The sequence below is a fragment of the Pseudonocardia charpentierae genome, assembly GCF_031845345.1.
Lineage (GTDB): Bacteria > Actinomycetota > Actinomycetes > Mycobacteriales > Pseudonocardiaceae > Pseudonocardia > Pseudonocardia charpentierae.
Genome location: NZ_JAVREJ010000004.1, coordinates 1 through 56455, shown reverse-complemented (window position 1 = coordinate 56455; position 56455 = coordinate 1). Strand labels below are relative to the sequence as shown.

55 protein-coding genes, 1 tRNA gene and 2 pseudogenes (1 of these 58 cut by a window edge) are annotated in these 56455 nt (G+C 72.8%); 34 read left to right on the top strand and 24 right to left on the bottom strand.

The genetic code is table 11. From position 1 onward, the window contains the following. From RM445_RS07950 to RM445_RS07925, 6 genes are all read left to right on the top strand, one after another. Positions 1 to 60, top strand: the final stretch of a protein-coding gene (locus tag RM445_RS07950; protein ID WP_311555486.1) for a sensor histidine kinase. 1113 nt of this gene lie to the left of the window's left edge; 60 of the gene's 1173 nt are visible here — the last part of the coding sequence; the start codon falls outside the window, past its left edge; the stop codon is at positions 58 to 60. Beyond that, entirely contained in the window at positions 57 to 1202 is a 1146-nt protein-coding gene (locus tag RM445_RS07945) for a hypothetical protein (RefSeq protein ID WP_311555485.1), read from the top strand. Before RM445_RS07950 ends, RM445_RS07945 begins: the two co-directional genes overlap by 4 nt. Beyond that, the gene (locus RM445_RS07940; protein ID WP_311555484.1) at positions 1181 to 1828 is read left to right on the top strand and encodes a response regulator; all 648 of its coding nucleotides are present in this window, start codon (positions 1181 to 1183) and stop codon (positions 1826 to 1828) included. Before RM445_RS07945 ends, RM445_RS07940 begins: the two co-directional genes overlap by 22 nt. A 291-nt stretch (positions 1829 to 2119) precedes the next feature. Next, positions 2120 to 3025, top strand: coding sequence for a peptidylprolyl isomerase (locus RM445_RS07935; RefSeq protein WP_311555483.1), 906 nt, complete (start codon positions 2120 to 2122; stop codon positions 3023 to 3025). Positions 3026 to 3038: 13 nt separating this feature from the next. After that, positions 3039 to 3953: a MazG family protein gene (locus tag RM445_RS07930; protein WP_311555482.1), complete on the top strand. Its 915-nt coding sequence runs from the start codon at positions 3039 to 3041 to the stop codon at positions 3951 to 3953. A 52-nt stretch (positions 3954 to 4005) separates the two neighbouring features. Further along, positions 4006 to 4752 (top strand): lytic murein transglycosylase, encoded by a 747-nt coding sequence (locus RM445_RS07925; RefSeq protein WP_311555481.1) that lies wholly within the window; start codon positions 4006 to 4008, stop codon positions 4750 to 4752. Positions 4753 to 4764: 12 nt separating this feature from the next. Here the strand turns inward: RM445_RS07925 and RM445_RS07920 are convergent, their stop codons facing one another. The 6 genes from RM445_RS07920 to RM445_RS07895 form a co-directional block, all read right to left on the bottom strand. Then, positions 4765 to 5034 carry a GlsB/YeaQ/YmgE family stress response membrane protein gene (locus tag RM445_RS07920; protein WP_311555480.1) on the bottom strand — a complete coding sequence of 90 codons (270 nt, stop codon included), beginning with the start codon at positions 5032 to 5034 and terminating at the stop codon, positions 4765 to 4767. Positions 5035 to 5132: 98 nt separating this feature from the next. Further along, entirely contained in the window at positions 5133 to 6386 is a 1254-nt protein-coding gene (gene efeB / locus RM445_RS07915) for an iron uptake transporter deferrochelatase/peroxidase subunit (RefSeq protein ID WP_311555479.1), read from the bottom strand. A 146-nt stretch (positions 6387 to 6532) separates the two neighbouring features. Continuing rightward, complete coding sequence (locus RM445_RS07910; protein ID WP_311555478.1) at positions 6533 to 7858, bottom strand: Dyp-type peroxidase; 1326 nt, start codon at positions 7856 to 7858, stop codon at positions 6533 to 6535. After that, a complete protein-coding gene (efeO, locus tag RM445_RS07905; protein WP_311555477.1) occupies positions 7855 to 9096 on the bottom strand; it encodes an iron uptake system protein EfeO in 1242 nt (413 codons plus the stop codon). The genes RM445_RS07910 and efeO overlap by 4 nt, the downstream gene beginning before the upstream one ends. Beyond that, positions 9093 to 10655: an iron uptake transporter permease EfeU gene (gene efeU / locus RM445_RS07900; protein ID WP_311555476.1), complete on the bottom strand. Its 1563-nt coding sequence runs from the start codon at positions 10653 to 10655 to the stop codon at positions 9093 to 9095. Before efeU ends, efeO begins: the two co-directional genes overlap by 4 nt. A gap of 181 nt (positions 10656 to 10836) precedes the next feature. Next, positions 10837 to 11241: a tetratricopeptide repeat protein gene (locus RM445_RS07895; RefSeq protein ID WP_311555475.1), complete on the bottom strand. Its 405-nt coding sequence runs from the start codon at positions 11239 to 11241 to the stop codon at positions 10837 to 10839. 182 nt (positions 11242 to 11423) lie between these two features. Between RM445_RS07895 and eno the strand changes: the two genes are divergently transcribed. The 3 genes from eno to RM445_RS07880 all read left to right on the top strand — a co-directional run bounded on the left by eno (position 11424) and on the right by RM445_RS07880 (position 14041). After that, entirely contained in the window at positions 11424 to 12710 is a 1287-nt protein-coding gene (eno, locus tag RM445_RS07890) for a phosphopyruvate hydratase (protein WP_311555474.1), read from the top strand. A 222-nt stretch (positions 12711 to 12932) separates the two neighbouring features. Then, positions 12933 to 13469, top strand: a complete 537-nt coding sequence (locus RM445_RS07885) for an FtsB family cell division protein (protein ID WP_311555473.1) — start codon at positions 12933 to 12935, stop codon at positions 13467 to 13469. Positions 13470 to 13507: 38 nt separating this feature from the next. After that, positions 13508 to 14041 carry a DUF501 domain-containing protein gene (locus tag RM445_RS07880; protein ID WP_397469255.1) on the top strand — a complete coding sequence of 178 codons (534 nt, stop codon included), beginning with the start codon at positions 13508 to 13510 and terminating at the stop codon, positions 14039 to 14041. A 7-nt stretch (positions 14042 to 14048) separates the two neighbouring features. On the opposite strand, the pseudogene RM445_RS07875 reads toward RM445_RS07880, so the two are convergent. Beyond that, positions 14049 to 15664 (bottom strand): annotated as a pseudogene (locus tag RM445_RS07875) (acyl-CoA dehydrogenase family protein). Between the two features lie 93 nt (positions 15665 to 15757). On the opposite strand from RM445_RS07875, the gene RM445_RS07870 reads away from it, so the two are divergent. From RM445_RS07870 to RM445_RS07860, 3 genes are all read left to right on the top strand, one after another. Beyond that, positions 15758 to 16696 carry a Ppx/GppA phosphatase family protein gene (locus tag RM445_RS07870; protein WP_311555472.1) on the top strand — a complete coding sequence of 313 codons (939 nt, stop codon included), beginning with the start codon at positions 15758 to 15760 and terminating at the stop codon, positions 16694 to 16696. A 10-nt stretch (positions 16697 to 16706) separates the two neighbouring features. Beyond that, on the top strand, positions 16707 to 17456 hold the full coding sequence (locus tag RM445_RS07865) for a uracil-DNA glycosylase (protein WP_311555471.1): 750 nt from the start codon (positions 16707 to 16709) through the stop codon (positions 17454 to 17456). 591 nt (positions 17457 to 18047) lie between these two features. Continuing rightward, positions 18048 to 18121 (top strand) — tRNA-Leu (locus tag RM445_RS07860). Between the two features lie 279 nt (positions 18122 to 18400). On the opposite strand, the gene RM445_RS07855 is transcribed toward RM445_RS07860, so the two are convergent. Beyond that, positions 18401 to 18733: a hypothetical protein gene (locus RM445_RS07855; protein WP_311555470.1), complete on the bottom strand. Its 333-nt coding sequence runs from the start codon at positions 18731 to 18733 to the stop codon at positions 18401 to 18403. A gap of 356 nt (positions 18734 to 19089) precedes the next feature. On the opposite strand from RM445_RS07855, the gene RM445_RS07850 reads away from it, so the two are divergent. Next, the gene (locus tag RM445_RS07850) at positions 19090 to 19992 is read left to right on the top strand and encodes an AEC family transporter (protein WP_311555469.1); all 903 of its coding nucleotides are present in this window, start codon (positions 19090 to 19092) and stop codon (positions 19990 to 19992) included. Positions 19993 to 20044: 52 nt separating this feature from the next. Beyond that, a complete protein-coding gene (locus tag RM445_RS07845; RefSeq protein WP_311555468.1) occupies positions 20045 to 20353 on the top strand; it encodes an antibiotic biosynthesis monooxygenase in 309 nt (102 codons plus the stop codon). 319 nt (positions 20354 to 20672) lie between these two features. Here the strand turns inward: RM445_RS07845 and RM445_RS07840 are convergent, their stop codons facing one another. Further along, the gene (locus RM445_RS07840; RefSeq protein WP_311555467.1) at positions 20673 to 20903 is read right to left on the bottom strand and encodes a DUF433 domain-containing protein; all 231 of its coding nucleotides are present in this window, start codon (positions 20901 to 20903) and stop codon (positions 20673 to 20675) included. Positions 20904 to 21080: 177 nt separating this feature from the next. Here RM445_RS07840 and RM445_RS07835 point away from each other — a divergent pair, with 177 nt between their 5' ends. The 3 genes from RM445_RS07835 (at position 21081) to RM445_RS07825 (ending at position 23149) form a co-directional block, all read left to right on the top strand. After that, entirely contained in the window at positions 21081 to 21848 is a 768-nt protein-coding gene (locus RM445_RS07835) for a dienelactone hydrolase family protein (RefSeq protein ID WP_311555466.1), read from the top strand. Positions 21849 to 21921: 73 nt separating this feature from the next. Then, positions 21922 to 22557 carry a dihydrofolate reductase family protein gene (locus RM445_RS07830; RefSeq protein WP_311555465.1) on the top strand — a complete coding sequence of 212 codons (636 nt, stop codon included), beginning with the start codon at positions 21922 to 21924 and terminating at the stop codon, positions 22555 to 22557. A 112-nt stretch (positions 22558 to 22669) separates the two neighbouring features. Then, positions 22670 to 23149 carry an SRPBCC family protein gene (locus RM445_RS07825; protein WP_311555464.1) on the top strand — a complete coding sequence of 160 codons (480 nt, stop codon included), beginning with the start codon at positions 22670 to 22672 and terminating at the stop codon, positions 23147 to 23149. Positions 23150 to 23152: 3 nt separating this feature from the next. On the opposite strand, the gene RM445_RS07820 is transcribed toward RM445_RS07825, so the two are convergent. Further along, positions 23153 to 23626, bottom strand: a complete 474-nt coding sequence (locus RM445_RS07820) for a carboxymuconolactone decarboxylase family protein (RefSeq protein WP_311555463.1) — start codon at positions 23624 to 23626, stop codon at positions 23153 to 23155. A gap of 94 nt (positions 23627 to 23720) precedes the next feature. Further along, a complete protein-coding gene (locus tag RM445_RS07815; protein ID WP_311555746.1) occupies positions 23721 to 24008 on the bottom strand; it encodes a universal stress protein in 288 nt (95 codons plus the stop codon). Between the two features lie 242 nt (positions 24009 to 24250). Here RM445_RS07815 and RM445_RS07810 point away from each other — a divergent pair. From RM445_RS07810 to RM445_RS07800, 3 genes and pseudogenes are all read left to right on the top strand, one after another. Continuing rightward, a pseudogene (locus RM445_RS07810) lies at positions 24251 to 24364 on the top strand (universal stress protein); the annotation flags it as partial. Positions 24365 to 24369: 5 nt separating this feature from the next. Beyond that, positions 24370 to 25416 carry an alanine racemase gene (locus RM445_RS07805; protein WP_311555462.1) on the top strand — a complete coding sequence of 349 codons (1047 nt, stop codon included), beginning with the start codon at positions 24370 to 24372 and terminating at the stop codon, positions 25414 to 25416. Positions 25417 to 25481: 65 nt separating this feature from the next. Then, positions 25482 to 25781, top strand: a complete 300-nt coding sequence (locus RM445_RS07800) for a hypothetical protein (protein ID WP_311555461.1) — start codon at positions 25482 to 25484, stop codon at positions 25779 to 25781. 5 nt (positions 25782 to 25786) lie between these two features. Here RM445_RS07800 and RM445_RS07795 read toward each other — a convergent pair whose 3' ends face one another. The 5 genes from RM445_RS07795 to RM445_RS07775 form a co-directional block, all read right to left on the bottom strand. After that, the gene (locus tag RM445_RS07795) at positions 25787 to 26461 is read right to left on the bottom strand and encodes a lysophospholipid acyltransferase family protein (protein WP_311555745.1); all 675 of its coding nucleotides are present in this window, start codon (positions 26459 to 26461) and stop codon (positions 25787 to 25789) included. A gap of 77 nt (positions 26462 to 26538) precedes the next feature. Beyond that, on the bottom strand, positions 26539 to 27435 hold the full coding sequence (locus RM445_RS07790; RefSeq protein ID WP_311555460.1) for a class I SAM-dependent methyltransferase: 897 nt from the start codon (positions 27433 to 27435) through the stop codon (positions 26539 to 26541). Between the two features lie 46 nt (positions 27436 to 27481). Beyond that, positions 27482 to 28513 (bottom strand): CNNM domain-containing protein, encoded by a 1032-nt coding sequence (locus RM445_RS07785; RefSeq protein WP_311555459.1) that lies wholly within the window; start codon positions 28511 to 28513, stop codon positions 27482 to 27484. Then, complete coding sequence (locus RM445_RS07780) at positions 28510 to 29871, bottom strand: hemolysin family protein (RefSeq protein ID WP_311555458.1); 1362 nt, start codon at positions 29869 to 29871, stop codon at positions 28510 to 28512. The genes RM445_RS07785 and RM445_RS07780 overlap by 4 nt, the downstream gene beginning before the upstream one ends. A 131-nt stretch (positions 29872 to 30002) precedes the next feature. Continuing rightward, positions 30003 to 30893, bottom strand: coding sequence for a LysR family transcriptional regulator (locus RM445_RS07775; RefSeq protein ID WP_311555457.1), 891 nt, complete (start codon positions 30891 to 30893; stop codon positions 30003 to 30005). An 83-nt stretch (positions 30894 to 30976) separates the two neighbouring features. On the opposite strand from RM445_RS07775, the gene RM445_RS07770 reads away from it, so the two are divergent. Continuing rightward, positions 30977 to 31864 carry an EamA family transporter gene (locus RM445_RS07770; protein WP_311555456.1) on the top strand — a complete coding sequence of 296 codons (888 nt, stop codon included), beginning with the start codon at positions 30977 to 30979 and terminating at the stop codon, positions 31862 to 31864. 5 nt (positions 31865 to 31869) lie between these two features. On the opposite strand, the gene RM445_RS07765 is transcribed toward RM445_RS07770, so the two are convergent. Then, complete coding sequence (locus tag RM445_RS07765; protein WP_311555455.1) at positions 31870 to 33564, bottom strand: multicopper oxidase family protein; 1695 nt, start codon at positions 33562 to 33564, stop codon at positions 31870 to 31872. 272 nt (positions 33565 to 33836) lie between these two features. On the opposite strand from RM445_RS07765, the gene RM445_RS07760 reads away from it, so the two are divergent. Together RM445_RS07760 and RM445_RS07755 are read left to right on the top strand one after the other, a co-directional pair. Continuing rightward, entirely contained in the window at positions 33837 to 34637 is an 801-nt protein-coding gene (locus RM445_RS07760; protein ID WP_311555454.1) for a Bax inhibitor-1/YccA family protein, read from the top strand. A gap of 89 nt (positions 34638 to 34726) precedes the next feature. Next, a complete protein-coding gene (locus RM445_RS07755) occupies positions 34727 to 35188 on the top strand; it encodes a pyridoxamine 5'-phosphate oxidase family protein (RefSeq protein ID WP_311555453.1) in 462 nt (153 codons plus the stop codon). A gap of 27 nt (positions 35189 to 35215) precedes the next feature. Here RM445_RS07755 and RM445_RS07750 read toward each other — a convergent pair whose 3' ends face one another. Then, entirely contained in the window at positions 35216 to 35674 is a 459-nt protein-coding gene (locus RM445_RS07750) for a PGPGW domain-containing protein (protein WP_311555452.1), read from the bottom strand. A gap of 108 nt (positions 35675 to 35782) precedes the next feature. Here RM445_RS07750 and RM445_RS07745 point away from each other — a divergent pair, with 108 nt between their 5' ends. Together RM445_RS07745 and RM445_RS07740 are read left to right on the top strand one after the other, a co-directional pair. Beyond that, positions 35783 to 37159: a cystathionine beta-synthase gene (locus tag RM445_RS07745; RefSeq protein WP_311555451.1), complete on the top strand. Its 1377-nt coding sequence runs from the start codon at positions 35783 to 35785 to the stop codon at positions 37157 to 37159. Positions 37160 to 37283: 124 nt separating this feature from the next. Beyond that, positions 37284 to 38435, top strand: a complete 1152-nt coding sequence (locus RM445_RS07740) for a cystathionine gamma-synthase (protein WP_397469254.1) — start codon at positions 37284 to 37286, stop codon at positions 38433 to 38435. A gap of 6 nt (positions 38436 to 38441) precedes the next feature. On the opposite strand, the gene RM445_RS07735 is transcribed toward RM445_RS07740, so the two are convergent. Further along, positions 38442 to 40025: a Na+/H+ antiporter gene (locus RM445_RS07735; protein ID WP_311555450.1), complete on the bottom strand. Its 1584-nt coding sequence runs from the start codon at positions 40023 to 40025 to the stop codon at positions 38442 to 38444. A 24-nt stretch (positions 40026 to 40049) separates the two neighbouring features. Next, entirely contained in the window at positions 40050 to 40274 is a 225-nt protein-coding gene (locus tag RM445_RS07730) for a hypothetical protein (RefSeq protein WP_311555449.1), read from the bottom strand. Positions 40275 to 40363: 89 nt separating this feature from the next. Here RM445_RS07730 and ilvA point away from each other — a divergent pair, with 89 nt between their 5' ends. Then, the gene (gene ilvA, locus RM445_RS07725; protein ID WP_311555448.1) at positions 40364 to 41614 is read left to right on the top strand and encodes a threonine ammonia-lyase; all 1251 of its coding nucleotides are present in this window, start codon (positions 40364 to 40366) and stop codon (positions 41612 to 41614) included. Between the two features lie 60 nt (positions 41615 to 41674). Here the strand turns inward: ilvA and greA are convergent, their stop codons facing one another. Then, positions 41675 to 42169: a transcription elongation factor GreA gene (gene greA / locus RM445_RS07720; RefSeq protein WP_311555447.1), complete on the bottom strand. Its 495-nt coding sequence runs from the start codon at positions 42167 to 42169 to the stop codon at positions 41675 to 41677. 505 nt (positions 42170 to 42674) lie between these two features. Between greA and mca the strand changes: the two genes are divergently transcribed. The 6 genes from mca to RM445_RS07690 are packed head-to-tail and all read left to right on the top strand — an operon-like array spanning position 42675 to position 52568. Further along, positions 42675 to 43547, top strand: a complete 873-nt coding sequence (mca, locus tag RM445_RS07715) for a mycothiol conjugate amidase Mca (protein WP_397469258.1) — start codon at positions 42675 to 42677, stop codon at positions 43545 to 43547. 53 nt (positions 43548 to 43600) lie between these two features. Beyond that, positions 43601 to 43942 (top strand): hypothetical protein, encoded by a 342-nt coding sequence (locus RM445_RS07710; protein ID WP_311555446.1) that lies wholly within the window; start codon positions 43601 to 43603, stop codon positions 43940 to 43942. A gap of 12 nt (positions 43943 to 43954) precedes the next feature. Next, a complete protein-coding gene (locus RM445_RS07705) occupies positions 43955 to 45967 on the top strand; it encodes a thioredoxin domain-containing protein (protein ID WP_311555445.1) in 2013 nt (670 codons plus the stop codon). A gap of 32 nt (positions 45968 to 45999) precedes the next feature. After that, complete coding sequence (locus RM445_RS07700; RefSeq protein WP_311555444.1) at positions 46000 to 48597, top strand: helix-turn-helix transcriptional regulator; 2598 nt, start codon at positions 46000 to 46002, stop codon at positions 48595 to 48597. 29 nt (positions 48598 to 48626) lie between these two features. Continuing rightward, on the top strand, positions 48627 to 51239 hold the full coding sequence (locus tag RM445_RS07695; RefSeq protein ID WP_311555443.1) for an ATP-binding protein: 2613 nt from the start codon (positions 48627 to 48629) through the stop codon (positions 51237 to 51239). A 9-nt stretch (positions 51240 to 51248) separates the two neighbouring features. Beyond that, positions 51249 to 52568 carry an MFS transporter gene (locus tag RM445_RS07690; RefSeq protein ID WP_311555442.1) on the top strand — a complete coding sequence of 440 codons (1320 nt, stop codon included), beginning with the start codon at positions 51249 to 51251 and terminating at the stop codon, positions 52566 to 52568. Positions 52569 to 53107: 539 nt separating this feature from the next. Here the strand turns inward: RM445_RS07690 and RM445_RS07685 are convergent. Next, on the bottom strand, positions 53108 to 53698 hold the full coding sequence (locus tag RM445_RS07685; protein WP_311555441.1) for an RICIN domain-containing protein: 591 nt from the start codon (positions 53696 to 53698) through the stop codon (positions 53108 to 53110). Positions 53699 to 53931: 233 nt separating this feature from the next. Between RM445_RS07685 and RM445_RS07680 the strand changes: the two genes are divergently transcribed. Then, positions 53932 to 54552: a hypothetical protein gene (locus tag RM445_RS07680; protein ID WP_311555440.1), complete on the top strand. Its 621-nt coding sequence runs from the start codon at positions 53932 to 53934 to the stop codon at positions 54550 to 54552. Between the two features lie 19 nt (positions 54553 to 54571). Here RM445_RS07680 and trhA read toward each other — a convergent pair whose 3' ends face one another. Continuing rightward, positions 54572 to 55201 (bottom strand): PAQR family membrane homeostasis protein TrhA, encoded by a 630-nt coding sequence (gene trhA / locus RM445_RS07675; RefSeq protein WP_311555742.1) that lies wholly within the window; start codon positions 55199 to 55201, stop codon positions 54572 to 54574. A gap of 141 nt (positions 55202 to 55342) precedes the next feature. Between trhA and RM445_RS07670 the strand changes: the two genes are divergently transcribed. Next, entirely contained in the window at positions 55343 to 56110 is a 768-nt protein-coding gene (locus tag RM445_RS07670) for an isoprenyl transferase (protein ID WP_311555741.1), read from the top strand. 69 nt (positions 56111 to 56179) lie between these two features. Here the strand turns inward: RM445_RS07670 and RM445_RS07665 are convergent. Next, the coding region (locus RM445_RS07665) for a hypothetical protein (RefSeq protein WP_311555439.1) at positions 56180 to 56455 on the bottom strand (276 nt) is incomplete at its 5' end.

Genomic DNA, 56455 nt, shown 5'->3' with positions numbered 1-56455 from the left:
GCGGTGGTCGAATCGGCGTCGGGACGGGGCACGGTCGTGCGGCTGCGGTGGCCGAGGTGACTCCCGACGGTCTCGTCGCCGAGCGGCCCTCTCTGGCGCTGGCACTGCTGCACAGCCTGCGCGTGGCCCGGTCAGTGATCGTCCTGGTGATCCTCGTCGGCCTGGTGCTGCCCCACGTCGTCGCCGATCTGGCGGTCTACGAACCGAGATGGACCGGCCCGGCCTGGTTCGCCGGTCTGCTCGCCGTCGCCGTCGCCGACGGGGTGCTCGTCCTTCGGCGGCGCACCTGGGGGCGTGCCCGGTGGCCCGCGGCCGCGTTCGTGCTCGCGCTGTCGGTGTGGGCGACCGCGCTGCTGCCCGCCTCGGCGCTCGTCGGTCCGCCGCACCAGACGCTCGGCGCGGTCGGCTGGTTCGGCGTGCTGCTGCTCGCCGACACCGGACTCGCCGCACTGCTCGGCTTCCTGGGCGTGCACGTCGCGCTCACCGTGGTGCAGCTCGGGCTCGCCGATCGGCTCGACCTGCTCACGGCCGTCGACCTGGCCGTCGTGGTCGCCGCGACGGGCGGGTTCCAGCTGGCCGTCGGGACCGCAGGCGCTGCGCTGGACCGGGTGGCAGGGGCCGCGACCGAGGCCGCACACCGGCAGGCCGCGACGGTGACGGCCGAGGAGGTCGCCCGGCAGCTGCACGACGACCGCGAGGAGCGCTACACGCGGCTGCGCGACAGCGTGCTGCCCCTGCTGCTGGGGATCGGTGACGGGAGCCTGTCGCCCGCGGATCCCGATGTCCAACGGCGCGCTGCGGTCGAAGCCGCCCGGCTCCGGCGGCTGTTCGCGGAGGAGGGCGACGTGGTCGACCTCCTCGCGGCCGAGCTGGGATCGCTCGTCGACCTCCTCGACCAGCGCGGCACCGAGGTGTCGTTCTCGGCGACGGGGGAGCGGCCCGTGCCGCCGGCGGCGGTCCGCAGCGCGCTCGTCGACGCGGTCGCCCCGGTACTCCTCGCGGCCCGCCGATCCGCGCGCGTGACCGTGAGCGCGGCGGGAACAGGGGTGCTCGTCGGCGTCGTGACCGACACCGATCTCGCTACGGCCGTCACCGACGTTCCCATGATCGAATCGGTCGGGCCCGCGGAGATCTCGGTGGTCGTCGTCGGAACGGAGCAGCAGACCTGGGTGGAGGTGCGGTGGAGCCCGTCAGCGTCGTGATCGTCGACGATCACCCGGCGATCGTCGACGGGGTGCGGGCCTGGTGCGCCGCGGCCGCTCCGCCGATCACCGTCGTCGCATGGGGACACGAGCCGGCGGTGGCGGTGTCGGGTGCGGGTGCGGCGGCGGACGTCGTGCTGTTCGACCTGCAGCTGGAGACCGGCGTGCTGGCGTTCGACGCCGTCGGCCGGCTCGTGGCCGGGGGCCGGCGCGTGGTCGTGTACTCGCAGGCGGCCGACGACGCGACCGTGCTGCGGTGCCTCGAAACCGGCGTGTCGACCTACCTGACCAAGGCGGAGGGGCGCGAGCACCTCATCCCCGCGGTGCACGCCGCGGCGCGGGACCTGCCCTACGTCTCACCGGCGCTCGGCGGGGTGATGGCGGGCGACCGGCGCGCCGACCGGCCGGTGCTGAGTGACCGCGAGCGGGAGGTGCTGCTCGCGTGGTTCGAGAGCGACTCGAAGAACCTCGTGGCCGCCCGGTTCGGGCTCTCGGTGAAGACGATCGACACCTACATCGCTCGCGTACGGATCAAGTACGCGGACGTCGGCCGCCCGGCCTCGACGAAGGCGGCGCTGGTGGCGCGGGCACTGCAGGACGGGCTCGTCGACCTGGGCGACCTCTGACCCTCCGGGACGTCGCGCTCGGACGGCGGCGCGGCCGACCGTACCCGATCGGCCGCGCCTCCCCGCGCCCCTCCACGCGGGACGCGAGCGTTCCTCGACGTACGGCGGGGAGCGGCACGCGTCGACGACCCGGCGCCGCGGCGGTGGACCGACGGCGCCGGGTCAACGACGCACGGTAGTGCGAATCGGACGGGGCCCGCGTCGGGCGAACACCCGACGGGCGACGGCGCTTACCGCCGGTGACGGCCGCCCGCAACTCGTGACGTGCTGCCGCCGTGAGAGGGTGTGGACGTGTACAGGCAGGTGGGACGGGCCCTCGCGGTGGTCGCAACCGTCGGTGTGGTGGTCAGCGGTTGTGGTGCCGGGCCGAGCCAGGTCGGGTCCGCTGTGATCGTCGGCACAACCGCGGTGCCGCTGGAGCAGGTGCAGTCGCGCCTGGACGTCGCGCTCGGCAAGACCGACGTCGTGGCGCAGCTCGCCAGCAGCGGTGTCGGTGCGCCGGACATCGCCCGCGACGTGGTGACCGGCGCGGTGATGCACGACCTGCTCGCCCGCACCGCGGCGACCGAGGGCATCACGGTCTCCGAGGCGGACGTCGACGCGGCGCTGCAGGAGAGCGGCGGGGCGGACGCCGCGCTGTCGCAGTCGCTCTACGACCTGTCCGCGATCCGCGAGCGGGTGCGCGACCGGCTCATCGCCGTCAAGCACGCGCAGCGGATCGTCCCCGGGCTCACGATCACCGCCGATCTCGTCGCCGCGAACTCGCGCGACGACGCGGCGGCCAAGGCCCGCGTGCTCGCCACCGGCGGCCCGGAGGCCGACGCGCTGTTCGCCTCGAACCCCGAGACGTCGCGGCGCAACATGTCCTACCAGGCGGTCCGCAGCCCCGAGGCGGCGTCGACCGTGCTCTTCGGCCTGCCCGTCGGGCGTACCGCCTACTTCCAGCCCAGCCCTCAGCAGGGCGGCTGGATCGTGCTGCGCGTGACGGATCGTCAGGAAGACGCGAACGCCGACCCGAGCGCCGCGGCCTCGCTGGGCGACTCGGATCTCGCCGCCATCGGCGACAGGTTGCTGCAGCCCCTGTCCGAAGAGGTCGGCGTGCGGGTCAACCCGCGCTTCGGGGTGTGGGATCCGGTGTCGATGCGGGTGGTCGCGGCGGATCAGCAGGGCGGCGCGATCCTGCCGCTCATGGGCTGAGGCCGGGGCAGGCATGCCGCGCACGGTCGTCGTCCTGCCCGTCGGGGGCGAGGTGGTGCCGACGGCGGCGCTGCCCGCGCTGCGGGCGACCGCCCACGTGATCGCCGACGACACGGTCCCCGAGAAGGTCGCGGTCGCCGCCGGGGCGGTGCCCGGTGCACCGGCCGGCGCCGACTGGGTCCTGCTCACCACGGATCTCGCGCAGGCCCCCGCGGCCGACGAGGTGATCGTCGCGCCCCGCGGTACCGCGCTGCTCGACGCCGTGGCGGTGATGGACCGGCTGCGCTCGCCCGGAGGCTGCCCCTGGGACGCCGAGCAGACGCACGAGTCGCTGCTGCAGTACATGGTGGAGGAGTGCTACGAGCTCTACCAGGCGATCGAGGACGGCGACGGCCCCGCGACCCGCGAGGAGCTCGGCGACGTGCTGCTGCAGGTGCTGTTCCACGCCCGGGTGGCGGCCGACGGGGAGTGGTCGTTCGACATCGACGACGTCGCGGGCGATCTCGTTGCCAAGCTGGTGGGCCGGCACCCGCACGTGTTCGCCGGATCCGAGCGCATCGACACCGCGGAGCGCCAGGAGCACCGGTGGGAGGAGCTCAAGCGGGCGGAGAAGCAGCGCGACTCCAGCGTGGACGGGGTGCCGCTCGGGCAACCGGCCGTCGCGCTCGCGGCCAAGCTCGTGAGCCGGACGGCACGGGCCGGGCTGCCCGCCGACCTGCTGCCCCGCGCCGCCGGCCCGGGGGAGCAGCTGTTCGCTGTCGCGGCGAAGGCCAAGCTCGCGGGCGGCGACCCGGAGGCGGCACTCCGCACCGCGGCGCGCCGGTTCGCCGACGACGTCCGCGCCGCCGAGCGCTCGGCACGCGACGCGGGCCTCGATCCGCACGCACTCGACGCCGAGACGTGGCGGACGCACTGGCCGGCGGGCTGACGGCCGAGGTCGCCCTCAGAAGCGTCTCAGGCGGGCTCCGTACCGTGGGGGTGTGCGTCCCGTCGCGATCTTGTCCGCCGTCGTCGCGCTCGTGGTGGTCGCGGCCGGGCTAGTGGTCGTCGCCGTACTCGGCCCTCTGCGCCCGGACGGACGGGACGGCCGCGACAGTGATGCGGACGATCCTGCTGCGGTGGCGCGGGGGACGGCACTGCCCGCGATCCCGCCGCTGGCCGACGACCTCGACCTGGCCGTGTGGGCCGACCGGGCCGCCCGGTCGACCGGGGTGCCGGCGCGCGCACTCGAGGCCTACGGCGCGGCGGAGCGGACCCAACGTGCCGCCACCCCGGACTGCCGGTTGTCGTGGGCGACGCTCGCCGCGGTGGGCCGGATCGAGTCCGACCACGGCCGGCTGGGCCGGGCCGATCTCGACGCCGACGGCGTCGTCCGGCCACCCATCGTCGGCGTGCCGCTCGACGGCTCGCCGGGACTCGCCGAGATCCCCGACACTGACGGCGGCCGACTCGACGGCGACGTGGGGTACGACCGCGCCGTCGGGCCGATGCAGTTCCTGCCGGGCACCTGGGCGCGCTACGGCGCCGACGGTGACGGCGACGGCGTGCGCAACCCGGACGACCTCGACGACGCCGCCGCGGCGGCCGCGGGCTACCTGTGCGCCGGTGGACGTGACACGGCCGACGGCGACGGCTGGTGGGACGGAGTCCTCGCCTACAACCGCTCGATCGACTACGCCCGCCGCGTGTGGACCGCGGCCGACCGGTACGCCACCGCGCCGGCCTGACCCGTCACGGGCTCAGATGCGCCTGCGGCTGCCGGCCAGGAACTTGTTGTAGACCAGCAGCACGATCACGGCGCCGACGATCGAGCCGATCCAGCCTGCCGGCTGGAAACCGCGGAACCCCACCGTGAGCAGGCCGAACACGAAACCACCGAGCACCGAGCCGACCACGCCGAGCGCGATCGTCCGCAGCACCCCGATCGCGTCGCGGCCCGGCACCAGGGCCCGGGCGATGAAGCCGACGATGAGCCCGAACACGATCCATCCGATGATCGTCCAGAGCATTCCTTCTCCTCTTCCGTGCGCGCCCGCCGGACGTCCCTCATCCGTTGTACTCCTCGGTACCGACGGGATCAGGGTGAGCTGCGGCTCAGCCCTGTGGGTCACACCGCGTCCTCGAGGAGCCGCTGGCCCCAGTACTCGCCCTCGCGCAGGCCCGGCGGGCAGGCGAACACCGCGGAGCCGGTGTGCTGGATGTACTCCCTCATCGCGTCGTTGGCGGAGAGGGCCTGCTGCATGGGCACGAACTGCGTCTGCGGGTTGCGGACGAAGCAGATGAAGAACAGGCCCGCGTTCAGGTGCCCGCGGTCGTCGCTGCCGGTGACGAAGTTGAACCCGCGCCGCAGCATCTTGATGCCGTTCAGCGACTCCGCCGACGCGACCCGGATGTGCGAGTTGACCGGGATGACCGGTGTGCCGTTCGCGTCGATCGAGCGATAGTTGGCCGGCTCGAACTCCCCGGTCCCGCCCAGCGGGGCGCCGGTGCCCTTGGTTCGCCCGATCACGGCCTCCTGCTCGTCGAGCGAGGCGCGGTCCCAGGTCTCGATGTGCATGCGGATGCGGCGGGCGACGAGGTAGGTCCCGCCGGTCATCCAGTCGGGCCCGTCGCCACCCTGCACCCAGACGTGCTCGTCCAGCAGGTCCGGCTCCTCGGCCTTGAGGTTGTGCGTGCCGTCCTTGAAGCCGAACAGGTTCCTGGCGGTCGGCTGCTGCGTCGACGTCGACGAGGTCCGGCCGTACCCGAACTGCCCCCACCGCACCGCCGTCGTGCCGAAGCCGATGCGGATGAGGTTGCGGACCGCGTGCACCGCGACCTGCGGGTCGTTCGCACAGGCCTGGATGCAGATGTCGCCGCCCGTCCGCGCCGGGTCGAGCTGGTCGCCGGCGAAGGGCGGAAGCTCGGCGAGGGCGGCCGGCCGCCGGTCGGGGATGCCGAGCTTGTCGAAGAAGGTGCTGCCGAATCCGATGGTCACGGTCAGCGACGAGGGCGGCAGGTCCAGCGCCTCACCCGTGTCCGTCGGAGGCGACTCGCGGTTCCGCGGAAGCGCGCCGCCCTCCGCGGTCTCCAGGCCCTGCGTCATGCGCTCGGCGGCCGTCGTCCACTGGCTCAGCATCCGTTGCACGGCGGCCTTGCCGGTGGAGGTCAGGTCGAGCGCCGTGAAGTAGAGCTCGTTCTGCGACGGAGTGGTGATCCCGGCCTGGTAGGTGCCGCGGAAGTCGACGACGTCCGCGCCGGGAGATGCGACGTCCGGCTCCGACCGCCCGAGCGTGTACCCCGACACGGCCCCCACGCCGGCCACTGCGGCGCCGGCGCCGGTCCACCCGAGCAGCCGGCGTCGGGAAACGCCTCCGGACACCGTCGCCCCCCTCGCCCGTCCTCATGCCGGTGCAACGCCTGGAACTGCGCCGACAGCCCACGGCGCGGCTCCGGCCGGAGGGACGATCGTCACGTCAGGATGCCACGATCACGAGCTCGAGGGTGAGCGTCGATCGTCGAGGGGTGTCAGGCGAACAGCGCCTCGCCGATGTAGTGGCCCTCCTCGGGAGCGGGGGGAACCACGAAGATGCCCGAGCCGATGTGCCGGATGTACTCGTTGAGCAGGTCGTTCGCGCCCAGCCGGTTCTGCAGCCGGATGAAGTGCTGCGGGTCGTTCTGGTAGGAGATGAACAGCAGTCCGGCGTCGAGCTGGCCGTCCGCGGCGAGGCCGTCGGTGTAGTTGTACGACCGACGCTTGATCATCACGCCGCCGTTGTTCTCCGGCGCCGACAGCGCGATGTGGGCCAGGGGATTGATGATCAGCTCGCCCTCGGCGTCGCGTGCCGCGAAATCGGGGTGGTCGAACTCCTTGGTCCCGGTCAGGGGGGCGCCCTCGGCCTTGTCGCGACCGAAGATCTCCTGCTGGTCGCCGATCCGGTCGGCGTCCCAGGTCTCGAGCAGCATCCGGATCTTGCGGACGACCTGGTACGAGCCGCCGTCGAGCCACGGCTGGTCGCTCTTGTCGATCCACACGAACTGCGCCATCTGGTCGTCGGTCTTGATGTTGCGGGTGCCGTCCTTGAATCCCAGCAGCATGCGCGGGGTCGCCTGCCCCTCACCGGCCGAGGCCCGGCCGAAGCCCAGCACCGTCCAGTAGGGGACGACGACGCCGCGGCCGATCCGGGCGAGGTTGCGGAAGGCGTGGTAGCTCACCTGCGGGTCGTCGGCGCACGCCTGCAGGCTCAGGTCGCCACCGGTGAACTTCGGGTCCAGGAAGTCGCCGTTCAGCGGCGGCAGGTCGGAGAACAGGGCCGGCTTGAACCGGGCCAGGCCGAACCGCTCACCGAACACCGAGGGGCCCAGCCCGAGTGTCACCGTGAGGCTCGCCGGGCTCAGGTCGTGCGCCTCGCCGGTGTCACGCGGCGGCTGCAGCGGCGAGGTCGGTTCCACCGACCCGACCGACCGGCCGTCCTGGAGCACGGCGATCGCCGCCGACCAGCGGGCCAGCAGCACCTGCAGGTCTCGTGTCGTGGCGCCGGGGGCCAGCCGGAACGTCGCGAACAGGCAGTGCCGCTGCGGCTCCGTCGCGATCCCGACCTGGTACCGCTGCCCGTAGAAGGGGTACTTGGTGCCGAGGTTGACGGCGTCCGTGGAGTCTTCGGAGATGAGCGTCCGCCCTGCGACGGCACCTCCTGCGCCCCCGACGACCAGACCCCCGACGCCGCCGAGCAGGGCGCCCCGGAGGAGGCCGCGGCGGGAGGTACCCGTCGCGACCGCCTCCGGGGGCTGCCGGGGCTGCTGCGGTACTGAATCCTCGGCCGCACCGTCACCCGCATCCATCGAACCGCTCATACCACCTTTTGCGCGACGGCAGCCAGCGATTCGTGCAGCGGCTGGATCGCGGCGGTCAGCTTGGCGGAGTCGCTGGCCTGCAGCTCGGGCGTGTAGGGCTTGAAGCCGCCGATCGCATTCGGGTCGCGGTACGTGTCGAGGGTCGCCTGCACGGACACGAACTGTCCGTCCAGCGTCTTGACCAGGTCGGCGTCGATCTGCTCCAGGCCGGGCCGCAGCGAGGCGTAGGCCTGCTGGGCGCCTTCGACGTTCCCGGCGAAGTCGACCAGGTCGAGGTGGCTGAACTGCTCCTCCTCGCCGGTGATCTTGCCGCTCTGGACCTCTTCGATCAGGCCCGCCGCACCGTTGGCGAGGTCTTCGGGGCGGTACTCCAGCTCGGCGACGACACCCTGCAGCTTGCCGACGTTGGTGACCAGGTCGGAGCTGTACTTCTTGGTCTCGTCGGTGACCGCACCGCCCTGCCACAGGTCGCGCTCGACGGCGTGGAAGCCGGACCAGCCGACCGCGGCGTCGACCGGGGTCGACTCGCGCATGTCGATCAGGTAGTCGAGGTTGCCCGCGTTGTCCTCGGGCGGGAAGCCGGGGAGCACGAAGCCCTCGATGGCGGACTCGGCGCGCTCGTAGTACGGGCGGGCCTTGCCGTAGGCCTGCTTGGCGGCGTCGACGTTGCCGGCCTGGACCGCCGTGTTGAGCTCGCCGACGGCCGTGTTCATCTGGTCGACCTGGGTGACCACGTAGGCGGCGTAGTCCTTGGTGCCCTGCGCGAGGATCGACTGCGCCGAGCCGGTGGGCGCCGCGGCGGCCGCCCCGGTCACGGTGAAGTCGACGTGGTCCGTGCCGGCGCCGGGGCAGTAGAGCTGGTAGGTGCCCCCGTCGAGGGTGAGGGTGAACGTCACCGGGTCGAGGCCCGGCGCCAGGTTCTCCTTCTCACCGAGGATCCGCTGGTCCTTGATCAGCTCCACCTCCGTGATCCCGGCGGCGCTCTCGTTCTTGATCGAGAAGGTGACCGGCCCGGCGGGCACCGAGTTCTTGTCGGGTGTGCAGGCGTCGGCACCCGACTGGTTGGCCAGGCTGATGTTCACGGTGCTGATCCCGCCCTCGCCGGCGGCGGCTCCCGTGGGCGCCGCCGAGGGAGCGGCGCCGCCCGTCGAGCCCGACCCGCATGCGGTCAGGGCGAGCGCCGAGGCGGCGATCACGGCCGGGGTGAGGAGCCACCGGCGAGGGGATGTCGTTGTCATACCGCTGTCTTTTCCTTTCGTTCTTGGGGGACGTTGTGGCCGCGCGCCATCGCGACGGACGCCATGGCGATGGCGGCGAGCACGAGGACCGCGGGCAGCCAGACCCGCCAGAGCGTGCGTTCGGACCGGTCGGACGCGGCGCCGGCGACCGCTCCCACCGCAGCGGTCGCCTCCTCCTCGGAGATCGACCAGTCGGAGCCGAGGCTGCCCGCGCTGACGGTCTTGGCGGCCTGTAGTCCGCCGCCCTGGAGCGTGACGATGCGCGTGCTCACCGCGTCGGCGCCGATCAGGGCGTCTCCGGCGGCCAGGACGTTGTACTCGGTGTTGGCCGCCCACTGCGCCTGGAACGGGCCGGGGGTGACGTTGGCGCTCAGCCCCACCGGCAGTCGGCCGCCGGTGAGGGTGGCGAGCTGGCCGAGGGTGACCGGGTTCGCGCTCTGGTCGGGCGCGGTCGGGACCTTGGCCTGCCAGACGTCCACGGCGAGGCCGTCGACGACCTGCCGACCCGCCGGGATCAGTGCGACCGTGGTGGTGCCGCCGCTCGACGCGATCGTCAGCGGCCGGCTGTCGCCGTCGGGGGCGCCGAGAGTCAGGGTCGCCGTGTCGCCCGACTCGACCGCCACCGTCCGCACCGGCCCGGGCTGGTTGACGCCGCCGGCGGGGACGAGCACCACCAGTGCGAGGGCGACCGCCGCGAGACCCGCTGCCGACCATCCGAGCAGCCGGCGCCGCGCTGCGGGCGACGACGCCCAGCGGGCCGGCCACAGGAAAGCGACGAGCACCGGAACCGCGTAGAACAGCCAGCCCAGCACCTCGATCAACCGCGGATCGGTGGGGATGCCGAACATCCCTGTGACGATCGCGCCGCGGACCGAGTTGCGCGGGATCCACGACGACAGGTCGAGGACCGGCTGCTGGCCGATGTTCACCCAGCCCGCCTCGTGCGCGGTCCGCAGCGTGCTCAGCACCAGCCCGGCGGCGATCAGGACGAGGAAGACGCCGGAGACGCGGAAGAACCGCCCGATGTTGAGGCGGACCCCGCCGGAGTAGATGGCGACGCCGATGCCGACGGCGCAGAGGATGCCGGCAAAGGCCCCGACCAGCCCGAGCCCACCGCTGCCGCCGCTCGCCTGCATCGCCGCGAGCAGGAAGACCGCCGTCTCGAAGCCTTCCTTCAATACGGCCAGGAAGGCCATCGCGACGAGGGCGAACGAACTGCCGGAGGTGACGGCCCGTTGGGCCTCGCGCTCCAGCTCACCCTTGAGCTGGAAGGCGTGCTGGTTCATCCAGATGACCATCGTGGTCACGAAGACGACCGCGACGGCGCCGATCACCGTCTCGAGCATCTCCTGCTGCACCTGCGGCAGGGAGGCCGACAGCAGATCGAGACCCACCCCGACGCCCACGCTGATGGCGACCGCGAGCGCGACACCGACGAACATCGGGCGCAGCGAGTGGCCGTTCCGCTTGAGAAAGGCGGCCACGATGCTGACGATCAGGGTCGCCTCGAGGCCCTCGCGCAGCCCGATCAGGAAGGTGCCGAGGAAGACGCCCTGCACAGCGAACCAACTCCTGTCTCTCGATCACCGACCCTCGACCGTGGTGGACGAGCGCATGAGCCATCGCAGTTAGGTCAGGCTAAGGACGGGCAGGGTGAGGCTAGCCTGCCTGGCGGCGGAACGGGAGGTCGTCGGATCTCAACGGGATAACGCGAACGCCCGAAGTCCGGCTCAGAAGCGACTATTTGTCCGGTTGGTCCGACTTCTGTGCGGCGAGTCTCACACGGACCTCGCCCAGCGCCTCCTGGTACTCCGGGCGGGGATCCATCGCCGCCGCCATCTTCAGCTGGGCGTGCGCCTCGGCGAGCCTGCCCTGCCGGTGCAGCGCCTTCCCCAGCGCGAAGCGGGCGTAGTGGTCGGCGGGGTCGAGGTCGATCACCCGCTCGAACGCCTGCTCGGCGAGCCGCAGCTGGGCGGAGTTGAGGTACGCGCGTCCGGCGAGGAGTTGCACCGAGACGTCGTTGGGCTGGCTCTCCAGGACGGGACCGAGTGCTTGCAGCGCGTCCAGCGGACGGCTCCGCGCGATCAACATCTCGGCGCGGCGGAACGACTCGAACAGACCGTCGGACGCGGGTTGACTCGTCATGGTCAGCCCTACGTTAGGTCTCTCCACGCCGATCGGCGAGACCTGAATAGCCGTGTCGCGGTGAGCGGTGGGTGGGGCCGCAGCGGCCGCTCGGCGCTTCGCCCTGCACGGTGCTCCAGGCTCGATACCCTGCCGGAGAGATCGACGGAGTCCGTTGTCCAGAGCACGGGACGGGAGCACTGGTGGCATTCATCGAGCAGGTCGGGGCGCGGGAGATCCTCGACTCGCGGGGGAATCCGACGGTCGAGGTGGAGGTCGCGCTCGACGACGGGACGTTGGCCCGGGCGGCGGTGCCGTCGGGGGCCTCGACCGGGGAACACGAGGCGGTCGAGCTGCGTGACGGGGACAAGTCCCGCTACGGCGGCAAAGGTGTGGAAAAAGCGGTGGCGGCGGTGTTGGACGAGATCGGCCCGGAGCTGACCGGGATGGAGGCCACCGACCAGCGGGTGATCGACCAGCGCCTGGTCGATCTCGACGGCACCCCGGGCAAGGGCCGCCTGGGCGCGAACGCCCTGCTGGGCGTGTCGTTGGCGGTGGCGAAGGCGGCCGCGGAATCATCGGGTCTGGAGTTGTTCCGGTATGTGGGCGGCCCGAACGCGCACGTGTTGCCGGTGCCGATGATGAACATCATCAACGGCGGGGCGCACGCCGACAGCTCGGTGGACGTGCAGGAGTTCATGGTCGCCCCGATCGGCGCCGAGAGCTTCAAGGAGGCGTTGCGGTGGGGCGCGGAGGTCTACCACTCCCTCAAGAGCGTGCTCAAGAGCGAAGGTTTCGCCACCGGGCTGGGCGATGAGGGCGGGTTCGCCCCGGACCTGCCCGGCACCACCGCGGCGTTGGATGTGATCGCCCGCGCGGTCGACAAGGCCGGGTTCACGTTGGGCCGCGATGTGGTGTTGGCGTTGGATGTGGCGGCGACGGAGTTCTTCTCCGACGGGATGTACTCCTATGAGGGCCGCAAACTCTCGTCGGAGGAGTTCGTCGCGGTCTACGCCGACCTGGTCGACGGCTACCCGCTGGTGTCGATCGAGGACCCGCTGTCCGAAGACGACTGGGAGGGCTGGATCGCGCTGACCTCGCAGATCGGTTCCCGGGTGCAGATCGTCGGGGACGACCTGTTCGTCACCAACCCCGAACGCCTCGAAGAGGGCATCACCCGGGGGGCGGCGAACGCGCTGCTGGTGAAGGTCAACCAGATCGGCACCCTGTCGGAAACCCTGGATGCGGTCACCCTGGCCCACAACTCCGGCTACCGGTGCATGATGTCGCACCGCTCCGGGGAGACCGAGGACACCACCATCGCCGACCTCGCCGTGGCCACCGGGTGCGGGCAGATCAAGACCGGTGCCCCGGCCCGGTCGGAGCGGGTGGCGAAGTACAACCAGCTGCTGCGCATCGAGGAATCCCTCGGCGACGCCGCCCGGTATGCGGGGGATCTGGCGTTCCCCCGCTACACCCCCGCCGGCTGACCCCGGCCCGGCCAGCCCCCGCCACTCGCGGGAGCCGGCCGGGTCCGGACGTACCGAAAGCGGCGTTCGGTGCACTCAACGCACCCGACGCCGCTTTCGCTACGTCCTGGCCACCCGATCCGCTCGGCGGGTCGCCCGGCCTTCTCCGCCCCTTCGTGGTGACATAAAGACGTCGCAAGCCCGTCCCCGACCTCACGACGGCCGACGATCCAGGAGGTGTGCGTGCCGGAGGAGCGCAGCCGCGCCCGGGCCGAGCGGGGGCGGAAGCCCGCCCCGCGTCGATCGGGTTCCGCAGCGCCGGGTCGGGTTCGGCGGGAGCCGCAGCTGACGCACGCCCGCTCGCGCGCCGGCAGTGTCGTCGCGGCCACCACCGGCCTCCTCGGCCTCTCCTCCACGCGGCGCGCCGCGGTTCTGGCGCTGGTGGTGTGCGCGCTCGCGCTGACCGTCGTCGTCCCGCTGCGCAACTACGTCGCCCAGCGGCAGGAGCTGGCCGCCGTCACGGCGCAGCAGCAGGCGCTGGCGGCCGAGGTCGACGAGCTCAACCGCGAGCGGGCGCGGCTGTCCGACCCCTCCGAGATCGCCGCCGAGGCCCGCTCCCGGCTCGGGTACGTGCGGCCGGGGGAGGTGCCCTACATCGTCCAGCTGCCGTCGACGGGCACCGACCGGGAGGCGGACCCGGCGTCGGACGGCATGCCCTGGTACCGCCAGCTGTGGCGCGAGGTCGAAGGTGGACCGGCGGGGGTCGAAGCCGGGCGCTGAGCCGGGTCACCGAGAATGCGACTGTGCCTGGGAACGCCGTGCCTGAGAACGCCGTGCCCGACGACGCCCTGCCAGCCGAGCACACGGCGGTCGACGCCGCCGACGAGGCCGCCGTCGCCGCCCAGCTCGGGCGCACCCCGCGCGGCCTGCGCGCCGTCGCGCATCGCTGCCCGTGCAGCCTGCCCGCGGTCGTGCAGACCGCTCCGCGCCTCCCCGACGGCACGCCGTTCCCGACGCTCTACTACCTGACCTGCGCACGCCTCAACTCCCGGATCGGCGGGTTGGAGGCCGACGGCCGGATGCGCGAGATGACCGAACGCCTCGACACCGATCCGGACCTCGCCGACGCCTACCGCCGCGCGCACCAGGCCTACCTCGCCGAGCGCGACGCGATCGAGCCGCTGGGCACGCAGGTGACCGCGGGCGGTATGCCGAGCCGGGTGAAGTGCCTGCACGTACACGTCGCCCACGCACTGGCGGCCGGCCCCGGCGTCAATCCCTTCGGCGACGAGACCCTCGTCGAGCTGGGCGACTGGTGGACTCCGGGCCCCTGCGTCTCCCCGCCGGCCTGACCCGCGACTACGACGACGGGGTGACGCGCTCCATTAGCGCCGCGGAGTGTGCCTCGGCGGGGAGCGTGCCCGCCGTGCGCCAGGGCCCGTCCGGCAGGAACCGGGACGACACGAACGCCGACGCCACGTCGTCCGGCGCGTACCGCAGCAGCAGCGAACCCTGCAGGCACAGCGCCAGCATCTCCGCCAACCGCCGCGCGCGTCGCTCCTCCCGGCTCCGCAGCTCGGTGCGCAGCTCCTGCGCGCCCCGGTCGAACCACGAGTCCGCACCCGCCGCCGCGTCGATCTCCGCCAGTACCGCCTCCGCGGACTCGGGCTCCCGCGTCACCGCGCGCAGCACGTCCAGCGCCGTGACGTTCCCCGAGCCCTCCCAGATCGAGTTCAGCGGCGCCTCGCGGTAGAGCCGCGGCATGCCGGAGTCTTCGACGTACCCGTCCCCACCCAGGCACTCCAACGCCTCGCCGACGACCGTCGGCGCCCGCTTGCACACGAGGTACTTCGCCGCGGCAGCGCCAGCCGCAGCAGGTCGTGCTCCTCGCGGTCCACGGCGCCCGCGAGCCGCATCGCCAGCGCCGTCGCCGCCTCGGACTCCAACGCCAGGTCGGCCACCACCGCCTGCATGAGCGGGGCATCGGCCAGTCGCGTGCCGAACGCGCTGCGGTGCGCCACGTGGTGCGCGGCCTCGCTCAGCGCGATCCGGATCAGACCGGCCGAGCCGATCACGCAGTCGAGCCGCGTCGTGGTCACCATCGTCAGCAGGGTCGCGATGCCGCGGCCCTCGTCACCCAGCCGCCACCCCACGGCGCCGGCGTACTCGACCTCGGCCGACGCGTTCGCCCGGTTCCCGAGCTTGTCCTTGAGCCGCACGAGGTGCATCCCGTTGCGGCTGCCGTCGGGGAGCACCCGCGGCACGACGATGCAGGTCGGCCCGTCGGGCGTCAGCGCCAGCGTCAGGAACAGGTCGCTCGTCGGCGCCGAGGTGAACCACTTCCGCCCGGTCACGCGGTAGCTGCCGTCTGACGCGCGCTCGGCCCGCGTCGCCACCGCCCGCAGGTCCGAACCTGCCTGGACCTCGGTCATCGACATGCCGGCGAGCAGGCCCGCCTTGGCCTCCGGGGCGACGGCGCCGGGTTCGTAGTGCTGCGCCCGCAGCCCGGGTTCGAACCGCTCCGCGAGCTGCGGATCGAGCCGCAGGGCGGGAACGGCTGCGTACGTCATCGAGATCGGGCAGCAGTGGCCGTTCTCGAGCTGATTCATCAGGTGGAAACCGGCTGCCCGGGCGACGTGTGCGCCCGACTCCGCGGGGGCGACCCACGGCGTCGCGTGCAGGCCCCAGCCGACGGAGGTACTCATCAGCCAGTGCCACGACGGGTGCAGCTCGACGTCGTCGACGCGCTGCCCGTACCGGTCGTGGGTCCGCAGAACGGGCGGGTGGGCGTCGGCCAGCCGGGCGTGCTCGCGGGCTTCCGCCGAGCCGACGAGCTCGGCCAGCGACGCGAGCGTCGGCAGCGCGTCGCCCGCGCCTTCACGACGGACCGCGTCGGTGAGGGCGGGGTCGCACGCGAGCGGGTCGAAACCGGCGAGCGACGGTGGCTGATTCCTGCCGTCGCCACGTGCCGCCACGCTCGGCAGGGTATCGGCGCTGGCCGGAGCCGTGGGTGCAATCTTGCGTACGGTAGGTGCGTCGTGGATTCCGAACAGCTCAGGGGAGTGCGCATGGCGCGGGTGGCCGCGGTCGACTGCGGGACGAACTCGATCCGCCTGCTGGTCGCGGACGTCACGCCGTCCGGGATGCGCGACTTCCACCGCGAGATGCGCGTGGTTCGGCTGGGGCAGGGCGTCGACGCCACGGGTGTGCTCGCCCCCGAGGCGATCGAGCGCACCCGGGTGGCGCTCGCCGACTACACGCTGATCATGCGCCGCAAGGGTGTGGAGCGGGTGCGGATGGTCGCGACCTCGGCCACCCGGGACGCCGCGAACCGCGACGACTTCTTCGCCATGGTCCGCGCCACCCTCGGCGCCGAGGCCGAGGTGATCTCCGGCGACGAGGAGGCTCGGCTCTCGTTCGCCGGCGCGGTCGGCGAGCTGGACCCGGACGACGGCCCGTTCGTCGTCGTGGACGTCGGCGGTGGATCGACGGAGGTCGTCGTCGGCGACCTGACCGACGCCGGACCCGTCGTCCGTGCGGCCCGCTCGGTGGACATCGGCTGCGTCCGCCTCACCGAGCGGTGCCTGCCCGACGACCCGCCGACCGCCGAGCAGATCGAGAAGGCCCGAGCGGTCACCGCGGAGATCCTCGCGGACGCCTTCGCCGCGGTCCCGGTCGAGGGCGTGCGGACGTGGGTGGGCGTCGCGGGAACCGTGACCACGTTGTCGGCGCTGGCCATGGACCTGCCCGCCTACGACTCCGACGTCATCCACCTGTCCCGCCTCTCGCTGCCCGACCTGCACCGCGTCGCGGAAGGCCTGCTCGCCATGCCCCGCGACCAGCGGGCCGTGCTCGGGCCGATGCACCCCGGACGGGTCGATGTGATCGGCGGCGGCGCGATCGTCGTCGAGGAGCTGGCCCGCGAGCTGCACGCGCGGGCGGGGATCACCGAGCTGGTCGCGAGCGAGCACGACATCCTCGACGGGATCGCGCTCTCCCTTGGCTGACCTTCCTGACGTGGCGACGTTCGCCGACCTCGGCGAGCTCGACGCCGCGCTCGTCGACTGCCGCGCCTGCCCCCGGCTCGTCGCCTGGCGCGAGCAGGTGGCGCGGGAGAAGCGCGCCGCGTACCGGACCGAGGAGTACTGGGGACGCCCCGTACCCGGCATCGGTCCGCCGGACGCGCCGCTGCTGATCGTGGGCCTCGCTCCGGCTGCGCACGGCGGCAACCGCACCGGGCGGATGTTCACCGGCGACCGCAGCGGCGACGTCCTCTACGCCGCGCTCTACGCCGTCGGCCTCGCCAGCCAGCCCACCTCCGTGCGCAAGGGCGACGGCCTGGAGCTGTTCGGCACCCGGATCACGGCGCCGGTGCACTGTGCGCCGCCGGACAACAAGCCCACTCCCGACGAGCGCGACCGCTGCGGCCGTTGGCTGGACGCCGAGCTGGACCTGCTCGCCCCGACCCTGCGCGCCGTCGTCGTCCTCGGCGGGTTCGGGTGGCAGGCGCTCCTGCCGGTGCTGGCCCGCGCGGGCTGGGCGGTGCCTCGACCGCGCCCCCGCTTCGGCCACGGTGCCCGGGTGACGCTCGCCCCGGGCGTGCCGGGGCGCGCTCCGCTGGAGCTGTTCGGCAGCTACCACGTGAGCCAGCAGAACACCTTCACCGGGCGTCTGACGCCCGCGATGCTGGAAGAGGTGCTCGGCGCCGCAGCTCACGCCGCCGGGCTGCCACTACTACAAACTGACGACGCCGCGCACGTTCCGTAACGGTGTGGCGGATCCTTTCGGGCACGGGTGTGACGGCATCGCGCCCGTTCGGCGGAGGGGTCGGCGATGGCGAAGAAAGCGTGTGCGGCGTGTAAGGGCAGCGGGCTTTGCCGCGTATGCAAGGGAAGTGGGAAGAAGGGCAGTTTGATCACCTCGAAGTGCGGCACCTGCAGCGGTACCGGCAACTGCAGTCCTTGCAGAGGTGTCGGCCGGATGTGACGGCCTGAGCCGCCCCCTCAGTCGAGACGGACGTAACGCATGTCACACTGTGTGTGACCGGTCACAGCTCCCCGACACGACCGGAAGGTGGACGAGCACATGGAGACCTGCACGACATGCAACGGTGACGGACGCTGCCTCAGTTGCGGCGGCTCCGGCACCCTCGGGACGTGGATCACCCACCGATGCGACACCTGCAACGGCAGGCGCGTGTGCGGCCGGTGCAACGGCAACGGACAGGTGCAGGGCAGCGGCCGACGGCGCCGTTGAGGTTCGCACGCGGGCGTCGGGATCGTTCCTGCTGACGGTCCCGACGGCTGAGTCGTGCACCGAGCGCGCAAGCGATCGGCGGTCCCTACACTCGCCTCCTCCGCCCCCGTAGCCCAACCGGCAGAGGCAGGCCCCTTAAAAGGGTCCCAGTGTGGGTTCGAACCCCACCGGGGGCACCGCCACGCCAACCCCTGCACAAGCCTCTGACCAGCCTCAATGAGGACCTGACGGGTCCGCGCGGTGATCAAGGCATGTCCGGTTGTGTCCGGTGTACACCCGCGAACGCCAGGTGGCTGCGCCGAATACGCGCCAAAGTTTCAGCCCTCGCCGAGTGCGGCGGCGATCCGGCGTCGGGCCGCGTCCTCCTGGCCGGCGATGCACTTGGCGTGATCTGGAGGAGCACGGCGACGCTGTGGCCGGCCCACTCCGCGACCTGGGTCGAGGGCACCCCGGCGTTAAGCCAGGTCGACACGGCCGCGTGCCGCAGGTCTTAAGACCGGCACGCGAGCGGCGACGCCGTCTCCTCGGCGGTCAGCGCGTCGTCCCGTGCCCGGCGCCAGGTGCGGCAGTAGGTGCTCTCCGCGAGCTGGCCGGCGCCGGCCGCTGTCGGTCCACGAGGCGCCGGCCTCCGGGGTCGAGGACTCCAACAGCAGCTCGCCCCAGCCCTCCGCCGGCAGCGCGAGGTTCGACTTCCGCAGGGTCGCCGCCTCCGCCGGACGTAGGGCCGCGAAGTACATCGACCCGAAGAACGCCACCAGCGACGGCCCGCTTGGCTTCTGCCGACCCACCCGCCGCGAGCGAAGAGCGTGCCTTGCCCCCCGGCACCCGGCCCGGCAGGGTTCCACCCGCGCCGCGACGAGATCACCGCCCAGCACCAGGCGCGCGAGGACAAGAACGGCCGCGCGGACTATGCACGGACGCGGGGAGGGGTCCGCGGCTCCGTCGCAGGTCAAGGCCGGTTGACAGTGGACTGTAAATCCGCTGCCTGACGCAGGCTGTGTTCGGGGGCTTCGGCGCATCCACTCAGCGGAGGACGTTCGACCGTGCGCGGCCGCGCACCTACGCTGATCTCTCCCGGGTCCCGGGTCCCGGGGCGGATCCCACCATCCAGAGCGGTCGCGCTCCGACCGACGAACAGGGCGACATGACCGATACCGTCGTCAAGTTGCTGCCCGCGTTGCTCGGCATCGGTCTCGGCTACCTGTTGCGGCTGCGTGGTGTCGCCGACAACCGCGATGCGGACTTCCTGTTCCGGGTCATCGTGAACATCTTCCTGCCATGTCTGGCGTTCACGGCCCTGTCCAGGGTGACCATCGACCGCAACCTGGCGATCTTCCCCCTGGCCGCGGTAGCGATCATTACGATCGGCTACCTGGTCGGTCGATTGCTTGCGATCAAGGGCCCCTTCCTGCCCACGCAGCAGGCCGTCGCGGTCTGCTGCTGCATGAACGTGAACACCGGCTTCATCCTGCCGTTCGTGCAGGGCCTCTACGGTGCCGACGGCGTGGCCCGGATTGCCGCCTTCGACGCGGTGAACACCACCCTCACCTTCACCTGGACCGCCTACGTCGCGGCCCGCGGCAATCCCCGGCATGCGGGCCGGTCGCTGATGGTCAAACGCTTCGCCACGAGCCCACCGCTCTACGGGATTGCCGCCGGTCTGCTCGTGAGCGCCTTCAGCCTGAGCGTTCCCGTCGCCATAGCCGATCCCGTCGCCAGCATCGGGACGGCGACCGGGATCCTGATGGCAATCGGCGTGGGCATCCGCTTCGAACCGCCCGGCCGAGGCGTGGGCAAGGCGGCTCTGATCTACGCCGGGCGGCTCACGTCGGCCATGGGCGTCGCCCTTGCGATCGTCCTGATCTTCGGCCTCACCGGTGCCGACCGGACGGTCATGCTGCTGATGGGCATCGCGCCGACCCCGTTCTTCATCGTCGCCTTCGCCACGATGGAACGTCTCGACGTCCGGCTCACGGTGAACACCCTGTCCCTGTCCATGCTGACGAGCCTTCCCCTCGCCCTGGTTGTCATCTTCCTGACGACCTGACACCCGCGACGCCGACCGCATAGTCGGCTGCTCGCCAGGAAGGAGGTGCGCCATGTCTGAGGTCGTGACAATGGTGTCCGCCCACCTCGCACCCGAACGGGTCGCGGAGGTCATCGAAGCCTTCGGCCATGCCGTACGCGCAGGGATGCCCGAACGCCGGCACACATCCCTATTCCGGGGCGAGGACAACCTTGTACGGATCGTGACCGTGTGGCGCAGCCGGGAGGACCTCGAGCGGTACCTGTCATGTGTCGACCGGCGCAGAGGCTTCGCTGTCGCCCTGCTGGAGGGCGCAGGAGGCACACCTGTGGTCGACGTCTTGGAGCTCGTCATGGACAGCAACACCCCCTGGTGGCCCTAAATTGGGCTTCTTCTCATGTGCGCCGCGCGATCCGCGCCGAATGCGTGCCGAACTCAGACGTGCGGGATGAGCTGCCCTGTCTCCCACGCAGGTCAGAGCAGGTTTCCGATGCTCCTCGCGGTTCCCCTTAAAGGGTCCCAGTGTGGGTTCGAACCCCACCGGGGGCACCGTCCGAAGGTTCAGGCATCGGAGCCGCCGAGCATCGCATCGGTCCGCGCGAGGACGAGAACACCGTCGGGTCGTCAGCCGACCCCGTCCCAGCCGTCCTTGGCCAGGACGTCGACGAGCCGCGGCGACAGGTTGTTGTCCAGCAGCAGCCTCACGCCGACGGGCGCAGCGGCAGCCGACGCTCCCGGACGGTCTCCGCGGCGTAGTGCAGGGCCTCGGTGACGTCGGCGGGGGACAGTTCGGGCAGGTCGGCGCAGATCTCGTCGACGGTCATGCCGTCCGCGACCATGGACACCACCGTCGCCACGGGTATCCGCAGGCCGCGGATCGTCGGGACACCGCCCATCAGGTCGGGGTCCACCGTGATCCGGTCGAACGTCACGCGCCGAGGGTAAGCGGGCGGGTCGAGAACCCCAGCACGAAGACGCGCCGAATAGCGCCGAAGTTCGGATCGCCGAGGTGGCGGCAGCGGGTATGCGCAGTTCAAGATCACAGGCGGGTGTTCCGCCGACGACGAACATCGACCCGCCCGGGCTCGACGATCACTACGGTCCGGTTCATGACGACGGTCACGACGCGCTCCGTTGAGTACCCGGCCGACGGCCTGACGATGGTCGGGCACCTCGCCCTTCCCTCCGGCATCGACAGGCGGCCCGCGGTCCTGATCGGACCGGAGGGAATCGGGCTCGACGACGTCGATCGCCGCCGGGCCGAGGCGCTCGCCGGGCTCGGATACGTGGCGTTGGCCTTCGACATCCACGGCGGGCGACAGTTGACCGACCCCGAGGAGATGTTGGCCCGCTGCATGCCGCTGCTCGCCGACCACGACCGGATGCGGGCCATCGGCCACGCTGCGCTCGACGTGCTGCGCGCCGAGCCCCGGACCGATCCGGACCAGATCGCCGGCATCGGCTACGGCACCGGAGGGGGGATCCTGTTGGAGCTTGGACGCGACGGGGCCGACCTGCGCGCGATCGGCACCGTCAACGCGCTGATGACCGGACGACCGGGCGAGGCGGCGCGCATCCGCTGCCCGGTCTGGGCCGGGGTCGGGTCGGAAGACCCGATTCAGCCGGCGGCGCAACGGGAGGCGTTCGCCGCCGAGATGCAAGCTGCCGGCGTCGACTGGCGCCTCGTGACCTACGGCGGCGCCCTGCACGCCTTCCACCACCCCGGCGCGACGTCCGACAAGACCCTGCTCCCCGGCGTCGGCTACCACCCGCGGCACGCGCAGCGGGCCTGGAACGACATCGTCAACCTCCTCGCGGAGTCCGTGCCGCTCGGCGAGACGATCGAGACTGGGGGAGCGGGAACGGTGTCCAGGTGATCGTCAGCGATGAATCCGGCCGTCTTCGTCGGTCTTCCCACGGGACACCTAAGCGATCGCTCGAGGAGGCAGCATGCCCCGAACCCGGGTGCACAACCTGAACATCTCGCTCGACGGCTACGCCGCCGGCGAGCACGTGACCGTCGACGCCCCGATCGGCGGTGCCGAGCGGCTCTTCGCAGGGTTCGACGGGCGCTTCATCCACGGGATCGACAAGGTGGATGCCGCTGTCACGCTGGACCGCGCCCTGACCAGCATGTGGGGCCAGGGGATCGGCGCCGAGATCATGGGACGTCGCAAGTTCGGCCCGCAGGTCGGCGACTGGCCCGACGACGGATGGCGGGGTTGGTGGGGCGACGAGCCACCCTTCCGCACACCCGTGTTCGTCATGACCCACCACCCACGGCCCCCGATCGACTTCCCCAACGGGACGAGCTTCCGCTTCGTCGACGGGTCACCACACGAGGTGCTCCGCCTGGCGCAGGAGGCTGCCGACGGTCGCGACGTGCGCCTCGGCGGGGGACCTTCGACGGTCCGCCAGTTCCTCCAGGCCGACCTGGTCGACTTCATGCACCTGGTGATCGTGCCCATCACCCTGGGGCGGGGTGTGTCCCTGTGGGAAGGAGCAGACGGCATCCAAGACCGCTTCACCGTCGAGTCGGTCGCCTCGCCGAGTGGTCTCGTCCATCAGTTCTGGAACAAGAACTGACCCTGCGCACGACAGACGACGCCGTCTTTGTCGCGGCCGGAAGGGCACTGTCCAACCAACAGTCCCCGTCGACGCGCAGATGAATTCCGAACGCTGCGGCAGTCACCACTGCATGACCGATGAATCCCTGAAGGTGAGCACCACGATCACCGCTCCGGCCGAGGCCGTCTTCGCCGTCCTGTCCGATCCGGTGAACCACCCCGCCATCGACGGCACGGGCTGGGTCACCAAGGCGCTCGACACCGCGCCGCTCACCAGCGCCGGGCAGACGTTCCGGATGGCGATGTACCACGCCAACCACCCGGACGGCAGCTACGAGATGATCAACCGGGTGGAGGTGCTCGATCCGCCCCACGCGATCGCCTGGGAACCGGGCCAGGACGCCGAGGGCGACGGAAACCTGCAGTTCGGCGGCTGGATCTGGCGCTACGACCTGGCTCCCGCCGGACCGGGTGGTACCGAGGTCACGCTCACCTACGACTGGTCGGCCGTACCGGCGCACGTACGGGAGTACATCCAGTTCCCGCCGTTCCCCGTCGAGCACCTCACGAACTCGCTGCACCACCTGGCCGAGCTGGCCGCCAGCGCGTAGCCGTCATCCGAATTGGCCGGCCCGGTAGCCGCCTGCGGGCTGCCGCACCATGACGTTCATGCGGTTGAAGGCGTTGATGAGGGCGATCGTGGCCACCAGGGCGGCGAGCTCCTCCTCGTCGTAGTACTTGGCGGCGTTCAGCCATGCCTCGTCGCTGACGCCGCCTGCTGCGTCGGCGATGCGGGTGCCCTGTTCCGCCAGCTCCAGAGCCGCGCGCTCGGCGTCGGTGAACACCATGGCCTCCCGCCAGGCTGCGACCAGGTTGAGGCGCACCGACGTCTCGCCGGCGTGGGCGGCGTCCTTGGTGTGCATGTCGGTGCAGAAACCGCAGCCGTTGATCTGGCTGGCGCGGATCTTCACCAGGTCCTGCGTCGCGACCGGCAGCGTCGACTCCGAGACCGCCTTCCCTGCGGCGATGACGTGCTTCAGGAGCTTGGCGGCGACCGGGCTGTCGAAGAGGTTCAAGCGGGCATCCATGGTGGGCTCCTCCGTCGTCGGTGTGCTTGCACCTCCTTGACGAAACAGCTCGCCGGGATGTGACACGTCGCCCGGGACGTGCCCACCCGCTTGGTCACCGGGTGGGCGGCGGTCCACCTTCCGGTTGTGCCTCCGCCACCGGACGGGAGTCGTCGTCGGTGGTCGCCCCGCCCGGGTGCTGGGCGAACAGGCGCTCCTCGTCCAGCGCGGAGGTCTGCACGACGAGGACGTCGCACACCGCGTTGCGCACGACACCGGCCGGAACCGAGCCCAGGAGCTGGCCCTCGCTCGCGCCCAACCCGCGGTTGCCGACGACGATGAGCTTCGCCGGGTTCGAGCCGACGGCGTCGAGAAGGGCCTGCGCCGGATCCCCGCGGACCAGCCGCTGATCGATCGAAGAGCCTCAGCAGCGCCGATACGTCGACACTCGAAGAGCGCTCATGCCGCCTGCAGGCAGTGTCAGCGTGTCGGAGCGGTACGTGCCCGACGAGAGCCAACGCACCGCGGACGAGCTGATCCAGGTCATCAAGGAGGAGCTCGGCGAGGAGCCTCCGGTGCTCGTCCAGCCCCGCGTGATGCAGGGCAGACCGGCGAAGGTGCTCATCGAGGAGTCGGCGAAACGCGGACCTGCTCGTGGTCGGCAAGCGCGGCCACGGCGGCTTCGCGGGACTGGTGCTCGGCTCGGTCAGCCAGCACGTCGCCGCCTACGCGAAGTGCTCGGTGGCCGTGGTGCGATAGCGCCCATGCGCGACACCCCCTACCTGGCCGTCGACCTGGCGATCCTCGATCGCAACCTCACGGAGATGGCCCGGTCCGCCCAGGCCCGCGGGTTGGCGCTGCGGCCGCACGCGAAGACCCACAAGTGCGTGCAGATCGCCCGCCGGCAGGTGGCGCTGTCGGGCGGCGGTCTCACCCTGGCGACCGTCGCCGAGGCGGAGGTGTTCGCCGACGCCGGCTTCGACGACGTGTTCCTCGCCTATCCGGTCGTGGCCTCCGGGCCGCGGGCACGGCGGCTCCGGGATCTGGCGGAGCGGGTGACGCTGCGGGTCGGTGTCGACTCCTCGGAGGGTGCCGAGCTGCTGGCCGCGGCCGTTCCGGGGCTCGAGGTGCTCGTCGAGGTCGACAGCGGACACCACCGCACCGGCGTGGTGCCCGACCGTGCGGGCGAGGTCGCCGCGTCGGCGCGTGCGCTGGGACTGCAAGTCGCGGGGGTGTTCACGTTCCCGGGACACTCCTACGCGCCAGGAGAGCGGAAGAGTGCCGCCGCGGACGAGACGCTCGCCCTGTCCGTCGCGGCGTCGGCGCTGCGCGCGGTGGACATCGAGCCGCGGATCCGCAGCGGGGGGTCGACGCCGACCGCTGCGCTGTCCGACGGTGAGGTGCTCACCGAGCTGCGCCCCGGCGTCTACGTCTTCCAGGACGCCCAGCAGGCCGAGCTGGGCAGTACGGACCTCGCGGACGTCGCGCTCACCGCCGTCGCCTCGGTGGTGAGCAGAGGACGCGACCGGGCCGTACTCGACTCCGGGAGCAAGGTACTCGCCGCCGACCGCGCGGCCTGGGCCACGGGTCACGGGCGGCTCCCCGACTTTCCCGACGCCCGGGTCGTCGCCCTGTCCGAGCACCACGCGACGGTGACGTTCGCCGGCCCCGCACCCGCGGTGGGGGAGCGGGTCCGGGTGGCGCCCAACCACGTGTGCACCGCGGTCAACCTCGCCGACGAACTCGTGGTCGTCGACGGCGGCGTCGAGGTCGACCGGTGGCGGGTCGCGGCGCGTGGCGCAAATACGTAGAACCCGACCCTTGTCGGGCTCTTCTCCTGGCGGTTCACTGGGCGGCCCACCGCCCGGAGGTCGCCGTGACCTATGCCCACATCTTCGACATTCCTGGACCGGTCGAGCTGTATCAGGCCGCACATGCGGAGTTCGCCAAGTACCCGACCGACGACATGCTCCTGCACGTGGCCCGGTCGACGGGTGATGGTGTCGAGGTGGTCGAGGTGTGGACGTCGAGGGAGGCGTTCCACGACTGGATGGGCACCAGGGGTGTCGCAGCACTGGGTGCGATCGCAGCCGCGGGGTGGACGTTCCCGGAGGTGACCGCCACCCCGTTCGATCCGACGGGGCTGATCCTGCCGACGGCCGGTATCGCCGTCTGAGTGCGTCAGGCGGCGTCGCGGCCCGGCAAGGGGTGGTAGCGGTCGACGTACTCCTGGCCCGACATCGACACGATCGCGTCCATCACCTCGTCCGTGACGGCCCGCCGGATCGCCGCCGAGCCCTCCAGGCCCTCATAGCGGGAGAAGTCGAGGGGCCGCCCGAAGCGGATCTGCACGGGCGCGAGGCGGGGCAGCCGCGCCCCGACCGGCTGGACGCGGTGGGTGCCGACCAAGGCGACGGGAACGACCGTGGCCCCCGTGGCCAGCGCGAGCGATGCGACGCCCGTGTGCCCGCGATGCAGGCGCCCGTCGCGTGATCGCGTGCCCTCGGGGTAGATCGCGAAGACGCCGCCGCGGTCCAGCACCCGGCGGGCGGCGTCGAGAGCGGCCAGCCCGGCCTTCGCGTGATCGCGGTCCACCGGGATGTAGCCGAGCGCGGTGAGGAAGCGTGCGCTGAGCCGACGCCGCAGGCCGGAGCCGGTGAAGTACTCGGCCTTGCCGAGGAACGCGACCGGCCGCGGGGTCACGATCGCCAGGAGCGCGGTGTCGACGGCCGCGCGGTGGTTCGCCGCGAGGAGCACCGGGCCACGGCGGGGGATGCGGTGCGTTCCGCTCACCGTCGGCCGGAAGATCAATCGCGCCAGGGGAGCCAGCACCCATCGCACGAACCGCTGCACCAGCCACCTCCGGGTCGAATGCCCTCAGTCTCGCAAAAGGGACGGCACCCGCGCGGCGTCCGGACGTGTCCGGTTTCTGCCTAACCCGGCCGGATCGCGGTGACGAGCCAGGCGGCTGAGCCGAAGGTGACGCCGTCCGGGCCCTCGTGCGCGCGCATCGTGTCGAGCAGCGCCCCGCGGGCCTCGGCGGCGTCGCGGCCGTCGAGCAGCCAGCCGAGGAGGTCGGCCATGACGTCGCAGGCGGCGACGGGGTCGCCGCCGAACTGCGCGGGTTCACGGACGTCGGTGAGCTGCACGTCCGCATATCCGGCGCCACCGAGCAGGGCCCGCACGGCGTCCGGGTCGGCGAGCGCGAACGGGCTCGGCACACCGGGTGGCGGACCGCCCATCGGTTGCCCTGCCAGGGCGGCGGTGACCTCGACGAACCACTCGTTGCGCGACGGAGCCTGCCAGGTCAGCAGGGCGAGACGGCCGCCGGGAGCCGTGGCGCGGGCGAGGTTCGCGAAGGCGGCGGGCGCGTCGCCGAAGAACGACGCGCCGGTCCGGCTGACCACGACGTCGACGCCGGCCGTCGGGAACGGGTGCACCTGGGCGTCGGCCCGCAGGAACGAGGCGTTCCCGAGACCGGCGGCACGGGTGTGGGCGACCTCGACCATCGCGGCGGAGAGGTCGACCCCGACGACCAGCCCTGGCGCGGCGCGGCGGGCGGCCTTCCGGGTGAGCGAGCCGGTGCCGCAGCCGATGTCGAGAACGCGCGCACCGGGACCGATGCCGGCGGCGTCGAGCAGCGCGGCGTCGTAGCGCGCGGGCATCTGCTCCAGCAGATCGGCGTGGGCGGCCCAGAGGCCACCCTCGGTGCCGTCCCAGGCGCGCTCCTGCGCGGCGTTCGTGGGGTCGACCTGGCCGTCCACTGTGCCCCCTGTTCGGAACGAGCGGCCCTTGTCGGAGCAGTTCGGCGCCGCAGCGATGTCGGTCAACTCACCTCGATCAGCATGTCGGCGCCGAGCTGCCCCGAGTCGGAACCTATCGGACGACCGGGCCGCTCGTCGCGGGTTCCGGGAGCAGCCGGTCGAGCAGGTCCTGCATGGTGACCACGCCGACCAGTTCGCTGCCGTCGCGGACCAGCGTCAGGTGGCTGCGCCGCTCGCGCATGGTGCGGAGCGCGGCGTAGGCCGGCTCGTCGGCGGACAGGGTCAGCACGGGATGCATGAGGCTGCGGGCCCGGGTGTCGGCCGGGGCGGCGAGGGCGTCGCGCACGTGCACCACGCCGACGAGCTGCTCGCCGTCGCGCACCACCAGCCGCAGGTGCCCGGTCCGCCGCGTGAGCTCGCGGATCTCCCCGGCGCCCGCATCAGCGCCCACCGTGCTGACCGCAGCGTGCGGACGGACCAGGGTGCCGAGCGTCGCGGTGTCCAGCTCCAGGGCCGTGACCAACCGGTCGTGCCGCTCGCGGTCCAGCGTGCCGGTCTCGGCCGAGTGCGCGACCAGTTCGCGCAGGTCGTCCGGGTTGTGGCCCGCGGCCAGCTCGTCGACCGGCTCCACGCCCACCCGGCGCAAGCAGACGTTCGCCAGCGCGTTCAGCGCGACGAGGATCGGCCGGGTGACGGTCATGAACGCCCGCATGGGCAGTGCAAGCAGGATCGCGGAGCGCTCCGGGTGCGCGATCGCCCACGACTTCGGGGCCATCTCGCCGATCACCAGGTGCACGAACGTCACCACGACCAGCGCCACGACGAAGGCGACGACGTCCGCGGTGACCTCGGGCAGGCCCCAGGTGGTGAACACCGGCAGCAGCAGGTCGTGCACCGCGGGCTTCGCCACGGCACCCAACCCGAGCGTGCAGAGCGTGATGCCCAGCTGGGAGCCGGCGAGCAGCAGCGAGATGTCGCGGGCGCTGCGCAGCGCGGCACGGGCGGCGGCGCTGGTCTCCGCCGCCTCCTCCAGCCGGTAGCGCCGGGCCGCGACCAGGGCGAACTCGACGGCGACGAAGAACGCGCTCAGTGCGACGAGGGCGACCGCGATCGCGATCGCGACGGCGGGGGACAGGCCCGTCACGACGCCACCTCCGCAGGTGTGGCGGTGCGCCGGCGGACCTCGACGGCCCCCGGCACGCGGTGGTCGACGGAGCGGACCGTGAGCACGAGCTCGTCCACGGTACCGTCGTCATCGAGCAGACGCGGCAGGACCAGGGTGACGACGTCGTCGCGCTCGGGCAGCCGGCCCAGCTCGTTGATGATCAGGCCGCCGACGGTCTGGTAGTCGCCCTCGGGCAGGTCGAGATCCACCAGCCGCTCGACTTCCTGGATGCTCAGCGAACCCGGCACCGTCCACGCGTCGGCGCTGCGCCGCAGCTGATCGGTGCCCTCGGGGTCGTGCTCGTCGGTGATCTCGCCGACCAGCTCCTCGGCGATGTCCTCGACCGTGAGCACGCCGGCGAACCCGCCGTACTCGTCGACGACGACTGCGAGCTCGTCGTCCGCCGCGCGCAGCGCCTCCAGCACGGCGGGCAGGTGCAGCGAGTCGGGGACGACGACGGGCCGTCGCGCGATGTCGCGCACCGACACCGTGTCCCACCGCTGCTCGGGCAGCGCGAGGACGTCGCGCAGGCAGACCACGCCGACGACGTCGTCCGCGCCGTCGGCCAGCACCGGGTAGCGGGAGTGGCCCGCGGCCATGCTCCCGACCAGCTCGCCGACGGTCGCGTCGGCGGCCGCCGTCGCCACCCGCGGGCGCGGGATCATCGCGGCGCGGGCCGGCCGGTCTTCGAACTCCAGCACCCGGTCGAGCACCGCGGACAGGTCCGGGCGCAGGTCGCCGCGCTGCCGGGACTCGTCGATGATCGCGCCGAGGTCGCGCGGCGTCGCCGAGTGCTCGACGTCGTGGACCGGCTCGATCCGCAGGATCCGCAGCAACAGGTTCGACGAGGCGTCGAACAGCCGCACCAGCCACCCGAACACCGTCAGGTAGGTCGAGGTGGACAGCGCGAGGGCGCGGGCGACGGGCTCGGGGCGGGCGATCGCGAGGTTCTTCGGGAACAGCTCGCCGAAGACCATCTGGACGACGGTGGCGAACAGGAGAGCCACCACTGTGCCGATCGCCACGCCGGCCCCGGACGGGATGCCGACACCGCCGAGCAGCTCGCCGAGGCCCGCGCCGATCAGGGGTTCGGCGACGTAACCGACGACCAGACCGGTGACGGTGATGCCGAGCTGGGCGCCCGACAGCATGAACGAGGTGCGGTCGGTGATGTCGAGGGCGCGGCGGGCGCCGGCGTCACCGGCGCCGGCCCGGGCACGCAATCGGGCCCGGTCGACGGCCATGTAGCCGAACTCCTGGGCCACGAACCAGCCGGTCAGCGCGGTGATGGCCAACACGACGACGGCGCCGAGGAGGATGTCGAGAGCGGCACTCACCGGGGGGACACCCACCCCGTCCGGTCAGCGTCGTGGGGTGGGTCGTCGGTACTCGGGGGGTCGTCCATGGTCCTCAGTGCTCGTGGGTCGCCACGGTGCGGGCGATTCCTCCTCTTCCACAGATACCACAGTCACGGGCTCACCTGCCCTGCGAGAAGATCGACGACCAGCGCCAGTGGAGGCCAGACCACCCGTCCGGAGCGGACGACGGCGTACGCGCGCAGACGGACGTCGGGGTCGGTCAGGGGCAGCACCCGCACCCCGGGGGCGACCGGCCGGTCGAGCGGGAGCAGCCCGACACCGAGCCCGGCGACGATCAGGTCCTCCACGAGGTCGAGGCTGTCGGCGCGGTGGACGACGCGCGGCGCGAACCCGGCCATCGACGCGAGGATGCGGACGACGTCCTCGTCGGCGGTGTTGCGCGAGTTCACGATCCAGTCGGCATCGTGCTGCCCGGCGAACACGGCGACGGCATTGCCGGCGCCGCCGGGAGCGGCCGCCGCAACCGCGAGGCCCCAGGGCGCCGACCACAGCGGGGTCGCCTCGACGGTGCGGTCGAGCGCCGCCGGTGCGAGCGTGTAGTCGTAGACCAGCGCGAGATCGACCGTGTCGCGCGCGAGCAGCCCGAGGGCCTCGAGCGGCTCGTGTTCGGCGATCTGCAGGTGCACCGCCGGGTGCGTCGTCGCGAGGCGGGCGACGGCGGGCAGCAGCGAGCGGCGGATCGCCGTGGCGAACCCGGCGGTGCGCAGGGTGCCGGCCGGTTGAGCGGCCGGGTCGAGATCGAGGCGGGCCGCGTCGACCGCTGCGAGGATCGTCACCGCGTGCTCGGCTAGGCGGCGCCCGGCCGGGGTCAGCCGCACCCGCCGGCCGACCGGTTCGACGAGGGACGTGCCGACCTCGGCGGCGAGGGCCGTGATCTGCTGGGAGACGGTCGACGTGGTGACCTCCATCTCGTCCGCGACCGCGCGCATCGACCCGAGCCGCGACAGCTCGAGGAGGAGCTGCAGGCGACGGGTCTCCATCACCGGATCGTTCAGGATCAACGAACGATTTGTCCAGCATCACCACGTGGACGCGAACGGTGGCCGGCGCGTCCAATGGTCGGGTGACCTCGACGACCCCTCCCGTGCCGGCCCGGACCGCGCGCTCCGGAGCGGCGCTGGCCGGCGGCGCCATGCTCTGCGTACAGCTCGGGCTCGCGGCGTCGGTCGGGCTGTTCGACCGCATCGGGCCGGAGGGCGCGGCGTGGCTGCGCCTTGCCTGGGCGGCCGTCCTGCTGGTGATCCTCGTCCGGCCCCGTCCGTCGGCCTTCACCCGGACCGGCCTGCTGGCCTGCGTCGCGCTCGGGATCGTGACGGCCGGGCTCACCCTGTTCTTCATGGCGGCGGTCGCGCGGCTGCCGCTGGGTACGGCCAGCGCGCTGGAGTTCCTGGGTCCGCTGGGCGTCGCGGTGGTCCGCGGCGGCCGCCGGCGGCTGCAGTGGCCGGCGCTGGCCGCCGTCGGGGTCGTGCTCCTCACCGAGCCCTGGCACGGCGGCGCCGATCCCGTCGGAGTCGCCTTCGCGCTGGCTGCGGCCGTCTGCTGGGCGGCCTACATCCTGCTGACCCAGCGGGTGGGGGACGAGGTCGCCGGCCTGCGCGGCCTCGCCGTCTCGATGCCGGTCGCCGCGCTGGCCGCCACCGTGGTGGTCGGCCCGTCCGTGCTCGGGATGCTCACCCCGGAGCTGGTGCTGGTCGGTCTCGGCCTCGCGGTGCTGTTGCCCGTCGTCCCGTTCAGCCTCGAGCTGCTCGCCCTGCGCCGGCTCACTACCGCGGCGTTCGGGACGCTGATGAGCCTCGAGCCCGCGGTCGCGCTGGTGGTGGGCCTGGTCGCGCTGCACCAGGTCCCCGGGCCCGCGGCGGTCGCCGGCATCGCGTTCGTCATCGCCGCGGGTGTCGGCGCCGAACGCACCGGGAGGCGTACGGCGCCGTCGGGGCTCCCCGTGGCCCAGTAGGCGGCTTACCTCCGCCGACGGGTCGTGGTGGTCGTTGCAGGCCGGGGCGTCGCGGTGGTGGCCGCGGTGGTCGGCACGGCGGTGGGTGTCGCGGTGGGTGTCGCCGGCGTCGACGTGTTCACCACCGGGATGACCGTCACCCCGCCGCCGCCCGCGCCGATCGGACCTGCCGGAGCCGAGGTCATGGGGTCGTTGTCCACGGTGTCCGTGCCCACCCGGAACTGCGTCATCATGTCGTGGTCCTCGTGCGGCAGGTTGTGGCAGTGGATCATGTAGCGGCCGGTCTGGTGGGCGAACTTCGTGATCAGCCGGACGGTCTCGTTCTCTCCGACATAGGCGACGTCCTTGGGGCCCAGCTCGTAGTTGAACGGCGCCTTGCCGTTGCGCGAGAGGATCTTGAAGTCGACCAGGTGGATGTGGGTGGGGTGGAACCAGCCGCCCGACTTGTTGGTGATCTCCCAGATCTGGACCTCGTCGGGCTGCGGGTTGGCCACCACCGTCTGGTAGTTCGACTTGACGATGTCGTCCCAGGTCGTGTTGTTGACCTTCCACGTGCTGTTGCTGCGGTGCAGGTCGAGCTTGACGGTCTTGATGCCGGGAACCTTCGTCTCGTCGAGCAGCATGATCTCGTTCTGCGGGTTCAGCTCCGCCGGCACGTCGTTGTTCGCGGCGTCGAAGGCGTCGGCGGTGACCTCGAACTGCATGACCTTGTCGGTGTTGTCGAAGTCGCGGGAGTTCGGCACACCCAGGTTGCGTAGCTGGATCTTCGTGCCCGGCGCGTACTGCGCGAAGTCGATGACGACCTCGTAGCGCTCGGCCATGCCGACCCGCAGCTGGACGGTGGTCTGCGGCTTGGGCATCAGGCCGCCGTCGGTGGCGATGACCGTCATCGGGGCGCTGTTGCTCAGCTGCAGCCGCAGGCCGCGCGACAGCGACGCGTTGAGGATCCGGAAGCGGTACTTGCGCTTGGCGACCTTCAGGTTCGGCCAGGGCTGACCGTTGACCAGCATGACGTCGCCGTAGAGGCCCGAGTGGCCCTCGTCGTCGTACATGAGGCTGCCGTTGGCCGCGAACATCTTGTCCGCGATCACCATGGGCAGGTCGTGGGAACCCTTCGGGATCGGCAGCCGGTCCTCGAGCTCGTCGCTCATCAGGTACATCGCGGCCAGACCCATGTAGGCGTTCTCGGCCGTGTGGTGCACGCCGTGGTCGTGGTACCAGAGCGTGCGCGACTCCTGGTTGTTCGGGAACTGGTAGGTCTTCGTCTGCCCGACGCGCGTGATGTCGCTGGCGTAGCCGTCGAACTGCGGCTTCGACGCCGACCCGTGCAGGTGGACCGACGTCCAGGCCTCGTAACCCCAGTTCGGGTGCTTGGCAGGCAGTTCGTTGCTCACGGCGATGTTGAGCGGCGTGCCCCGGCGGGCCAAGATCGTGGGCCCCGGCGTGATGCCGTTGTAGCCGAAGATCGGGGTCTGCACGCCGGGGAGGATCACGGCGTTCTGCATCTTCTGCGCGATGGTGATCGTGCCGCCACCGCGCCCGTCGATCACCGGCGGGACCTTGAACGGCAACGTGTAGGGCCTCGGGATCTTGCTCTCCGCGATCTTGGACGCGGTCTTCGCCCGCGCGACGCGCTCGAAGGGCAGGGCGAGAGCCGCGGCACCCAGCGCCGACACCTTCAGCACGTCCCGCCGTGACACGGACAACGACCCCATGGTCTCCCCCATACCGCTGCTTTACTTTCCGACGTCGAGATTCGTCGATCCACGCCCTGCTCAGGAGCCGTTCGTGGGGGGTGGCACCGCCCCCAACTTCGGGGGATGCGGCTCTTCAGGGGGTACTGTCCGGCGCGCGGGCGCCGCTGGAACCCGTGTCGACAACGTGAGTAAAGTCAGCTTTACCGAGCGGGAACGAAGCGGGACGATCCCGCGTTGACCGGTACGGATGCCCACACGCTCCGAGGAGGACCCAGGTGCGCAGCAGTAGCAACCCGGCGTTCCGCAACCTGCCCGCCGGGCAGGGCGGCTACGCCACCTTCGACCGCGGCAGCGGCATGGCCGGCGGCACTGCCGCCTACGCCGACCGCGCTGAGGTCGACTTCGGGCGCGCCGATGCCGGTCAGCGCCCGATCACCGTCGACGACATCGTCACCAAGACCGCGATCACCGCGGGCGCGGCGATCGTCGCGGGCGGGCTCACGGCATGGAGCGGCCTGTACGCGCTGGCGTTGCCGGCTTTCATCGTCGGCTTCGTCGTGTCGCTCATCATCATCTTCAAGCAGAGCAGCAACCCCGCGCTCGTGATGACCTACTCCATCGCGGAGGGCATCGCGCTCGGCGGGATCGCCGGTCTGGTCAACCTCCAGTTCCCGGGCATCGCCTTCCAGGCGCTGATCGGCACCGTCGGTGTGTTCGTCGGGATGCTGGTGGTCTACAAGACCGGCGCCGTGAAGGTCACCCCGCGCTTCACGAAGTGGCTGATGGGCGCCCTGATCGGCGTCGTCGTCCTGATGCTGGCCAACCTGGTCGCCGGGTTCTTCATCCCGGGCGGCATGGGACTGCGCGACGGCGGCCCGCTGGCGATCATCTTCAGCCTCGTCGTGATCGGTGTCGCGGCCTTCAGCCTGCTGATGGACTTCGACATGGCGGACCAGGCGGTGCGCTCCGGCGCGCCGGCGAAGTTCGCCTGGTACATCGCCTTCGGCCTGATGACCACCCTGGTCTGGCTGTACATCGAGATCCTGCGGCTGCTGACGTACCTGCGCCAGGATTGATCGACGTCTGACCCACGAACCGGCGGCCCGGCTTTCCTCGGAAAGCCGGGCCGTCTGTTTTGTCAGGGGTCTGCGCGATGCTCTGGCGCATGGTGTCCTGGAGCGAGGTCGAGAAGTCCGAACCGGAGTTCGCGGCGAAGGTGCGGAGGCTCTTCGACGCGCACAAGCACAAGACGATCGCGACGCTGCGGGCCGACGGTGCGCCGCGGATCAGCGGGATCGAGGCGCAGTTCACCGACGGCGAGCTGACGTTCGGGTCGATGCCGCACGCGCGTAAGGGCGCCGACCTGCACCGCGACCCGCGGTTCGCGCTGCACAGCGCCACCAGCGATCCACCGGACGACGATTCCTCGGGCTGGCCCGGCGAGGCCAAGATCGCGGGGCGGGCGTACTTCGCGGAGGCTCTCGACGGCTCGGACGAGCCGGAGGGGGAGCTGTTCCGGGCGGACGTACACGAGGTGGTGGTCACGGCCCTGAACACCGAGGGCACGGCGCTGGTGGTGGAGTCGTGGCACCCCGGCCGGGGGCTGCGCCGGGTCGAGCGGACGTGACGCGCGCCGGGCGGCGCGCGCCGCCCGTCAGGCCGAGCTCGGTGTACTGGTGGTCGGCTCCGAGCCGGCTTCCCGCTGTGACCGCACCCGCCGGTAGCTGACCACGAGCAGGCCGAGCAGGATCAGCCCGGAGAGGATGAGGCTGCATCCCGTGGGCCACCCGCCGAGGGGAAGGCCGGGCACCACCCACCAGACCACGCCGGCGGCGATCAGCACCACACCGGTGCCGATCGAGAAGACCATCCGCAGCGGCGACGCCACGCTCTCCTCGGCTGCCTTCATCGCGCGCCGCTCCACCGGGTCGACGAACTTCTGCGCAGCCGGGAAGCCGTTGGCCAGCACGAGCAGGCCGGCGAGCACCAGCAGGAGGCCCGGGCCGGGCAGTACGAGCAGCACGACTCCGAGAACGAGCAGCAATCCACCGCCCACACCGCACGCCACCCGCTTGGCCAGACCGGGTCGGGAGGTGTGGCGGCGGGTATCCATATTTCCAAGTTACCCATCGGCGTCGGTATCGACGCGGTATGAGCCGATCCGCAGGTCGAAGACGCGGGCATGTCCGGCCGGCCACGGCCGGAGTGGGACCATGGCCCTATGCGCTACGTCGAGCATGTGGCCGACCTCGTCGGCAACACCCCGCTGGTGCGGCTCGGGCCGGTCGCCTCCGGGATCGCGGCTCCGGTGCTGGCCAAGATCGAGTACTTCAACCCCGGCGGCAGCGTCAAGGACCGCATCGCGCTGCGCATGGTGGAGGCCGCGGAGGCGTCGGGAGAGCTGCGCCCCGGCGGCACCATCGTCGAACCCACCTCGGGCAACACCGGTGTCGGGCTGGCGATCGTGGCTCAGCGCAAGGGGTACCACTGCGTGTTCGTCTGCCCGGACAAGGTCGGCGAGGACAAGCGCAACGTGCTCAAGGCGTACGGCGCCGAGGTCGTGGTCTGTCCCACCGCGGTGGACCCGGACCACCCCGACTCCTACTACCGCACGTCGGACCGGCTGGTCGAGGAGATCGAGGGCGCCTGGAAGCCCAACCAGTACGCGAACCCCGAGAACCCGCAGTCGCACTACCTCGGCACCGGCCCCGAGCTCTGGGAGCAGACCGACGGCCGGATCACGCACTTCGTCGCGGGAATCGGCACTGGCGGCACGATCAGCGGCACCGGGCGCTACCTCAAGGAGGTGTCCGAGGGGCGGGTGCAGGTGATCGGGGCGGACCCGGAGGGCTCGGTGTACTCCGGCGGCACCGGCCGGCCCTACCTCGTCGAGGGCGTGGGGGAGGACTTCTGGCCGACCACCTACGACAAGGAGGTCTGCGACCGGATCGTCGCGGTCTCCGACGCCGACTCGTTCGCCATGACCCGGCGGCTCGCCCGGGAGGAGGCCCTCCTGGTCGGCGGATCGTGCGGGATGGCGACGGTGGCGGCGCTGCAGGTCGCGGCCGAGCTGTCGCCCGACGAGGCCCGCGACGCCGTGGTCGTCGTGCTGCTGCCCGACGGCGGCCGCGGCTACCTCGGCAAGGTCTTCAACGACGCGTGGATGGCCGGGTACGGGTTCCTGCCGCCCGCCCAGGGGGCGACGGTCGGCGACGTGCTGCGCCGTAAGGACGGCGCGATCCCGGCGCTGGTGCACGCCCACCCGAACGAGACGGTCGCCGACGCCGTGCACTACCTGCGCGAGTTCGCCGTGTCGCAGATGCCGGTGGTGCGCGCCGAGCCGCCGGTGATGGCCGCCGAGGTGGCCGGTTCGGTGGTGGAACGCGACCTGCTCGACGCGCTGTTCACTGGCCGCGCACACCTCACGGACCGGCTGGAGCGGCACATGTCCCCGGCACTGCCGACGATCGGCGCGAACGAGCCGCTCGACACCGCGATGTCCGCCTTCGCGGCGGCGGACGCGGCGCTGGTGCTGGTGGACGGGAAGCCCGCGGGTGTCGTGACCCGCTCGGACGTCCTGGCCTTTCTCGGCACCTGAGGTTCGCAGCATGGTGGCTTTGCTGCGGTCCGAGTGCAGCAAAGCCACCATGCTGCATTCCCCGGAGCCCCGCCCGAGGGCGCCGGAGCGGGGCGGGCCGCGCCCGCCGCGTACCGTGGAGATCGTGCGCGGCTTCTCGACGAACGCGATCCATGCAGGGCAGGAGCCCGATCCCACCACCGGTGCCGTGATCACCCCTCTGCACCTGTCGTCCACCTTCGCCCAGGACGGCGTGGGCGTCACGCGGGCGGGCGACTACGAGTACGCCCGCAGCGCGAACCCCACCCGCACCGCCCTGCAGGAGTGTCTCGCCGCCCTGGAGGGTGGCCGGCAAGCCCGCGCGTTCGGCTCCGGGATGGGTGCGAGCGACGTCCTGCTGCGGGTGCTGGTGCGCCCCGGCGATCACCTGGTGATCCCGCACGACGCGTACGGCGGCACGTTCCGGCTGGTCGACAAGGTCCTCGCGCCCTGGGGCGTCGAGTACACGCCGGTCGACCTCGCCGACATCGACGCCCTGCGTGCGGCGCTGCGGCCGACCACCCGCGTCGTCTGGTGCGAGACGCCGACGAACCCGCTGCTGGGCATCGCGGACATCGCGGCGGTCGCCGACGTCACGCGCCAAGCCGGGGCCCGGCTCGTCGTCGACAACACCTTCGCCTCGCCCTACCTGCAGCAGCCGCTCGCGCTCGGCGCGGACGTCGTCCTGCACTCCACCACCAAGTACATCGGCGGACACTCCGACGCCGTCGGTGGTGCACTCGTCACGAGCGACGACGAGCTCGTCGAGCAGCTGACGTTCACCCAGAACGCCGTGGGCTCGGTGCCCGGGCCGTTCGACAACTGGCTCACCCTGCGCGGGGCGAAGACGCTCGCGGTGCGCATGGACCGGCACTGCGACAACGCCGAGCGCGTCGCCGAGATGCTCGTCCGGCACCCGGCCGTGGCGCGCGTGCTCTACCCGGGCCTGCCCGACGACCCTGGCCACGAGGTCGCGGCCAAGCAGATGCGGCGGTTCGGGGGGATGGTGTCGATCATCCTGGCCGGTGGCCGGGAGGCGGCACTGCGCATGTGCGCGGCGACGGAGGTGTTCACCCTCGCCGAGTCGCTCGGCGGCGTCGAGTCGCTGATCGAGCACCCGGGGCAGATGACGCACATGTCGGTGGCGGGCTCCGCGCTCGAGGTGCCCGACTCGCTGGTGCGGCTGTCGGTGGGCATCGAAGACGTCGAGGACCTCATCGAGGACCTGCGCACCGCACTGGACCGCGCCACCGTCTGAGGTTCCTCAGTCGAGCAGCACGGTCCGCAGGTCCAGCCGCATCAGCACGCGGTCCGCGGCCTCCGGGTCGATGCCCGGCTCGCGGCGCGCCGCCAGCACCTCGGTCCGTGCCGCCGCCAGCGCCTCGTTCTGGATGCGCTGCACGACGTCCCGGCCCCGGCGGAGCGCCTCGAGCCGGTCGCGGTCCTCCGCGGTCGGCGGTTCGCCGCGCAACAGCCGCGACAACCCGCCCATCCGCTCGTGCAGCGCCGTCGACACCTCTTCGGGCAGGTCCGCGGCGTGTTCCTCCACGGCCATGCGTTCGAGGGCCGCCTTCCGCGCCCGCCGCGCCACCACCTCCTCGGCGGCGTGCTCCGCGCCGGCGTCCTCGGCCACGCCCAACGCCCGGACCAGCGCCGGCAGCGTGAACCCCGGCAGGAGGAGCGTCGCCACCAGCACCGTGCAGGCGATGACCACCATCTCCGCCCGCGCCGGGAAGGCTGCGCCGCTCGCCGTCGCCTCCGGCAGCGACAGCGCGAGCGCGAGGGTCGCGAGCCCGCGCATCCCGCACCACGTGAGGACCACCGCCTCGCGCTTCGTCCGCGGAGCCGCCGACACGTCGGGGCTCCGGCGCAGCATCGACCACGCACCCACCATCCACAGCGCCCGCACCGCGAACACCACGGCGACGACCACGGCGGCGTGGAGGAGCATCTCGGCGAGGCCCGTCTCCGCGGCCTCGACCGCCAGCCGCAGGTCCAGCCCGATCAGCCCGAACGCGACCCCGGTGACCAGCATCTCGACGACGTCCCAGAACGAGCGCTGCACGAGCCGCTCCTCGGCCTCGTCGGCGTCGCTGGTCGCGCGCATCTGCAGGGCGACGACCACCACTGCGACCACCCCGGAGGCGTGCACTTCCTCGGCGGCGAGGTAGACCGCGAACGGCAGCACGAGGGTGAGCGCGCTGCGCCCCGTGGCGTCGGTGACCCGCGCGGTCACCTGGCGCGCGATCCACGCCACCACGAGCCCGAGGACGACGGCGCCCAGCGCCCCGACGACGAACTGCAGGAGCAGGAGCGGAACGCGCAGCTCGGTGTCCTGCACGGTGGCCAGCACCGCGGCCTGGAAGATCACCAGGGCGGTCGCGTCGTTGAACAGCCCCTCGCTCTGCAGCACCGACAGCAGGCGGCGGGGCATCTGCACCGGGCCGGCGACCGCCTCCACCGCGACCGGGTCCGGCGGCGCGACCATGGCGCCGAGCGCCACCGCGCCGGTGAGTCCCAGACCGGGGACGAGCGCCGCCGCGGTGCCGGCGACGGCCCCGACCGTCAGCGCGACCAGCGCGACGGCGAGGAAGGCGATCGTGCGCCACCGTGCGCGGAAGAGCGCCCACGACGTGCGCTGGGCCGTCGCGAACAGCAGGGGCGGCAGGAACAGCGGAAGGATCAGGTCGGGATCGAGGTCGAATGAGTCGGGCAGGCCGGGGACGAAGGCCACCACGATCCCGAGCACCACCATCAGCGCCGGCCACGGCAGCCGGAGCCGGTCGCCCACACCGACCAGCACGACGGCCGCCAGCATCAGGCCGACGATGAGCAGCAGGATCTCCACCGGAACAGCCTGCCCGAGAAGAGATCAGTCGCGGGCGAACGGGTTCGTGTCGACCGGCTTCGGTGCAGGTGCGGGGTTCGGGACGATGATGTCGCCGGGCGCGATGCAGCCGCCGACCAGCTCGTAGCCCCACGAGCGCACCTCGTAGTGGCCGGGGTCGTCGCACCCCGCCGTCCGGGCGGCGACGACGGCCCCGACGGCCAGCGCGGCTGCCGCCACCAGCGGGGCGATGTCCCGCACACGTGTCATCCGGTCCCCCTGCGGCGCCCGGCGCGCATGCGCGGGCCTCGGACGCCGTCCACCGCTGAGGTTACCGGCCCCGGTGGCAGACTGCGCAGATGACCGTCGCGCACCCGGTCCGGCCCTCCCCGGCACCCCCGGTCGGCCTCGCCGACGTCCGTGCAGCCCGCGAGCTGCTGGCCGGCGTCGTGGGAGGTACCCCAATGGCGAACGCGCGGGCGCTGAGCGAGCTGTGTGCCGGTCCGGTGTACCTGAAGTGCGAGAACCTGCAGCGCACGGGGTCGTTCAAGATCCGTGGTGCGTACACGCGGATCTCCCGGCTCGACCCCGCCGAACGTGCCCGGGGGGTCGTCGCCGCCAGCGCCGGCAACCACGCACAAGGCGTGGCGCTCGCCGCGCACATGCTCGGGGTCACAGCGACGGTGTTCATGCCGGAGCGGGCGGCGCTGCCCAAGGTCGGGGCGACGCGTGGCTACGGCGCAGCCGTGCATCTGGTCGGCACCACCATCGACGAGAGCCTCGTCGAGGCGCGGGCGTTCGCCGAGCGCACCGGCGCGGTGCTCGTGCACCCGTTCGACCACGTCGACGTGATCGCCGGCCAGGGCACGGTCGGGCTCGAGATCGTCGAGCAGTGCCCGGACGTGGCGACGGTGCTGGTCCCGGCCGGTGGGGGCGGCCTGCTCGGTGGTGTCGCCGCGGCCGTGCCGGACGGGGTGCGGGTGGTCGGTGTGCAGGCGGCGGGCGCGGCGGCGTGGCCTCCGTCGCTGGCCGCGCACGCGCCCGTCCCGCTGCAGGCGATGCGCACCCTCGCCGACGGGATCGCGGTCGGGCGGCCCGGTGACGTGACGTTCCCCCAGGTGGCCGCGCTCGTCGACGAGATCGTCACCGTCGACGACGACGCGCTGTCGCGGGCGCTGCTGTACTGCCTCGAACGGGCGAAGTTGCTGGTCGAGCCGGCGGGCGCGGCCGCGGTGGCGGCGCTGCTGGAGCATCCCCGGCGGTTCCCGACGCCCGTGGTCGCCGTGCTCTCCGGCGGCAACGTCGACCCGCTGGTGCTGGGGCACGTGATCCGGCACGGCATGGCCGTCGCCGCCCGCTACGTCGAGCTGCGCATCCGGATCGCGGACCGCCCGGGCGCGCTCGCGGCGCTGCTGGCGCTGATCGGCGCCCAGGGTGCGAACGTGCTGGACGTGGCGCACTCACGGATCTCGGGCGCGCTGCACCTGGGCGAGGTCGACGTCGCGGTGAGCCTGGAGACGCGCGGACCTCAGCACATCGCCGACCTGACCGAGGCGCTGCGCGCCGCGGGCCACGGCCTCGACGTCACCCGGACCGACCCGGGCCTTTGAACGGATCAGGGCCGCGGCGCGCCGACCGGAGTCGGCAGCGCCACGGCCCCGCCACGTATGTCAGCCGGTGAACGGCTCCGCGGTCACCAGGGTGACCTTCATGCTGCCGCCGTCCGGCAACCGGTACTCGCGGGTCTCGCCGATCCGCGCGCCCAGCAGGGCTGCTCCGAGCGGCGAGTGCGGGGAGATGACCTGCAGGTCGCCGTGGGCGCCCTCTTCACGGGAACCGAGGAGGAGCTTCTCGACGTCGCCGGGGTCGTCGTCGTAGTGGATGGTGAGCACCATCCCGGGGGCGGCGGTGTCCGAGGAGGTGGGGGCGACGCCGACCTGGGCGGTGCGCAGCAGCTCCTGCAGCTGGCGGATCCGGGCCTCCTGCTGGCCCTGCTCCTCACGGGCGGCATGGTAGCCACCGTTCTCCTTGAGGTCGCCTTCCTCGCGTCGGGCGTTGATCTCCGCGGCGATGACGGGGCGGTTCGCGATCAGCTCGTCGAGCTCGTGCTTGAGCCGGTCGTAGGCCTCCTGGGTCAGCCAGGTCACCTGCGTGTCCACGGTCATCACTCCTCCAGCGGTCCGGTCGTGCAACCCGCGGGCCCGTGCGGGTCCGTCGGGACGGCAGCCCGACGCGGCGGTACGTGTCGTTGCCCGAGATCGCCAACCGGCCTCGGGGCCCGAGTAAGGAAAAACACGACCCGCCTGCGGGCCGTGTGTGCCTCACCGTAACACGCTGCAATCTCCACGTCGTGCTCTTTCGACGAACGGTCCGGGTCGGCGAAGAGTTCCATCGCACCCATCTCCGCAGGTCAGCGATGATCGACGAGGTATCGGGGGAGCGGGGAAGGCTCGCGAGGGTCGCGCTGTTGCACAGGGATGGACCGAACTGTCGGGGGTCTCTGCGACGATCCCCGGCGAACATCAGAAGGCCGGAGTCGGCCTTCCGCACCGCTGAAACTTGGAAGGACCGCGGCACCCGATGTCGACCTCCGAACTCCTGCGCCCCGATCGCGTCGGTGCCGAGCGCACCGCCGCGGGCGGCTCCCTCGACGAGGGACCGCTGCGCATGATGACCGTGCACGCCCACCCGGACGACGAGTCCAGCAAGGGTGCCGCCACCTGTGCCCGCTACGTCGACGAGGGGCGTGAGGTCGTGGTCGTCACCTGTACGGGCGGCGAGCGCGGCAGCATCCTCAACCCCGCGATGAACAGGCCGGGCGTCCTCGACGACATGCCGGCCATCCGCCGGGCCGAGATGGCCCGCGCCGCCGAGATCCTCGGCGTGTCGCACCGCTGGCTCGGCTACGTCGACTCCGGGTTGCCGGAGGGCGACCCGCTGCCGCCGCTGCCCGAGGGCTGCTTCGCGCTCGGCGACCTCGACGAGCAGGTCGGCACGCTGGTCGCGGTGATCCGCGAGCTGCGCCCGCACGTGCTGGTCACCTACGACGAGCGGGGCGGCTACCCGCACCCGGACCACATCCGCTGCCACGAGATCTCCGTCGCGGCGTTCGACGCCGCGAGCGACCCGGACCGGTACCCCGAAGCGGGCGAGCCGTGGCAGCCGCTGAAGCTCTACTACTCCCACGGGTTCTCCCGCGCCCGCATGGAGGCCTTCCACGCGGCGCTGCTGGAGCGCGGGCTCGAGTCGCCGTACGGGGAGTGGCTGGCGAACTGGTCGTCGGACACCCCGGACCCCGGCGCGCGGGTGACGACGCGGGTGCAGTGCGCCGACTGGTTCCCGGTCCGCGACAAGGCCCTCCTCGCGCACGCCACGCAGATCGACCCCCAGAGCCGCTGGTTCCTCGTGCCGGAAGACCTGCAGCGCGAGGTCTGGCCCACCGAGGACTACGAGCTCGTCCGTTCGCTGGTCGAGTCGTCGCTGCCGGAAGACGACCTGTTCGCCGGGATCGAGGTCCTCGCGCAGGAGCGTCGGGCGAGCTGAGCGGCTGCTCGCCACGGCTCTAGAATCGAGGTGAGCGAGGGGAGGTGGTCACCGTGCTGGTCGATCTCGGATCGGTGCCGGTGGGGCAGACGGTCGGGCTGGTGCTCGCGCAGGACCCGGCGCCACCGCCCGGGAAGGGCGAGGAGTTCGGGAAGGCGTCGCCGGTCGGGCTCGTCGTCCTCGTGGTGCTCTTCCTCGCGACGATCCTGCTCGTCCGGTCGATGAACAAGCATCTCCGGAAGGTGCCGGCGTCCTTCGACGCCACCGCCTCCGACGACGCCGCCGCGGACGCGTCACCGGACGGTCCGGTGGCACCGCCATCGGACGTCGCCGTGACTCCCGCGGCGGGCTCGCGGAGCGGCGACGACCCCCCGGACGGCGCCACGCGCGACTGACAGGCTGGGTCCATGCCGAACCGTCTCGCCGGTGCGACGAGCCCGTACCTCCTGCAGCACGCCGACAACCCCGTGGACTGGTGGGAGTGGTCGGACGAGGCGTTCGAGGAGGCCGCCCGCCGCGACGTCCCCGTGCTCCTGTCGGTCGGCTACGCGGCCTGCCACTGGTGTCACGTCATGGCCCACGAGTCGTTCGAGGACCGCGCGACGGCCGAGCAGATCAACGCCGGCTTCGTCGCCGTCAAGGTCGACCGGGAGGAACGCCCGGACATCGACGCGGTCTACATGGGGGCCACCCAGGCGATGACCGGCCAGGGCGGCTGGCCGATGACCTGCTTCCTCACCCCGGCGGGCGAGCCGTTCCACTGCGGCACCTACTACCCCACGCCGCAGTTCCGCCGGCTGCTCGCGGCCGTCACCGAGACCTGGCGGGACGACGCCGCGCGCGTGCGCAGCGGGGCCGGGCAGATCGCCGCGCGGCTGGCGGACAACGCCACCGCGGTGCTGCCGCCCGCGGGCATCGACACCGACGCGCTCGACGAGGCCGTGCGGACGCTGACAGGTGAGTTCGACCCGGTGCACGGCGGGTTCGGCGGCGCACCGAAGTTCCCGCCGTCCATGATCCTGGAGTTCCTGCTGCGCCATCACGAGCGCACGGGCTCGGCCGACGCGCTGCGCACCGTCGAGGTGACGGCGGGGCGGATGGCCCGCGGCGGCCTGTACGACCAGCTCGCCGGTGGTTTCGCCCGGTACAGCGTCGACGACCGCTGGGTCGTCCCGCACTTCGAGAAGATGCTGTACGACAACGCGCTGCTGCTGCGCGCGTACGCCCACCTCGCCCGCGTGCCGGGACCGCAGCAGCCGCTCGCCCGGCGCGTCGCCGAGGAGACCGCCGCTTTCCTGCTGCGCGACCTGCGCACGCCCGAGGGCGGATTCGCCTCGGCGCTCGACGCCGATACGGACGGGGTCGAGGGCCTGACGTACGCCTGGACGCCCGCGCAGTTCGCCGAGGTTCTCGGCGACGACGGAGACGACGGAGACGACGCAGCATGGGCGGCGGAGCTGCTGGTCGTCACCGTGTCGGGGACTTTCGAGCACGGGAGCTCGACGCTGCAGCTGCCGGTGGACGCGGACGACCCGGCGCGCTGGGAGCGGGTGCGGGCGGCCCTGCTCGCGGCCCGGAACCGCCGTCCGCAGCCCGCACGCGACGACAAGGTCGTCACCGCCTGGAACGGCATGGCCGTGCTCGCGCTCGCCGAGGCCGGCGCCGCACTGGGGCGGCCCGACTGGGTCGCCGCCGCCGACGCGACCGCGGATCTCCTGCTGGAGCGGCACGTCGTCGACGGCCGCGTGCGTCGGTCGTCGCGCGACGGCGTCGTCGGGGCCGCGGCCGGGGTGCTGGACGACCACGCGTTCCTCGCCGAGGCGCTGCTCGCGCTGCACCAGGCCACCGGAGCCGCGCACCGGCTGGAGCAGGCCGTCGAGATTTTGGACCTCACCCTGGCCCGGTTCTCCGCCGACGATGCCGGCTCCTTCTTCGACACCGCGGACGACGCGGAGGCCCTGCTGCACCGGCCACGGGAGATCACCGACAACGCCACCCCGAGCGGGGCCGCCGCGCTCGCCGGAGCCCTGCTGACGGCGTCCGTGCTGGTCGACGACCCCCAGCGGTACCGCGAGGCGGCCGACGAGGCACTGCGGTCGGCGGGCACGCTGGCGCAGCGGTTCCCGCGCTTCGCCGGGCACTGGCTGACGGTGGCGGAGGCCGCGGTGCGCGGGCCCCTGCAGGTCGTGGTGGTGGGCCCGGAGCCGGAACGGGCGGCGCTCGTCGCGCACGCGCGCGCCATCGCCCCCGGGGGCACGGTGGTCGTGGCCGGCGATCCGGACAGTCCGGGCGTGCCGCTGCTGGCGCATCGCCCACTGGTCGGTGGCGCCTCCGCGGCGTACGTGTGCCGCGGGTTCGTCTGCGACCGCCCGGTCACGACCCCGGAGGAGCTGACGGCCGTCTTGGGCCTGCATCCGTGAGATGACCGGCCGCTGCGTGCCATGCTGCGCGTATGCCGGCCGGTCTCCTCGAGCGCCGCGACGACCTGCGCGTGCTGCGTGCCGCGCTGGACCGGGCGCGGTCCGGGAACGGCGGGGCCGCGCTCGTGGCCGGCGAGGCCGGGATCGGCAAGACCAGCCTCGTCCGCCGGTTCGTGGCGGAGCTCCCCGGCGATGTGCGGGTGCTGGTCGGGGTCTGCGACGACCTGCTCGCGCCCCGTGCCCTCGGCGCGCTGCAGGAGGCGGTGGCGGGCACGGGCGGCCCCCTCGAACGGGCGCTCGGCGGTGGTCCGGAGGCGGTGTTCGACGCCGCCGTCGCGCAGCTCCGCTCGCCCCGCCCGACGGTGCTCGTCCTCGACGACGTGCAGTGGGCCGACGACGCCACCCTCGACGTGCTGCGCTACCTCGCGCGGCGCCTCGACGGTCTGCCCGCCCTGCTGGTGCTGACCTACCGTCCCGAGGCCGTGGTGCCCGGGCATCCGTTGGAGCGGTTGCTCGGCGCGCTCTCGGGGACCTCCCCGGCCACGCTGCGGCTCGCCCCGCTGTCGCCGGAGGCGGTCGACGAGCTCGCCCGGCGAGCAGGGCGCGACGGGGCGAGCGTGCACGCCGTCACCGGCGGCAACCCGTTCTTCGCCACCGAGCTGCTGGCCGTCCCGCCGGGGGAGATGCCGACCGGTGTCTCGGACACCGTACTGGCCCGCGTGCGCGCGCTGGAGCCGGAGACGGTCGCCGCCCTGGAACAGCTGTCGGTGGTGCCGACGCTGGTGGACGGTGCCCTGTCCGAGGCGCTGCTGGGCGAGCGGCTGGCGGCGCTGGTCACCGCCGAGGAGCGCGGTGTCGTCGTGCTGCGCGACGGCGGGCTCGCCTTCCGCCACGAGCTGGCCCGCCGCGCCGTCGAGGCGGCGTTGCCGGGCCTGCGCCGCCGCGCGCTCAACGCGCGGGTCGTGCAGGCGCTGCGCGGGGCGAAGGCGCCCGACGTCGAGCGCATCGTGCACCACGCGGTGCAGGCCGGCGACGGTGCGACGATCGTCGAGTTCGCGCCGGGAGCGGCGCGGGCCGCCGCGGCGGCCGGGTCGCACCGCCAGGCGCTGGCCCACCTCGAGGCGGCGGTCGCTCACGCCGACCTGCTGGGTCCCGGCGCGCGGGCCGCGCTCTTCGACGACTGGGCGTGGGAGCTCTACCTCGCCCACCGGTTCGCCGACGCCGTCCGGGCCGGCCGCACCGCGTTGGCGCTGTTGGAGCGGGTCGGCGACGCTCCGTCGCACACCGAGGCTGTCGCCGCCGTGCTCGTGCGGCTCTCGCGGTACCTGTTCATGACCGGCGAGGGCGAGGAGGCCGAGCGGCTCGGCGCGCGTGCCGTGGCGACGCTGGAGTCATCCCCCGCCGGCCCCGCGCTGGCGGCCGCCACGACCTACCACGGCGCGGGCCTCGTCCTGACCGGTCGGTCCGCTGCGGCGCTGCCCGTGCTGGAACGGGCGCGCGAGCTCGCGGACGCGGCGGGGCGACCGGACCTGGCGTCGCTCGTGCTGAACTACCGCGGCCTCGCCCGGGCCGAGGTCGAGGAGGCCGCGGCCGGGGTCGCGGACCTGCAGGCCGCGTTGTCGGTCGCCCTGGCGCACGGCAGCGACGAGTCCGCCGCGCGGGCGTACTGCAACCTGGGGGAGCTGCTGCTGAGCCTGGGCCGGTTCGCCGACGCGGACGAGGTCGTCGCCGCCGGAATCGCTCACGCCGCGGAGCACGACCTGGGCCAGTTCGTCTACCTGATGCGCATCCAGGAACATCGGCTCCAGACCTTCCACGGAGCCTGGGACGAGGCCGAGGCGGGCCTCGCGGCGACGCTGCCGAAGGGCGAGCCGGGCATGTTCGACGCCTTCCACCTGTCGGCGTACGGCCGGCTGCGCGCCCGCCGGGGGCAGCCGGACGCCCGCGAGATCCTCACCCGGGCCTGGGACGCGGCGCGCCGGCAGCGGCTGCCGCTGGCCATCGCGCACTCCGGCCGGGGGCTGGTGGAGTGGTCGTGGCTCAACGGCGATCCCGGCCCGGCCCAGGAGGTGGCCGACGTCCTGCTGCCCCGGATGGACGGCGCAGGCTGGGCCTTCATCCGCGGCGGCCTCCTGCGCCACCTGCGTCGCGCCGGCCTGCCCGCGGAGCCGTTCGACGGGTGCCCGACGGGTTATGCCGCCGGCCTGCGAGCCGACTGGCGGACGGCCGCGACGGCGTGGGAGCGCACCGGCGACGGCTACGAGCGCGCGCTGGAGCTGGTCGACTCGGGTGAGGTCGGGCCGACCACCGAGGGCCTGGTCGTGCTCGACGAGCTGCGCGCCGTGCCGGCGGCCGACCTCGCCCGCCGCCGGCTGCGTGCGCTCGGCGCGACGCGGCTGCCGCGCCGCAGCTCGCCGGTCCGGCGGCCCAACCCCGCGGGTCTCACCGAGCGCCAGCTCGACGTCCTCGAGCTTCTCGCCGAGGGCGCCACGAACGCCGAGATCGCCGATCGGTTGCACCTCTCGGTCCGCACCGTCGACCACCACGTCGGCGGCATCTTCAGTCGCCTGGGCACCCGATCCCGGCGCGACGCCGCGGCGGTGCACCGGACCTGGGCCGATCCAGCCTGAGGTGGCCGCCCGTGTGCCACGATGCCGCGATGGCCGGGGCCCTGCTGGAACGGGAGGCGTCCCTCGCGGAGCTGCTCCGTGCGGTCGCGGCTGCCCGCGCAGGTCGCGGCTCGGTGGTACTGCTCGGTGGCGAGGCCGGGATGGGCAAGACCAGCCTGGTTCGCGCTTTCGCCGCGGCCGCCGCCCGGGCGGACCGCGCGCCGCGCATCCTGGTCGGCGCCTGCGACGACCTGCACACCCGCCGCCCGCTCGGCCCGCTCCGCGATGCCGCGCGCGACACCGGCGGGCCGCTGGAGCGAGCTCTGCGGGCGGACGACCCCGGGGCGGCGTTCCGGGCCGCGGTCGCCGAGCTGGCGCTTCCGCCGGCCACGGTGCTGGTCGTGGAGGACGTCCACTGGGTCGACGACGCGAGCCTGGACGTCCTGCGGCACGTGGCGCGCCGCATCGCCGACATCCCGGGCGTCCTCGTGCTGACGTTCCGGGCGGACGAGGTCGGTCCGACGCACCCGCTGCGCGCGCTGCTCGGCGAGCTCGTCGGCCGGCCCGTGCACCGTCTCCGGCTCGCGCCGCTGTCGCCCGCCGCGGTGGCGGCCCTGGCCGGGGACGAGGGGGCGGCTCTGCACGCCCTCACCGGCGGGAACCCGTTCTTCGTCACCGAGGCGCTCGCCGCACCTACGGGCGTGGTGCCCCGGACGGTGGCCGACGCCGTGGCGGCCCGGCTGGGAGCACTGAGCCCGCCGTGCCGCGCGGCCTGTGAGCAGCTCTCGGTGGTGCCGACGCGGGTCGACCTGGACCTGGCCGGGCGGCTGCTGGGGCACGGCGACCTCGCCGTGCTCGACGAGGCCGAGGAGCGCGGCATCCTGGAGCTGCGCGGGAACGGGCTGGCGTTCCGGCACGAGCTGGCCCGCCGGTCGGTCGAGGCGGCCCTGCCGGCACTGCGGCGCCGGCTGCTCAACCGCGCGGTCGTGACCGCCCTCCGGGCCCGCCGGCACCACGATCCCGATCGGCTCGTGCACCACGCGCTCGAGGCGGACGACGGCGGGACCGTCGCGGAGTTCGCGCCGGCGGCGGGCCGCGAGGCCGCACGGTTGGGCGCGCACCGGCAAGCGTTGGCGCACTTCGAGGTGGCCCACCGCCACGTCGCGCTGCTCGACCCGCCGGAGCGCGCCCGCCTGCTCGACGACTACGCATGGGAGCTCTACAACGCGCGGCGCTTCGGCGAGGCGGTCGACCGGGCCCGCGACGCCGTGCGGCAGCACGAGATGCTCGACGACCGGATCGCCGGAAGCAGGATCGGGTGGGGTGAGGCGCTGGTGCGGCTGTCCCGCCACCTCTACATGGCGGGCGACACGGACGGGGCGCAGCGCGAGGTCGACCGGGCTGTCGCGGTGCTGGACGCCGCCGGGGCCCCGCCCGCTGCGCGCGCCGCTGCGCTGGGTGCGCGCGGATCGCTGCTCGCCCTGACCGAACGTCCCGACGCCGCCCTCGAGGTGCTCGACCGGGCGCGGGAGCTGGCCGCGACGGCCGGGCGGACCGACCTCGTCGCGCTCTGCCTGAACTACCGCGGCGTCGCGCGCTGCGACCGCGACGGTGAGCCGGGCCTCGACGACCTGCGCGCCAGCCTGGCGCTGGCTCGCACCCACGACGACGGCGAGGCGACCGCACGCGCCTACACCAACCTCGCCGAGCCGCTCTACCGGCTCGGCCACCTCGACGAGCTCGCCGGATGCGTCGAGGCCGGGCTGGAGTTCACCCGCGAGCGCGGGTTCTGGTCCCACGCCTACAACCTCGACGTGCACCGCTGCCTGCTGCTGATGCGCCGGGGGCGGTGGAACGAGGCGCAGGAGGGCCTGCGCGACCTCGCCGCCGAGGGCGACGTCGGGATGCTCTACGTCTACAGCGTCCCCGCGCACGCCCGGCTGCTCGCCCGCCGCGGTGACGCGCGTGCGGATCCGCTGCTGGACGAGGCCTGGCAGCGGGCGCGGGCGCAACGCTCGCTTCTCGGGCTCACCCTCACCGGCGTCGCCGTGGCCGAGCTGGCCTGGCTCACCGGGCGTCCGGAGCGCGCCGCCGAGGTGGCGGCCGAGCTGCTCCCGCGGCACGGTGGCGGCGCCGCGGCCGTCCGCGGTGAGGTGGCGCGCTATCTGGCCCGGGCCGGGCTGCCGGTCGACGCCGGGACCTTCCCCGAGCCGTGGGCGAGCGGGCTGCGTGGCGACTGGCGGGCCGCCGCGGCCGCGTGGGAGCGGATCGGCGACCCCTACGAGCAGGGTCTCGAGCTGGGCCTGTCCGGCGAGGTCGAGCCGGCGCTGCGCGGCCTGCGACTGCTCGAGGACCTGGGTGCGACGCCGGCTGCGGCCATCGTCCGCGCCCGGCTGGCCGACCTCGGCGTCACCCGCGTGCCCCGGCGGGCCGCGGCGGCGACCCGTGCCCACCCCGCAGGCCTCACCGCGCGCCAGGTCGAGGTCCTCGACCTCGTCGCCGCCGGGCTGTCCAACGCCGAGATCGCCGCCCGTCTCGTGGTCTCCGTGCGGACGGTCGAGAACCACGTGGCCGCCGTGCTGGACAAGCTCGGGGTCCGGACGCGCCGCGAGGTGCGTCAATGGGTAGCCGTTACGGATTACGGGGCTTCCGACCGCCCGTAGAACGGCCCCATGACCGTTTCGGCCACCGCCGCCCCGCCCGTTCCCGTCCCGCGTCGGAAGTTCTTCGCCGGGCGCTCCGCAACCTTGCTGTCCACCGCGTCCGACGAGGCGTCGACGTCGCTGCTCCCGGCGCTGCTGTCGGTGACGCTGGGCTCGTCCCCGATCGCTCTCGGGCTGGTGGAGGGCCTCGCGAGCGCGGCCGACGGGGTGGCGCGGCTGGGCGGCGGGGCGCTGAGCGAGGACCCACGCCGACGAGGCTGGATCAGCGCGGGGAGCTATGTGGTGATGACCGCGCTCACCGGGCTGATCGCGGTCGCCACCTCGAGCCTGCAGGTCGGGGCGCTGCGGGCCGGGACGGCGACGGCGCGCGGTCTGCGCTCGCCGCAACGCTACGCCGCCGTGCCCGAGCGGGCCGGTTCCGCCGGTTACGGGCGCGCCTTCGGTCTCGAACGCGGCCTGCACCACCTCGCCTCCGTCGGTGGCCCGCTGCTGGCCTTCGCCGGGCTCGCGGTGTTCGGGGTGCGGGGCGCCCTGCTCGTCGCGGTGGTGCCGGGCGTCGTGGCCGCCGTGCTCGGTGTGCGCATGCTGCGCGCCCGACCCCCGGCGCCGCCTGCCAAGAGCCCGGTGCGGCTGCGGGTGCGCCCGGTCTACCGTGGCGCGCTCGGCCGGCTGATGACCGGCATCACGCTTTTCGAAGCCGTGAACTTCGCGGCCGTGCTGCTCATCCTGCGGGCCACCACTCTGCTGCAGCGCCAGGACCTCCCGCTCAGCCCCGCCGCCGTCGCCGTGCTGCTCTACCTGTTCTGGCGGCTGGCGGCGGCGGGCGCCGCCCCGCTGTCCGGCCGGTTGGTCGACCGGTTCGGGCCCGTGCGCGTCATGACGGCGGGTGTGGCGGCGCTGCTCGGCGCCTACGCGGGATTCGCCTTCGCGGAGGGGACCGTCCCCCAGCTCGTGGCCTGCTTCGTCGCGGCCGGGGCCGCGAGCGGCGCGATCGAGGCGGCCGAGCACGTCGGTGTGGCCCTGTACGCGCCGGTCGACCTGCGGTACTCGGCGTTCGGAACGCTCTCGGCGGTGCGCAGCTTCGGTCGGCTCACCGCCACGGTCGGTGCGACGGTGGTGTGGACGGCGCTCGGACCGCAGTGGGGTCTCCTGCTGGCCGCCCCGTTCATGGCCGCCGCCGTCGGGGTGATGGCGCTGCGCGGACCGTTGACCGGGCTGTCGATCCCCCCTCGGCTGCGGGCCCTGGTGCGCCTCGCGCTCGTCGCCCTGCTGCCGGTCGCCGTCGCCGCGCTGCTGGTCGCCCTCGGCCTGCTGCGTGTCTACCCGTGAGGGTCAGCGTGGTCGGGCCGGTCCGGCGACCGGCGGCCGGCCGGTCTCGGCCGACACCCCGATCCGGGGGAGCAGCTGCGCCGCCATCGCGCTGAGGACCCGCCACGAGATCTCGGGGTCCGACTCGACCAGCCGGCGGAAGTCCCACGAAGTGACGGTCAGGCAGCGCAGGTCCGTCGCCGCGGTGCGGGCGGTGCGGGCGGTGCCGGCGACCAGGGCGATGTCCTCGAAGTGCTCGCCGGGTCCGAGCCAGGTCGCGGTGACGCGGGGCGCGCCCGGCCGCTCGAGCCAGACGACCGTGTCCGGCCCGAGCTACGCCGTCGCTCCCGCAGGCCCGATCCGGCGGGCGACGTGGTTGGCCAGTCCCGCCAGGCGCCGGCGGGCGGCGTCCTCCCGGGCTTGCGGGGCGAGCCGCCCGGAGCGGCGACGGCGGCCGGTACGGCGGTGCCGATCCGCACCGGCTCCCGGACGCCGCCGAGCGTCCGCAACCACTCCAGGGTCGGCAACGCTGCGCGCCGACGCTACGAGCGGATGCGTGGTCAGGCGCCGCCGACCCCGAACGTCTTCGGCAGCACTCCCACGAGCTGCGCGGTCCGGCGCTGCCGGGCGGCCGGGTCGGTGCGGTCGGGGAACTGCGCCTGGACGAGGCGGCCGCCCACGAGTTCGACCTTCAGCCTGCTGCCGAGGTTCTCCATGTTGTTGAACGCCGCGTTCCCGAGGAACCGCCACGCCTGGCTGTCCGAGCCGTCGCAGGGCGCCAGCACGAGCGGCGCGCCTTCCGCGGTGGAGCCGCCCTGCACCCCGAGGCAGAGTCGGCCGGGGCCGGTGGCGCCGGTCGTGGGGGTGTGCACCAGCGTGAACGCTCCGCGCCCCTGCCGGGCGCTCTCGCTGCGCCAGGTCTGCTCGACGGGGCTCGCGTCGGCGACACCGGTGCGGGCGACCTGGCGCACCGACGCGCCGTCAGCGCTGCGGTCAGGCGCCAGGACGGTCTTCACGCCGCCGGACTGGCTGACGAACACCCGGTCCCGGACGTCGGCATGTGCGGGGCTCGCCGTGATGAGCAGGCCGAGGACCGCTGACGAGCTCAGGACGGTGGCGGCCAGCCCACGGCGCAGGGCGGAGCGGGGCATGAGGGTGCCTCTCGGTAGGTGAAGGGGACGGGCAGGGGGGCAGTGCCCGACCCGCCCGGGTTGATGGCAGGAGAAATGCTGTCCGCGCGGCTGCGAGCCGACATCGGTGACCGCTACCCATCCATGTCCCCGCCCGACGGCCGGCATCCGTGGTGCGTTCGCCTCCAACGAACGCGCTACTGCATCGTCCGTAGCAGTGTAAGTTCGTAATCACTGAGCTTGAGGAGGCGGAGATGACCGGACGGATGCATGGACGCTGGCAGGGACCGGGCGGGGGACGCGGTGGTCGCGGGCCCGGTCGGGGTGGCTGGCAGCAGGCGGACCTGCCGCCTGCCACCGATGCCGTGGCGTGGCTGTCGGGACGACTGCCGGACGGCTGGTTCGTCGGTGCCCCCGAGGTGACCGTCGACCGCGAGGAGATCGTGATCGTCGGCGAGCTGCCGGCGCTGGAGGGCGAGTTTGCCGACACGGAGACGGGGCGGGCCGACCGGGCCGCCGCGGCTGCGGGCCGGATCTCGCGCTTCCGGGAGACCACCCGCGACGAGCGCATCGAGATCGCCCGTCAGGCCGAGCACCGCTACCAGCGCAAGGTCGCCTGGGGTGCACGGCTGGGCGAGCAGGTCGAGCTGTTCACGGTCGCGTCGGTGCCGGTCATGACGCGTCTCCGGCAGCCCGAGCGGATCGTGCTCGACACGCTGGTCGACTCCGGCGTCGCGCGCTCCCGCTCGGACGCGCTGGCGTGGGCGGTGCGGCTCGTCGGGGAGCACGCCGACGAGTGGCTGACCGAGCTGCGGGCGGCGATGGCGAAGGTGGACGACCTGCGGGCGAAGGGCCCGACGGGCGACGACGCCTGACGCGCGTCCCGTGGACCGGCTAGCCCGGGAACAGGGCCAGCCAGATCGCGACGTGATGGCAGATCGCGGCCAGCACCGTCGCGGCGTGGAAGAACTCGTGGTAGCCGAAGGTGTTCGGCCAGGGGTCGGGGCGGCGGATCGCGTACATGACCCCCCCCACCGTGTAGAGGGCACCGCCGACGAGCAGCAGCACGAGCGCGGCGACCCCCGCGTTGTGCAGGAGGTCCGGCAGCACGAAGGCCGCGACCCAGCCCAGCGCGACGTAGATCGGCACTCCCACCCAGGCGGGCGCGTACGGCCACAGCGTCTTGAGCAGGACGCCGGCCAGCGCGCCCGCCCAGACCACGGTGAGCACCCACTCGGCCGTGGGCCGGTCCATCGCCAGCACCGCCAGCGGTGTGTACGACCCCGCGATGAACAGGAAGATCATCGAGTGGTCCAGGCGGCGCATCACCACCCTGCTGCGTGGTGACCGCCAGGTGTGGCGGTGATAGAGCGCGCTGATGCCGAACAGCCCCAGGACAGTGACGCTGTACACGGCCGTCGCGGCCGCCGCGACGCCTCCCACCAGCGCCGCCGACACCGCGATCAGCGTGGCGCAGGCCGCGATCGACGCGGCGAACGACCAGAAGTGCAACCACCCCCGCATCCGGGGCTTCGGCAGTACCGGGAACGGAGTGCTCCCCGTCGTCTCACCGGTCGTCACGCAACCGACATTACGGCACCGGTGACGCGCCGTCGGGCGGTCCGGTGGTCGCTGCCACGCGGCGTACGCTGATCGCCCGTGGGCGTGCGGGACCTGCTGTACTCGGTGTACGAGCGCAGGATCAGCCGACAGCTCACCGCGCCCGACGTCCTGCGCCCGCGCCACGTCGCCCTCATGCTCGACGGCAATCGGCGCTGGGCCCGCGAGGAGGGGTTCCGCGACGTCAACACCGGCCATCGCGTCGGCGCGGCGAAGATCGCGGACCTGCTGGGCTGGTGCGACGAGGCGGGCGTCGAGGTCGTGACGTTGTTCCTGCTGTCGACCGACAACCTGAGCCGCCCTGCGGACGAGCTCTACCCGCTGCTCGAGATCATCGCCGACGTCGTCGACGAGCTGAGTGCACCCGGCGCGCCGTGGCGACTGCGGGTGGTGGGCGCGCTGGACCTCCTGCCGCAGGCGATGGCACACCGGCTGTCCACCGCGGCGGCCCGCACCCAGGATCGCTCGGGCATGCAGTTGAACGTGGCGGTCGGCTACGGCGGACGGCAGGAGATCGCGGACGCGGTGCGCAAACTGCTGCTGCAGCACGCCGAGACCGGGACGTCGATCGAGGAATTGGCCGAGGTGCTCGACGTCGACCACATCGCGGCGCACCTGTACACATCCGGCCAGCCCGATCCCGACCTCGTCATCCGGACCTCGGGAGAGCAGCGCTTGTCGGGATTCCTGCTGTGGCAGTCGGCGCACTCGGAGTTCTGGTTCTGCGAGGCGTACTGGCCGGAATTCCGGAAGGTGGACTTCCTGCGCGCCTTGCGCGACTACGCCGCGCGCCACCGCCGGTTCGGCTCCTAAGGCGGGTCGGGAAATGCAGAAAGGGCCCGGACCGTGAGGTCCGAGCCCTTTCTCAGGTGCCGGTGAAGATCAGCGGCGGTGGTGCGACTGGTTGAACGAGTCCTCGATCTCGGTCACGTCGACCTCGCGGGTCGTGTTGTTCGAGTTCGAGTCGATGACGTCCTCGACGTTCACGTTGTTGCAGTTGAGGGCGTTGGTCTGCACGGGGGCGTTGACGACCGCTCCGGTGATGAGGCCGGCGAGGCTGCCGAGCAGGCTGCTGCCGCCGTCGAGCATCTGCGACGTCTCACCGGTCGTGTTGCCGAAGGCGCAGTCGTTGGTGAGGTTGCCCTCCGTGGTGTCCGC

Excerpts from the sequence above, each read along its gene's own strand:
- RM445_RS07730 (WP_311555449.1), bottom strand. The coding sequence starts at position 40,274 with ATGACACGTGTGCGGGACATCGCCCCGCTGGTGGCGGCAGCCGCGCTG.
- RM445_RS07695 (WP_311555443.1), top strand. The coding sequence starts at position 48,627 with ATGGCCGGGGCCCTGCTGGAACGGGAGGCGTCCCTCGCGGAGCTGCTC.
- RM445_RS07820 (WP_311555463.1), bottom strand. The coding sequence starts at position 23,626 with ATGGATGCCCGCTTGAACCTCTTCGACAGCCCGGTCGCCGCCAAGCTC.
- RM445_RS07920 (WP_311555480.1), bottom strand. The coding sequence starts at position 5,034 with ATGCTCTGGACGATCATCGGATGGATCGTGTTCGGGCTCATCGTCGGC.
- RM445_RS07835 (WP_311555466.1), top strand. The coding sequence starts at position 21,081 with ATGACGACGGTCACGACGCGCTCCGTTGAGTACCCGGCCGACGGCCTG.
- RM445_RS07700 (WP_311555444.1), top strand. The coding sequence starts at position 46,000 with ATGCCGGCCGGTCTCCTCGAGCGCCGCGACGACCTGCGCGTGCTGCGT.
- RM445_RS07685 (WP_311555441.1), bottom strand. The coding sequence starts at position 53,698 with ATGCCCCGCTCCGCCCTGCGCCGTGGGCTGGCCGCCACCGTCCTGAGC.
- RM445_RS07895 (WP_311555475.1), bottom strand. The coding sequence starts at position 11,241 with ATGACGAGTCAACCCGCGTCCGACGGTCTGTTCGAGTCGTTCCGCCGC.
- RM445_RS07930 (WP_311555482.1), top strand. The coding sequence starts at position 3,039 with ATGCCGCGCACGGTCGTCGTCCTGCCCGTCGGGGGCGAGGTGGTGCCG.
- RM445_RS07805 (WP_311555462.1), top strand. The coding sequence starts at position 24,370 with ATGCGCGACACCCCCTACCTGGCCGTCGACCTGGCGATCCTCGATCGC.
- RM445_RS07775 (WP_311555457.1), bottom strand. The coding sequence starts at position 30,893 with ATGGAGACCCGTCGCCTGCAGCTCCTCCTCGAGCTGTCGCGGCTCGGG.
- RM445_RS07750 (WP_311555452.1), bottom strand. The coding sequence starts at position 35,674 with ATGGATACCCGCCGCCACACCTCCCGACCCGGTCTGGCCAAGCGGGTG.
- ilvA (WP_311555448.1), top strand. The coding sequence starts at position 40,364 with ATGACCGTCGCGCACCCGGTCCGGCCCTCCCCGGCACCCCCGGTCGGC.
- RM445_RS07690 (WP_311555442.1), top strand. The coding sequence starts at position 51,249 with ATGACCGTTTCGGCCACCGCCGCCCCGCCCGTTCCCGTCCCGCGTCGG.
- RM445_RS07870 (WP_311555472.1), top strand. The coding sequence starts at position 15,758 with ATGGCGCGGGTGGCCGCGGTCGACTGCGGGACGAACTCGATCCGCCTG.
- RM445_RS07680 (WP_311555440.1), top strand. The coding sequence starts at position 53,932 with ATGACCGGACGGATGCATGGACGCTGGCAGGGACCGGGCGGGGGACGC.
- RM445_RS07910 (WP_311555478.1), bottom strand. The coding sequence starts at position 7,858 with ATGAGCGGTTCGATGGATGCGGGTGACGGTGCGGCCGAGGATTCAGTA.
- efeO (WP_311555477.1), bottom strand. The coding sequence starts at position 9,096 with ATGACAACGACATCCCCTCGCCGGTGGCTCCTCACCCCGGCCGTGATC.
- trhA (WP_311555742.1), bottom strand. The coding sequence starts at position 55,201 with ATGCGGGGGTGGTTGCACTTCTGGTCGTTCGCCGCGTCGATCGCGGCC.
- RM445_RS07825 (WP_311555464.1), top strand. The coding sequence starts at position 22,670 with ATGACCGATGAATCCCTGAAGGTGAGCACCACGATCACCGCTCCGGCC.
- mca (WP_397469258.1), top strand. The coding sequence starts at position 42,675 with ATGACCGTGCACGCCCACCCGGACGACGAGTCCAGCAAGGGTGCCGCC.
- RM445_RS07755 (WP_311555453.1), top strand. The coding sequence starts at position 34,727 with ATGGTGTCCTGGAGCGAGGTCGAGAAGTCCGAACCGGAGTTCGCGGCG.
- RM445_RS07850 (WP_311555469.1), top strand. The coding sequence starts at position 19,090 with ATGACCGATACCGTCGTCAAGTTGCTGCCCGCGTTGCTCGGCATCGGT.
- RM445_RS07830 (WP_311555465.1), top strand. The coding sequence starts at position 21,922 with ATGCCCCGAACCCGGGTGCACAACCTGAACATCTCGCTCGACGGCTAC.
- RM445_RS07745 (WP_311555451.1), top strand. The coding sequence starts at position 35,783 with ATGCGCTACGTCGAGCATGTGGCCGACCTCGTCGGCAACACCCCGCTG.
- RM445_RS07705 (WP_311555445.1), top strand. The coding sequence starts at position 43,955 with ATGCCGAACCGTCTCGCCGGTGCGACGAGCCCGTACCTCCTGCAGCAC.
- greA (WP_311555447.1), bottom strand. The coding sequence starts at position 42,169 with ATGACCGTGGACACGCAGGTGACCTGGCTGACCCAGGAGGCCTACGAC.
- RM445_RS07845 (WP_311555468.1), top strand. The coding sequence starts at position 20,045 with ATGTCTGAGGTCGTGACAATGGTGTCCGCCCACCTCGCACCCGAACGG.